The sequence below is a fragment of the Mycobacterium sp. TKK-01-0059 genome, from assembly GCF_000709305.1.
Classification (GTDB): domain Bacteria; phylum Actinomycetota; class Actinomycetes; order Mycobacteriales; family Mycobacteriaceae; genus Mycobacterium; species Mycobacterium intracellulare.
On record NZ_KL446993.1, the window covers coordinates 2806589 to 2863523 of the forward strand.

The 56935-nt window shown below is 67.5% G+C and carries 54 protein-coding genes, 1 tRNA gene and 2 pseudogenes (2 of these 57 cut by a window edge); 32 read left to right on the plus strand and 25 right to left on the minus strand.

The window, feature by feature from the left end; genetic code table 11:
- Positions 1 to 329: the beginning of a class I SAM-dependent methyltransferase gene (locus tag K883_RS13660; RefSeq protein ID WP_008253980.1), read on the minus strand. It extends 589 nt beyond the left edge of the window; 329 of the gene's 918 nt are visible here — the first part of the coding sequence; its start codon is at positions 327 to 329; its stop codon lies beyond the left edge, outside the window.
- 62 nt (positions 330 to 391) lie between these two features.
- On the opposite strand from K883_RS13660, the gene K883_RS13665 reads away from it, so the two are divergent.
- The gene (locus K883_RS13665) at positions 392 to 1198 is read left to right on the plus strand and encodes an enoyl-CoA hydratase/isomerase family protein (protein ID WP_036454704.1); all 807 of its coding nucleotides are present in this window, start codon (positions 392 to 394) and stop codon (positions 1196 to 1198) included.
- 3 nt (positions 1199 to 1201) lie between these two features.
- On the opposite strand, the gene K883_RS13670 is transcribed toward K883_RS13665, so the two are convergent.
- The 4 genes from K883_RS13670 to K883_RS13685 all read right to left on the minus strand — a co-directional run bounded on the left by K883_RS13670 (position 1202) and on the right by K883_RS13685 (position 5451).
- Positions 1202 to 2068 carry an LLM class flavin-dependent oxidoreductase gene (locus K883_RS13670; protein WP_036454706.1) on the minus strand — a complete coding sequence of 289 codons (867 nt, stop codon included), beginning with the start codon at positions 2066 to 2068 and terminating at the stop codon, positions 1202 to 1204.
- A 100-nt stretch (positions 2069 to 2168) separates the two neighbouring features.
- A complete protein-coding gene (locus K883_RS13675) occupies positions 2169 to 2933 on the minus strand; it encodes an STAS domain-containing protein (protein WP_036454709.1) in 765 nt (254 codons plus the stop codon).
- A 380-nt stretch (positions 2934 to 3313) separates the two neighbouring features.
- On the minus strand, positions 3314 to 4291 hold the full coding sequence (locus K883_RS13680; RefSeq protein WP_369798907.1) for a DUF4873 domain-containing protein: 978 nt from the start codon (positions 4289 to 4291) through the stop codon (positions 3314 to 3316).
- A 254-nt stretch (positions 4292 to 4545) separates the two neighbouring features.
- Positions 4546 to 5451 (minus strand): AurF N-oxygenase family protein, encoded by a 906-nt coding sequence (locus K883_RS13685; protein WP_036454711.1) that lies wholly within the window; start codon positions 5449 to 5451, stop codon positions 4546 to 4548.
- Between the two features lie 126 nt (positions 5452 to 5577).
- Here K883_RS13685 and cobF point away from each other — a divergent pair, with 126 nt between their 5' ends.
- The 4 genes and pseudogenes from cobF (at position 5578) to K883_RS13700 (ending at position 7980) form a co-directional block, all read left to right on the plus strand.
- Positions 5578 to 6321 carry a precorrin-6A synthase (deacetylating) gene (gene cobF, locus K883_RS13690; RefSeq protein WP_036455503.1) on the plus strand — a complete coding sequence of 248 codons (744 nt, stop codon included), beginning with the start codon at positions 5578 to 5580 and terminating at the stop codon, positions 6319 to 6321.
- Between the two features lie 4 nt (positions 6322 to 6325).
- A pseudogene (locus tag K883_RS28280) lies at positions 6326 to 6568 on the plus strand (DNA-formamidopyrimidine glycosylase family protein); the annotation flags it as partial.
- A 153-nt stretch (positions 6569 to 6721) separates the two neighbouring features.
- Positions 6722 to 7189: a zinc finger domain-containing protein gene (locus K883_RS28285; RefSeq protein ID WP_225324821.1), complete on the plus strand. Its 468-nt coding sequence runs from the start codon at positions 6722 to 6724 to the stop codon at positions 7187 to 7189.
- Between the two features lie 41 nt (positions 7190 to 7230).
- On the plus strand, positions 7231 to 7980 hold the full coding sequence (locus K883_RS13700) for an SDR family oxidoreductase (RefSeq protein WP_020821708.1): 750 nt from the start codon (positions 7231 to 7233) through the stop codon (positions 7978 to 7980).
- A gap of 7 nt (positions 7981 to 7987) precedes the next feature.
- Here K883_RS13700 and pgi read toward each other — a convergent pair whose 3' ends face one another.
- Both pgi and K883_RS13710 read right to left on the minus strand, forming a co-directional pair.
- The gene (pgi, locus tag K883_RS13705) at positions 7988 to 9652 is read right to left on the minus strand and encodes a glucose-6-phosphate isomerase (RefSeq protein ID WP_036454714.1); all 1665 of its coding nucleotides are present in this window, start codon (positions 9650 to 9652) and stop codon (positions 7988 to 7990) included.
- 167 nt (positions 9653 to 9819) lie between these two features.
- Positions 9820 to 10140 (minus strand): chorismate mutase, encoded by a 321-nt coding sequence (locus K883_RS13710; RefSeq protein ID WP_072501217.1) that lies wholly within the window; start codon positions 10138 to 10140, stop codon positions 9820 to 9822.
- A gap of 391 nt (positions 10141 to 10531) precedes the next feature.
- On the opposite strand from K883_RS13710, the gene pcrA reads away from it, so the two are divergent.
- Entirely contained in the window at positions 10532 to 12874 is a 2343-nt protein-coding gene (gene pcrA / locus K883_RS13715) for a DNA helicase PcrA (RefSeq protein WP_020821710.1), read from the plus strand.
- A gap of 84 nt (positions 12875 to 12958) precedes the next feature.
- Here the strand turns inward: pcrA and K883_RS27910 are convergent, their stop codons facing one another.
- Both K883_RS27910 and K883_RS13725 read right to left on the minus strand, forming a co-directional pair.
- Positions 12959 to 13549, minus strand: coding sequence for a hypothetical protein (locus K883_RS27910; protein ID WP_179945066.1), 591 nt, complete (start codon positions 13547 to 13549; stop codon positions 12959 to 12961).
- A 1-nt stretch (position 13550) separates the two neighbouring features.
- A complete protein-coding gene (locus K883_RS13725) occupies positions 13551 to 14603 on the minus strand; it encodes a M23 family metallopeptidase (RefSeq protein ID WP_014383910.1) in 1053 nt (350 codons plus the stop codon).
- 329 nt (positions 14604 to 14932) lie between these two features.
- On the opposite strand from K883_RS13725, the gene sucC reads away from it, so the two are divergent.
- The 3 genes from sucC (at position 14933) to K883_RS13740 (ending at position 18613) form a co-directional block, all read left to right on the plus strand.
- Complete coding sequence (gene sucC, locus K883_RS13730; protein WP_009957827.1) at positions 14933 to 16096, plus strand: ADP-forming succinate--CoA ligase subunit beta; 1164 nt, start codon at positions 14933 to 14935, stop codon at positions 16094 to 16096.
- Between the two features lie 12 nt (positions 16097 to 16108).
- Complete coding sequence (gene sucD, locus K883_RS13735; RefSeq protein ID WP_008254012.1) at positions 16109 to 17011, plus strand: succinate--CoA ligase subunit alpha; 903 nt, start codon at positions 16109 to 16111, stop codon at positions 17009 to 17011.
- A 75-nt stretch (positions 17012 to 17086) separates the two neighbouring features.
- Positions 17087 to 18613: an acetyl-CoA acetyltransferase gene (locus K883_RS13740; RefSeq protein ID WP_008254015.1), complete on the plus strand. Its 1527-nt coding sequence runs from the start codon at positions 17087 to 17089 to the stop codon at positions 18611 to 18613.
- Positions 18614 to 18619: 6 nt separating this feature from the next.
- On the opposite strand, the gene K883_RS13745 is transcribed toward K883_RS13740, so the two are convergent.
- Positions 18620 to 19468: an LLM class F420-dependent oxidoreductase gene (locus K883_RS13745; protein WP_008254017.1), complete on the minus strand. Its 849-nt coding sequence runs from the start codon at positions 19466 to 19468 to the stop codon at positions 18620 to 18622.
- A gap of 242 nt (positions 19469 to 19710) precedes the next feature.
- On the opposite strand from K883_RS13745, the gene K883_RS13750 reads away from it, so the two are divergent.
- The 4 genes from K883_RS13750 to purH all read left to right on the plus strand — a co-directional run bounded on the left by K883_RS13750 (position 19711) and on the right by purH (position 24477).
- Complete coding sequence (locus tag K883_RS13750) at positions 19711 to 20607, plus strand: DUF5336 domain-containing protein (protein ID WP_008254020.1); 897 nt, start codon at positions 19711 to 19713, stop codon at positions 20605 to 20607.
- 38 nt (positions 20608 to 20645) lie between these two features.
- Positions 20646 to 22070, plus strand: coding sequence for a cell division protein PerM (locus tag K883_RS13755; protein WP_231504835.1), 1425 nt, complete (start codon positions 20646 to 20648; stop codon positions 22068 to 22070).
- Between the two features lie 180 nt (positions 22071 to 22250).
- Positions 22251 to 22880: a phosphoribosylglycinamide formyltransferase gene (gene purN / locus K883_RS13760; RefSeq protein ID WP_020821712.1), complete on the plus strand. Its 630-nt coding sequence runs from the start codon at positions 22251 to 22253 to the stop codon at positions 22878 to 22880.
- A gap of 13 nt (positions 22881 to 22893) precedes the next feature.
- Entirely contained in the window at positions 22894 to 24477 is a 1584-nt protein-coding gene (gene purH, locus K883_RS13765; RefSeq protein WP_020821713.1) for a bifunctional phosphoribosylaminoimidazolecarboxamide formyltransferase/IMP cyclohydrolase, read from the plus strand.
- Here the strand turns inward: purH and K883_RS28290 are convergent.
- Positions 24471 to 24806 (minus strand): hypothetical protein, encoded by a 336-nt coding sequence (locus tag K883_RS28290; protein WP_131810853.1) that lies wholly within the window; start codon positions 24804 to 24806, stop codon positions 24471 to 24473. The genes purH and K883_RS28290 overlap by 7 nt on opposite strands.
- 25 nt (positions 24807 to 24831) lie before the next feature.
- Here K883_RS28290 and K883_RS28295 point away from each other — a divergent pair, with 25 nt between their 5' ends.
- The 4 genes from K883_RS28295 (at position 24832) to K883_RS13785 (ending at position 29572) form a co-directional block, all read left to right on the plus strand.
- Complete coding sequence (locus K883_RS28295; protein WP_008254029.1) at positions 24832 to 25146, plus strand: LGFP repeat-containing protein; 315 nt, start codon at positions 24832 to 24834, stop codon at positions 25144 to 25146.
- A 133-nt stretch (positions 25147 to 25279) separates the two neighbouring features.
- A complete protein-coding gene (locus tag K883_RS13775) occupies positions 25280 to 26674 on the plus strand; it encodes an ATP-binding protein (protein ID WP_009957820.1) in 1395 nt (464 codons plus the stop codon).
- The gene (locus K883_RS13780; RefSeq protein ID WP_051197699.1) at positions 26667 to 28703 is read left to right on the plus strand and encodes a vWA domain-containing protein; all 2037 of its coding nucleotides are present in this window, start codon (positions 26667 to 26669) and stop codon (positions 28701 to 28703) included. Before K883_RS13775 ends, K883_RS13780 begins: the two co-directional genes overlap by 8 nt.
- Positions 28704 to 28723: 20 nt before the next feature.
- A complete protein-coding gene (locus K883_RS13785) occupies positions 28724 to 29572 on the plus strand; it encodes an aldo/keto reductase (protein ID WP_020821715.1) in 849 nt (282 codons plus the stop codon).
- A gap of 21 nt (positions 29573 to 29593) precedes the next feature.
- Here the strand turns inward: K883_RS13785 and K883_RS13790 are convergent, their stop codons facing one another.
- The 7 genes from K883_RS13790 to K883_RS13820 form a co-directional block, all read right to left on the minus strand.
- Entirely contained in the window at positions 29594 to 30199 is a 606-nt protein-coding gene (locus tag K883_RS13790; RefSeq protein WP_008254042.1) for a DUF1707 SHOCT-like domain-containing protein, read from the minus strand.
- 132 nt (positions 30200 to 30331) lie between these two features.
- Positions 30332 to 31126: an enoyl-CoA hydratase family protein gene (locus K883_RS13795; protein ID WP_020821716.1), complete on the minus strand. Its 795-nt coding sequence runs from the start codon at positions 31124 to 31126 to the stop codon at positions 30332 to 30334.
- Positions 31126 to 32292 (minus strand): acyl-CoA dehydrogenase family protein, encoded by a 1167-nt coding sequence (locus tag K883_RS13800; RefSeq protein WP_020821717.1) that lies wholly within the window; start codon positions 32290 to 32292, stop codon positions 31126 to 31128. Before K883_RS13800 ends, K883_RS13795 begins: the two co-directional genes overlap by 1 nt.
- On the minus strand, positions 32289 to 34277 hold the full coding sequence (locus tag K883_RS13805; protein WP_036454717.1) for an acetyl/propionyl/methylcrotonyl-CoA carboxylase subunit alpha: 1989 nt from the start codon (positions 34275 to 34277) through the stop codon (positions 32289 to 32291). The genes K883_RS13800 and K883_RS13805 overlap by 4 nt, the downstream gene beginning before the upstream one ends.
- Before the next feature lie 5 nt (positions 34278 to 34282).
- Positions 34283 to 35878 (minus strand): acyl-CoA carboxylase subunit beta, encoded by a 1596-nt coding sequence (locus K883_RS13810; RefSeq protein WP_020821719.1) that lies wholly within the window; start codon positions 35876 to 35878, stop codon positions 34283 to 34285.
- Between the two features lie 28 nt (positions 35879 to 35906).
- Complete coding sequence (locus tag K883_RS13815; protein WP_020821720.1) at positions 35907 to 37055, minus strand: acyl-CoA dehydrogenase family protein; 1149 nt, start codon at positions 37053 to 37055, stop codon at positions 35907 to 35909.
- On the minus strand, positions 37052 to 38761 hold the full coding sequence (locus K883_RS13820; RefSeq protein ID WP_020821721.1) for an acyclic terpene utilization AtuA family protein: 1710 nt from the start codon (positions 38759 to 38761) through the stop codon (positions 37052 to 37054). Before K883_RS13820 ends, K883_RS13815 begins: the two co-directional genes overlap by 4 nt.
- 271 nt (positions 38762 to 39032) lie before the next feature.
- Between K883_RS13820 and rpmF the strand changes: the two genes are divergently transcribed.
- The 5 genes from rpmF (at position 39033) to K883_RS13845 (ending at position 43648) form a co-directional block, all read left to right on the plus strand.
- A complete protein-coding gene (rpmF, locus tag K883_RS13825; RefSeq protein ID WP_036454720.1) occupies positions 39033 to 39206 on the plus strand; it encodes a 50S ribosomal protein L32 in 174 nt (57 codons plus the stop codon).
- 92 nt (positions 39207 to 39298) lie between these two features.
- Entirely contained in the window at positions 39299 to 39985 is a 687-nt protein-coding gene (gene mprA / locus K883_RS13830; RefSeq protein ID WP_008254065.1) for a two-component system response regulator MprA, read from the plus strand.
- A gap of 16 nt (positions 39986 to 40001) precedes the next feature.
- Entirely contained in the window at positions 40002 to 41564 is a 1563-nt protein-coding gene (locus K883_RS13835) for a HAMP domain-containing sensor histidine kinase (RefSeq protein ID WP_036454722.1), read from the plus strand.
- Between the two features lie 72 nt (positions 41565 to 41636).
- Complete coding sequence (locus tag K883_RS13840; RefSeq protein WP_036454724.1) at positions 41637 to 43091, plus strand: S1C family serine protease; 1455 nt, start codon at positions 41637 to 41639, stop codon at positions 43089 to 43091.
- Positions 43092 to 43150: 59 nt separating this feature from the next.
- Positions 43151 to 43648, plus strand: coding sequence for a MogA/MoaB family molybdenum cofactor biosynthesis protein (locus tag K883_RS13845; protein WP_008254072.1), 498 nt, complete (start codon positions 43151 to 43153; stop codon positions 43646 to 43648).
- Positions 43649 to 43667: 19 nt separating this feature from the next.
- Here K883_RS13845 and mscL read toward each other — a convergent pair whose 3' ends face one another.
- The 4 genes from mscL to K883_RS13865 all read right to left on the minus strand — a co-directional run bounded on the left by mscL (position 43668) and on the right by K883_RS13865 (position 45965).
- On the minus strand, positions 43668 to 44126 hold the full coding sequence (gene mscL, locus K883_RS13850) for a large-conductance mechanosensitive channel protein MscL (RefSeq protein WP_020821724.1): 459 nt from the start codon (positions 44124 to 44126) through the stop codon (positions 43668 to 43670).
- A 67-nt stretch (positions 44127 to 44193) separates the two neighbouring features.
- Positions 44194 to 44874 (minus strand): SAF domain-containing protein, encoded by a 681-nt coding sequence (locus K883_RS13855; RefSeq protein WP_020821725.1) that lies wholly within the window; start codon positions 44872 to 44874, stop codon positions 44194 to 44196.
- A gap of 64 nt (positions 44875 to 44938) precedes the next feature.
- Positions 44939 to 45277, minus strand: coding sequence for an FmdB family zinc ribbon protein (locus tag K883_RS26805; protein WP_081656314.1), 339 nt, complete (start codon positions 45275 to 45277; stop codon positions 44939 to 44941).
- Between the two features lie 88 nt (positions 45278 to 45365).
- Positions 45366 to 45965, minus strand: coding sequence for a 5-formyltetrahydrofolate cyclo-ligase (locus K883_RS13865; protein WP_008254092.1), 600 nt, complete (start codon positions 45963 to 45965; stop codon positions 45366 to 45368).
- Between the two features lie 76 nt (positions 45966 to 46041).
- Here K883_RS13865 and K883_RS13870 point away from each other — a divergent pair, with 76 nt between their 5' ends.
- The 5 genes from K883_RS13870 to K883_RS13890 all read left to right on the plus strand — a co-directional run bounded on the left by K883_RS13870 (position 46042) and on the right by K883_RS13890 (position 50357).
- Positions 46042 to 46953, plus strand: coding sequence for a UTP--glucose-1-phosphate uridylyltransferase (locus tag K883_RS13870; protein ID WP_008254094.1), 912 nt, complete (start codon positions 46042 to 46044; stop codon positions 46951 to 46953).
- Positions 46954 to 47012: 59 nt separating this feature from the next.
- Complete coding sequence (gene glp, locus K883_RS13875) at positions 47013 to 48302, plus strand: molybdotransferase-like divisome protein Glp (protein WP_036454728.1); 1290 nt, start codon at positions 47013 to 47015, stop codon at positions 48300 to 48302.
- A 20-nt stretch (positions 48303 to 48322) separates the two neighbouring features.
- Positions 48323 to 48976 (plus strand): GNAT family N-acetyltransferase, encoded by a 654-nt coding sequence (locus K883_RS13880; protein ID WP_179300127.1) that lies wholly within the window; start codon positions 48323 to 48325, stop codon positions 48974 to 48976.
- 202 nt (positions 48977 to 49178) lie between these two features.
- On the plus strand, positions 49179 to 50234 hold the full coding sequence (gene glpR, locus K883_RS13885) for a divisome protein SepX/GlpR (RefSeq protein WP_051197795.1): 1056 nt from the start codon (positions 49179 to 49181) through the stop codon (positions 50232 to 50234).
- A gap of 50 nt (positions 50235 to 50284) precedes the next feature.
- Positions 50285 to 50357 (plus strand) — tRNA-Ala (locus tag K883_RS13890).
- Positions 50358 to 50479: 122 nt separating this feature from the next.
- On the opposite strand, the gene K883_RS13895 is transcribed toward K883_RS13890, so the two are convergent.
- On the minus strand, positions 50480 to 50959 hold the full coding sequence (locus K883_RS13895; RefSeq protein ID WP_020821730.1) for a MarR family winged helix-turn-helix transcriptional regulator: 480 nt from the start codon (positions 50957 to 50959) through the stop codon (positions 50480 to 50482).
- A gap of 101 nt (positions 50960 to 51060) precedes the next feature.
- Here K883_RS13895 and K883_RS13900 point away from each other — a divergent pair, with 101 nt between their 5' ends.
- Both K883_RS13900 and K883_RS13905 read left to right on the plus strand, forming a co-directional pair.
- Entirely contained in the window at positions 51061 to 51684 is a 624-nt protein-coding gene (locus K883_RS13900; RefSeq protein WP_020821731.1) for an NADPH-dependent F420 reductase, read from the plus strand.
- Positions 51685 to 51769: 85 nt separating this feature from the next.
- Positions 51770 to 52698: pseudogene (locus K883_RS13905) on the plus strand (TIGR03619 family F420-dependent LLM class oxidoreductase).
- Positions 52699 to 52895: 197 nt separating this feature from the next.
- Here the strand turns inward: K883_RS13905 and K883_RS13910 are convergent.
- Positions 52896 to 53594 (minus strand): sterol desaturase family protein, encoded by a 699-nt coding sequence (locus K883_RS13910; protein WP_020821734.1) that lies wholly within the window; start codon positions 53592 to 53594, stop codon positions 52896 to 52898.
- Positions 53591 to 54325, minus strand: a complete 735-nt coding sequence (locus K883_RS13915; protein WP_020821735.1) for a FadR/GntR family transcriptional regulator — start codon at positions 54323 to 54325, stop codon at positions 53591 to 53593. Before K883_RS13915 ends, K883_RS13910 begins: the two co-directional genes overlap by 4 nt.
- Before the next feature lie 186 nt (positions 54326 to 54511).
- Between K883_RS13915 and K883_RS13920 the strand changes: the two genes are divergently transcribed.
- From K883_RS13920 to K883_RS13930, 3 genes are all read left to right on the plus strand, one after another.
- Positions 54512 to 55810 carry a cytochrome P450 gene (locus K883_RS13920; protein ID WP_081914368.1) on the plus strand — a complete coding sequence of 433 codons (1299 nt, stop codon included), beginning with the start codon at positions 54512 to 54514 and terminating at the stop codon, positions 55808 to 55810.
- Positions 55811 to 55969: 159 nt separating this feature from the next.
- Positions 55970 to 56434, plus strand: coding sequence for a hypothetical protein (locus tag K883_RS13925; RefSeq protein ID WP_020821737.1), 465 nt, complete (start codon positions 55970 to 55972; stop codon positions 56432 to 56434).
- A gap of 474 nt (positions 56435 to 56908) precedes the next feature.
- Positions 56909 to 56935, plus strand: partial view of a CocE/NonD family hydrolase gene (locus K883_RS13930; RefSeq protein WP_020821740.1) — the 5' end (the start) only. It continues 1767 nt past the right edge of the window; only the first 27 of its 1794 coding nucleotides appear in the window; the start codon lies at positions 56909 to 56911; its stop codon lies off the right edge, out of view.

A 56935-nucleotide genomic window follows, 5' to 3' on the forward strand; every position in this document is an offset into this window, starting at 1 on the left:
TCCAGCCCCGACGCCACGATCACGACCTGGCGCAGGCCGGCCTGCCCGGCCGCGGCGAAATAGTCGTCGTAAAACAGCGCCCGGGCGGCGAAGGTGTCGACGAACCGCGAAAACCCGACCCCCTCTTCGATGTCGGAGGAATCGAGTTCGCCGGTCGCCAGCTTGGTGAACAGGTCCAGGCCGGCGGCGCGCACCAGCGGCTCGGCGAATTCATCGGTGATGACCGGTTGCGGCCGCCTGGTGGCGGCCGCCCGGGCCGCGGCCACCATGGTGGCGGTGGCGCCCACGCTGTTGGCCAGGTCCCAGGTGTCGCCCTCGCTTCGTGCCATGGCTGCTCCTTCGATGTGTGGCCCAACCACGGTATGCCCGATCGGTCGCCTACGGTCTCGGTATGCCTTCAGTGAACCTGGAAACCCTCGAGGACAACATCGCCTGCATCACCCTGAACCGGCCCGAACGCCTCAACGCGATCGATGGGTCGTTGATCGACGGCGTCGACGACGCGTTGGACGCGCTCAGCGCGGGCGAGTTCAGGGTGGCGATCCTGACGGGTGCCGGGCGGGGATTTTGCGCCGGTGCGGATTTGAGCGGCACCGGGCAGCCGTGGACGCAGAACAAGCCGACCACCCCGGCGTTCAAGGTCACCTACGACGCTCAGGTCCGGCTGGCCAACCTGTACACCCGGATCTACGAGCTGGACATCCCGGTGATCGCGGCGGTCAACGGTGTCGCCGTCGGGGGCGGCCTGGCGTTCACGTTGGTCAGCGACATCCGGGTCGCCTCGGATCAGGCCCGGTTCGGTTCGGTGTTCATCAAGGCCGGCTTCTCGTCGATGGACATGGGCACCAGCTACCTGCTGCCGAAGATCGTCGGCGCCGGCGTGGCACGCGAACTCATGCTCACCGGCCGCATCATCGACGCGGCCGAGGCCTATCGCATCAAGCTGGTGCATGAGGTGGTCGCGCCCGACGACCTGATGCCCGCCGCGCTGAGGCTAGCCCGCTCGATCGCCGAGAACAACGCTTATGGCGTGTGGCAGACCAAGGTTGGGCTCAATGCCGCGCTGGACGCGCCCAGCCTGCGCCATGCCATCGAGATCGAGAACCGCACCCAGGTCCTCAGCGGTTTCACCAACAACCCGGTTGAGGCCGCTAAGGCTCACCAGGAGAAGCGCGCGCCCAGGTGGGATCCGCTGTGAGAGTCAGATCTTCGCAATCACGTTCTCGGCGAACATCTCCAGGTTGCGGATCTTGTTCTCCAGCGGCTCGGTGTCCTTGCCCTTGATATAGGGGATGCGGAAACCGACGATGACGTCGGTGACGCCCTTGTCCTCGAGCCGCTTGATGCCGTCGGGGGTGTAGGCGTCGGCGGAGATGACGTGGATCTCGAAAGGCCCGGTCTTGCCGGCTTCTTCGCGGAAACGCTTGAGCTTGGCGAGCAGCTGGTCGAGTTCTTCGGGGTCACCGCCGCCGTGCATCCAGCCGTCCAGGCGGGCCGCGCGCCGCAGCGCCGCGTCGGCGTGACCGCCGATCAGGATCGGGACGGGCTTGGTGGGCGCGGGCGTCATCTTGGTCTTGGGAATGTCGTAGAACTCGCCGTGGAATTCGAAGTAATCACCGGAGGTGAGGCCCTGGATGATCTCGATGCATTCGTCCATCCGCTTGCCGCGCTTGGCGAACGGGACTCCCAGCAGTTCGTAGTCCTCGGGCCACGGGCTGGTGCCCACACCGAAACCCACCCGATTGTCGGTCATCGCGGCGAGCGACCCAATTTGCTTGGCCACCAACGCCGGTGGCCGGATGGGCAGCTTGAGGACGAAGAAATTGAACCGCAGCTTCGAGGTGACCGCCCCCAATGCCGATGTCAGCACGAAGGTTTCGATGAACTCCTTGCCGTCCAGGAACTCGCGGTTGCCGTCCGGGGTGTAGGGGTACTTCGAGTCGGATTCGAACGGGTAGGCGATGCTGTCGGCGATCGTCATGGCGTCGTAGCCGGCCGCCTCGGCCGCCTTGGCCAGCGGGACGTAGAACCGAAAGTCAGTCATCGCCTCTGCGTAGGTAAACCGCACGTCATCTGCCTTCCTGGAGGGGTCGTCCCCACGACATTAGAACGTGTTCTAGTTTCAGCACAACCGCCGGATGGGTGTGGCTAGAACTGGTTGGAACGAGTCAGAGCTGGTTCTCGGGGCCGATGACCGCCCACACCGTCTTGCCGGACCCCGTCGGCGTGCTGCCCCACGTGCGGGACAACGCGTCGACGATCGCCAGGCCGGAGACGTCGATGCCCTTCGCCGGCGACGGAAGCCGCACGGCGGGCGTGTTGCTGGCATCGGAGACCGCGATGGTCGCCGTCGTGCCCTGCGTCTCGAGCCTCATCACCGGGACGCTCGCGGTGTGTTCCAGCACGTTCTCCACGAACACGTTGACGACCACCAACGCGACGGGGATGAGCTTGGCCTGCGACCACGTGGTGAGCCACTCGCGGACCAGCCGCCGCGACTCGCGCAGGCTGGTCAGGTCGGCGGGCAGCTGGGCGTCGGCGCGCCGCACGGCGCGACGGCCGTTCTGCCCGAGCGCCTTCATCGCCGCCTTCTGGCTCGAATACACCGGCATGAAGTGCGCGATCCCGCTTCGCGTAATCGCCTCGCGGGTCGCCCGATTGCTGCAGACGAACACGATCGGAACCTGGGCCGCGCTGCCGATCTGCCAGTAGGCGCCCATAAAGGTCGGCCATGCCGGTTCGGCGTTCAGCTTGAGGCCGGAGACGTCGAGGATGACGGCGGAAGCCGCGTCGGATGTCGCCTTGATGAGGCGGTCGCGCAGTGCGGTGGAATTGGCGGCGTCAAGCACGCCGTCGACGGTCAGAACGGCGATCGAATCATCCGTCCGCGTCGCGACGGCCAGTGAGCTGGCCGACTCAGCCACCGGGCTCATCCCAGCTCGATCGGGACGTCCGGTTTCATTTCCCGCTCCTTGTGTGTTCTGCCGGGCCGACTGCTTGAGTATCCGCCCTCAGCGGCAAAAGTCTAGTTCGCGGCGAGCCCGCTTCGATGCACCGAAAAGCGGCAGGCCGCGATAGGCATCCCCCCGGACTCATGCCGCAGCCCCGCATCGAATGAATCATGCGTCCCCCTCCGTGCCCGTCGAGGCGTCGATCCGCACCGCCCCGCACGCACAATGGAGTTCATTGCCCAACACGCGCTGTTCCACGGGATTACCACATAGGGGGCGCGGCCAAACTTTCTGGTATGGCCTGAAAACAGGTCGTTTCCTGCGGAAATGCGTTGGCCTCCGTCAGCAGCCGCGGTGCCCGTTCACCCAATGCTCAGCGCGTAGGGGGGAGCGCCCACGCCCGCAACCGAGTGCGTGCCCCAGGGTGTCCGTTCGACGATGCGCGCCGGCGCACTGCGCTCACCCACCGTCAGCGTGGCCGTCCGCGCCTGCTTGAGGTCGTCGGACGGCGACCCGAACACGGTTCCCTGCCAGTGGTAGCGACCGTCGATCGGGTCCAGATGGCCGGTGAGCCGGACCCGTACCGGATGACGGCTTCCGGCGATCTCCAGCGTGGCGGTGCCGTCGTAGGCGTCGTCGCCGGCCGGCGCGCTGGCCGAAAGGTCGAAGGCGGACGCCGCCGGTGGCGGCTCGATCGGTCGCAGCTGGGCGCGTTCGTTGAAGACGTGCTGGCTGCTGGCGCGCACCTCGATGCGCCCGCTGCCGGTGCGCTGCATGAGCTTCAGGCACTCCACGATGTAGCGGGCTTGCGCGTCCGGGTCGGGACCGGTGATGAAGAAGTAGTTGGGGAACCCGCGCACCGCCACCCCGCAGAACGGCTCCATGCCGTCGTGCCAGGCCTCTCGGATCCGCAGCCCTCCCGCGCCGGTCAGTGCCTCGTCGGCGACGTGATCGGCGATCGAGAATCCGGTGCCGTAGACGATGGCGTCGACGCTGTGGTGGACACCATCGCCGGTGCGCACCCCCCACGGGGTCACCGTCTCGACCGCCGACGAAGCGATCACCACCGACGGCCGCGACTCGCTCGGGCGGGTGTGGCGGCGCAGCCAGCGCGCGACGCGGGTAGACCACAGCGGTACCTCGGTGACCACACGGCGGGGTGCGCGCGCAAAGACGGTGACGGATGCCGCGGCTTCGACCATCCGGCCGAGGTGGTAGCCGGCAGCGGCATCGGTGCCGATGACCGCGATGCGCTTGCCGGACGGGTCAAACGCCGGCTTCCACGCCGCCGCGTGAAACGACTCGCCGCGAAACTCGTCGCGCCCGGCAAGGTGCGGCACCCAGGGAACGTAGACGTCTCCACCCGCGGCAACGACGACATCGGCCCGCACGATCTCGCCACCGGTCGTGGTCAACAGCCAAGTGTCGGAGGCGTCGTCGAACCGCGACTGGAGGACGTCCTGGCCGGGCCGGTCGAGCAGGACCAGGTCGGTGAAGCCGGCGCCCGACAACGCGTCACAGGCGCTCTGACCGTCGACCCCCGCGCCGACAATGGCGATGTGGCAACGTGTTTCGCTGCCGGGGTGCGAAGCCGTCACAGAAACCTGCTGCGCTTCCAGCCGCGGCGCGCGAAGCGGCCCATCAGGCCTACCTCGGTGAGAAACGCCGCCAGTGGAGCGAAGCCGGCGACTTGAACGTCACGGCGATGCGGGCTGGTGCGCGCGGTCTTTCGGGCCCGCTGCGGGTCGAGACCCGTTCGCGCATAAGGGACGGGGTTGCTGAACAGATAGTTGAAGAAGTAGCCGCCCAGCCCGTTGATGTTGGCCATGAACCAGCGGTTGAACCGAGGCATTTCGGCGACGCGTTTACGCGCGCCGTCGCGCGCGAATTGGATGTGACGCGCCTCTTCGGTCACGTGGATGCGCATGAGCCGCTGAATGATTGGCTGCAGCTCGGGGTCGTCCATCATCTGCCGCTGCAGCGAGTCGAAGATCTCCTCGCCGATCAGGGCGGCCACCCACAGCATCGACCCGCGCTGAAACGCCAGCGGAAGCAAGTTGATGATCATCCGGTGAAACAGCCGGGGGCGCACCGGTTTTGCGCCGACGCGCTCGATGGCCTTGCCGAACATGACCATGTGACGGGTCTCGTCGCCCAGTTCGGTCAGCTTGTAATGCGTCGAGTTACTGGTCGGGTCTTCGTGCAGTATCGTGCGCAGCAACGACTGGTTGAGCATGTTCTCGAACCAGATCCCGGCCGAGAGGGTGTTGACCAATTCCTGGCGGGACAACTCGATCTGCTGTTCGCGGGTCATCTCGTCCCACATCGGGGTGCCGTACAGCGACACCAACCGCGGCGGCAGATAGAACTTGTCCGGGTCGAGCGGAGCGTCCCAGTCGATGTCGACGACGGGCTCATACGACTTTTTGACCGAGCCCTTCAGCAAGCGCTCGGAGAACTCTTCACGGCTCGGCCCACCTGGCTTCAGCGACGTGGTCATCCCTGGCGTCCCTCCATTGGGTGCGTAGACGGTACCCATGGTACTGGGTACTTCAGGTCCCGACTAGGTCTATTCGGTATCGATTCGGCAATGTGGTCGAGCAGCGACGCGAGTCAGGAGAGTTCATTGGGCCGGCACATCCACGTCATCGGCATCGGCGCCGGCGATCCCGACTATGTGACCGTGCAGGCGATCGAGGCGCTCAACGACACGCAGGTTTTTTTCGCGATGGACAAGGGCGACCAGAAAAGCGACCTGGTGGCGCTGCGCCGCGAGATCTGCGCCCGGTTCATCCGCGAACCGGGCTACCGGTTCGTCGAGCTGCCCGACCCCAAGCGCGCAGATCACGCCGAGTACCGCGACGCCGTCGCGGAGTGGCATGCCGCGCGCGCGCAGATCTGGGCCGACGCCATCTCGGTCGAGCTGGGTCCGCACGGCGTCGGCGCATTCTTGGCCTGGGGCGACCCATCGCTCTACGACAGCACCCTGCGCATCCTCGACGCTGTTGCCGCGCAGGTCGATTTCACGTTCGACGTGATCCCCGGCATCACCGCCATCCAGGCGCTGACCGCCCGGCATCGCATCCCGCTCAACGGGGTGGGCGAACCCGTCCTGATCACCACCGGCCGGCAGCTGCGCGCGCACGGATTGGCCGGCGATGCGGTCGTGATGCTCGACGCGGACTGCTCGTTCAAGACGTGCCCGCCTAACACCCGCATCTGGTGGGGCGCCTACCTGGGCACCGACGACGAACTGCTCATCGCCGGCACGGTCGGCGAAGTGGGACCCCGCATCGTTTCCCAGCGGGCCGAGGCGCGCGCCCGGCACGGCTGGATCATGGACACCTATTTGCTCCGACCGGCAGACTGAAACCGTGCCCGAACTGCCCGAGATCGAAGCGCTGGCCGATCATCTACGGCGCAACGCCGTGGGCCTGACGGTCGGCCGCGTCGACATCGCCGCCCTGTCCGTCCTGAAGACCTTCGACCCGCCGATCAGCGCGCTGCACGGCCAGACCGTGGTCGGCGCCGACCGCTGGGGCAAATACCTGGGGCTGCGGACGGACGACCTCTACCTGGTCGCCCACCTGTCCCGGGCGGGCTGGTTGCGGTGGTCCGACAAGCTGGCCGCGGCGCCGCTGCGCCCCGGCAAGGGCCCGATCGCGCTGCGGGTGCACCTGGGCACGCCCGGGGAGGCGCCCGGCTTCGACCTCACCGAGGCCGGCACCCAGAAGCGGCTGGCGGTGTGGCTGGTAAGCGACCCGCAGCAGATTCCGCAGATCGCCTCCCTCGGGCCGGACGCGCTGGACCTCGGCCCCGACGACCTGGCCCGCGTTCTGGCGGGCAACACCGGGCGGATCAAGACCGTCATCACCGACCAGAAGGTGATCGCCGGCATCGGCAACGCCTACAGCGACGAGATCTTGCACGTTGCGAAGATCTCGCCGTTCGCCACCGCCGGCAAGCTGTCCGAGAAGCAGCTCGCCGCGCTGCACGACGCCATGATCACCGTGCTCACCGACGCGGTGAGCCGCTCCGTCGGCCAGGGCGCGGCCACGCTCAAGGGTGAGAAGCGCTCCGGATTGCGCGTGCACGCCCGCACGGGACTGCCCTGCCCGGTGTGCGGGGACACCGTGCGCGAAGTGTCATTCGCGGACAAGTCTTTTCAGTATTGTCCGACGTGTCAGACCGGAGGCAAGGTCCTGGCCGACCGGCGGATGTCGCGTTTGCTGAAGTAGTCGCCCGTCCGGGACTTGACACCTGTCGATATGCTGCCCCGATGACTCGCCAGAAGATCCTCATCACCGGCGCCAGCTCCGGGCTGGGCGCCGGCATGGCGCGCGCCTTCGCCGCCAAGGGCCGCGACCTCGCCCTGTGCGCGCGTCGCACCGACCGGCTCGAGGAGCTCAAAGCCGAGCTGACGCAGAAGCATCCGGGCGTCACGATCGCCGTCGCCGCGCTGGACGTCAACGACCACGAGGCCGTCCCCAAAGTGTTTGCCGAACTCAGCGACGAGCTGGGCGGCATCGACCGCATCATCGTCAACGCCGGCATCGGCAAGGGAGCCAAACTCGGCTCCGGCAAGCTGTGGGCCAACAAGGCGACCCTCGAGACCAACCTGGTGGCCGCGCTGGTGCAGATCGAGACCGCGCTGGAGATGTTCAACAAGAACGGTTCGGGCCACCTGGTGCTGATTTCGTCGGTGCTCGGCAACAAGGGCGTGCCGGGCGTCAAGGCCGCCTACGCGGCCAGCAAGGCCGGCCTGAGCTCGCTGGGCGAATCGTTGCGCGCCGAATACGCCAAGGGGCCCGTCAAGGTGTCGGTCATCGAACCCGGCTACATCGAGTCGGAGATGACGGCCAAGTCGAACAGCACAATGTTGATGGTGGACAACGAAACTGGCGTCAACGCGCTCGTCGCCGCGATGGAGCGGGAGCCTGGGCGGGCGGCGGTGCCGTGGTGGCCGTGGGCGCCGCTGGTGCAGTTGATGCGGGTGCTGCCGCCTCAGCTGACCAAGATGTTCGCCTGAGGGCCGATCAGCTGGTCCGGCCTCGTTCGCTGCGGTAGCGGCGGACCAGGGCGTCGGTCGAGCTGTCCGATTGCGGCGCCGGGGAGGCGTCCGCGGTGAGCACCGGCAGCAGGGCTTTGGCCTGAGTTTTGCCCAGCTCCACGCCCCACTGGTCGAACGAGTCGATTCCCCAGATGACGCCCTCGGTGAAAACCTGATGCTCGTAGAGCGCGATCAGCTGGCCCAGCACCGACGGGGTGAGCCGGTCGGCCAGGATCGAGGTCGACGGCCGGTTCCCCGGCATCACCTTGTGCGGCACGATATCGGCGGGCGTGCCTTCGGCGGCAATCTCCTCGGCGGTCTTGCCGAAGGCCAGCACCTGGGTCTGCGCGAAGAAGTTGCTCATCAACAGGTCGTGCATGCTGCCGTCACCCTCGGCGGTGGGCAGGTCGTCGATGGGTTGACTGAAACCGATGAAGTCGGCCGGCACCAACCGGGTGCCCTGATGCAGCAACTGATAGAAAGCGTGCTGCCCGTTGGTTCCCGGTTCGCCCCAAAAGATTTCACCGGTGTCGGTGGTGACGGGGCTGCCGTCCGCGCGGGTCGACTTGCCGTTGGACTCCATGGTCAGCTGCTGCAGGTAGGCCGCGAAACGCGCCAAGTCGTTTGAGTACGGCAGCACCGCGCGCGACTGCGCGCCCATGAAGTTGGAATACCACAGGCCGATAAGGCCAAGCAGCACAGGAGCATTGGACTCCAGCGGGGCGGTCTTGAAATGCCGGTCGACGATGTGGAATCCGGACAGGAAGTCCGCGAACGCTTCCCGGCCGATGGCGGCCATCACCGACAGGCCGATCGCCGAATCCACCGAGTAGCGGCCGCCGACCCAATCCCAGAACCCGAACATGTTGTCGGTGTTGATCCCGAAGTCGTCGACGAGGCGCTTGTTGGTGGAGACGGCCACAAAGTGCTGGGCCACCGCGGCGTCGCCGAGGGCGTCGGTCACCCAGCGGCGCGCGGCGGTGGCGTTGGTCAGGGTTTCCAGAGTCGAGAACGTCTTCGACGCCACAATGAAAAGCGTTGTGGCGGGGTCCAAGTCGGCCAGGGTGGCGATCAGGTCGGCGGGGTCGACGTTGGAGACGAAGCGCGCCGAGATGCCGGCATCCGCGTAGTGGCGCAGGGCCTGGTAGACCATCACCGGGCCGAGGTCCGATCCGCCGATGCCGATGTTGACCACGGTGCTGATCCGTTTGCCGGTCGCTCCGGTCCATTCACCGCTGCGCAACCGGTCGGTGAAGTCGCCCATCCGGTCCAGCACGGCATGCACGTCCTCGACGACGTTTTGACCGTCGACGGTCAGTTCGGCGTCCCGGGGTAGCCGCAGCGCGGTGTGCAGCACCGCCCGATCCTCCGAGGTGTTGATGTGGACACCGGCGAACATCTGGTCGCGGCGCTGTTCGAGGTTGGCGGTGCGGGCCAGATCGATCAAGAGCCGCAGCGTTTCTCGCGTGATCCGATGCTTGCTGTAGTCGATGTAGAGGTCGCCGACCGAGACGGTCAGCTCGCGGCCGCGGTCGGGGTCCTCGTCGAAGAACTGGCGCAGATGGGTGGCGCCGATGTGTTCATGGTGCCTGCGCAGGGCGTCCCACGCCGGGGTGGCGGTGATGTCGGGGAGGGTGTGCAGGGAAGTCATTGGCGTCGCTCCTCTTCATCGCTTCGCTCTGCATCGTCGCCGACGCGGGTCAATGGCGTCGCTCCTCTTCATCGCTTCGCTCTGCATCGTCGCCGACGCGGGTCATTATGCTTCGACCCTATGGGCTCTGACGTGAAGGAGCCAGGTGTGGGGGGCGAGCGCCGGGCTCAGTGACCGAGCCGGCCCCTGCCCAGCCGCAGCAACAGTATCGCCAGGTCCTTGCCGTCGGGGCCGAGCTCGCTGTAGCGCTCGATGACCTTCATCTCGCGGCTGTGGACAAGTCGCGTCCCGCCGGATGCCATCCGGGCCTTGCCGATCGCTTGTGATACCTCGGTGCGCCGTTTGACCGCGGCGAGGATCTCGGCGTCCAGCCGATCGATCTCGAGACGTAGGTCGTCGATATCGGTGGCCCCTTGGGTCTCCACCGTCTCGATGTTCATCCCTGCTGCCTCCGCGCCTTCGTCGTGATGTGTGGGTTCTGGACTCATGCAGTATCGGGCCTCACTGAAGACGAGCCCCGGGCGCCGGAAGCGGGTCCGGGGCTCTGCGGAAGCAGTTAGACCACGGGCACCGCGGACCGGCACCCGTAGGGAAATCGGCGGCGCCACTCCGGGGTCGAGGAGCGTCGTCGACACTGCACATTGAGCACGAAATGAGTGTGCCATTAAAAACGGTGGGCGCGCAAAAAAACATGCTTAAGCTGCGCTTTTTGGACTTGGGTGCAATTACGGCACCGGCACGAGAACGGGGTCGAAGAATGCGTTCCGACACGCCCATTCTCCGGTGGCCCGCGGGGCGCGATCCAGGCTGGCCGAGCCACTAGCCTGGTTTGACGCCGGGGCGCTTTGTGTCACTGGGCGGCGGTAAGTTTGGACTGACATGAGTGTGCACGCAACAGATACCAAGCCGGCCTCGGAAGCCGATCAACTGCTCGAGGGGCTCAACCCGCAACAGCGCCAGGCGGTGGTGCACGAGGGCTCCCCGCTGCTGATCGTCGCCGGGGCGGGTTCGGGCAAGACCGCGGTGTTGACGCGTCGCATCGCCTACCTGATCGCGGCCCGGGGCGTGGGGGTCGGCCAGGTGCTGGCGATCACCTTCACCAACAAGGCCGCGGCCGAGATGCGGGAGCGGGTGGTGCGGCTGGTCGGTAACCGGGCCCGCGCCATGTGGGTGTCCACCTTTCACTCGACCTGCGTGCGCATCCTGCGCAACCAGGCGTCCCTGATCGAAGGCCTCAACTCCAACTTTTCGATCTACGACGCCGACGACTCGCGGCGGCTGTTGCAGATGATCGGGCGCGACATGGGCCTCGACATCAAGCGCTACTCGCCGCGGCTGTTGGCCAACGCCATCTCCAACCTGAAGAACGAGCTGATCGACCCCGCCGACGCGGTCTCCAAGCTGACCGACGATTCCGACGAGTTGTCGCGCACGGTGGCGAGCGTCTACGGCGAGTATCAGCGCCGGCTGCGGGCGGCGAACGCGCTGGACTTCGACGACCTGATCGGGGAAACCGTGGCGGTGTTACGGGCTTTCCCGCAGATCGCCCAGCATTACCGGCGGCGGTTCCGGCATGTGCTCGTCGACGAGTACCAGGACACCAACCACGCCCAGTACGTGCTGGTGCGGGAACTGGTGGGCCGTGGCGGCACAGAAGCACCGGCATCGTCCGACGACGTGCCGCCCGCCGAGTTGTGCGTGGTCGGCGACGCCGACCAGTCGATCTATGCGTTCCGCGGCGCCACCATCCGCAACATCGAGGACTTCGAACGCGACTACCCCGACGCGACAACCATTCTGCTGGAACAGAATTACCGGTCGACGCAGAACATTTTGTCGGCGGCCAACTCCGTGATCGCCCGCAATTCCGGGCGCCGGGACAAACGCCTGTGGACCGCCGAAGGCGCCGGCGAATTGATCGTCGGCTACGTCGCCGACAACGAGCACGACGAGGCCAGATTCGTCGCCGAGGAGATCGACGCGCTCGCCGACAAGGGCGAGATCACCTACAACGACGTCGCCGTCTTCTATCGCACCAACAACTCGTCGCGGTCGTTGGAAGAGGTCTTCATCCGCGCCGGGATTCCGTACAAAGTCGTTGGGGGAGTGCGGTTTTACGAGCGCAAGGAGATTCGCGACATTGTCGCCTATCTGCGGGTGCTGGACAACCCCGGGGACGCGGTCAGCATGCGGCGCATCCTCAATACCCCGCGACGGGGCATCGGAGATCGCGCCGAGGCCTGCGTGGCCGTGTACGCCGAGAACACCGGGGCCAGCTTCGCCGACGCGCTCGTCGCCGCGGCCGAAGGCAAAGTGCCGATGCTGAATTCCCGCGCGGAGAAGGCGATCGCGGGTTTCGTCGAGCTCCTCGACGAGCTGCGCGGCCGCCTGGATGACGATCTCGGGGATCTCGTCGAGTCGGTGCTCGAACGCACCGGGTACCGCAGGGAGCTGGAATCCTCCAGCGATCCCCAGGAACTGGCGCGGTTGGACAACCTCAACGAACTCGTCAGTGTCGCACACGAATTCAGCACCGACCGGGCGAACGCCGAAGCGCTGGACGAGTCACTGCACACGCCCGAAGACGAGGACGTGCCGGATACCGGTGTGCTGGCGGAGTTCTTGGAAAGGGTGTCGCTGGTTTCCGACAGCGACGAGATCCCCGAGGACGGCGCCGGCATGGTCACGCTGATGACCCTGCACACCGCGAAAGGCCTCGAGTTTCCGGTGGTGTTCGTCACCGGGTGGGAGGACGGGATGTTCCCCCACATGCGGTCATTGGACGACCCGACCGAACTCTCCGAGGAGCGGCGGCTGGCCTACGTGGGCATCACCCGGGCCCGGCGGCGGCTGTACCTGAGCAGGGCCATCGTCCGCTCCTCCTGGGGGCAGCCCATGCTCAACCCGGAATCCCGTTTCTTGCGGGAGATTCCGCAAGAACTGATCGATTGGCGCCGCACCGCGCCGGCGCCGTCGTTCAGCGCGCCGGTGAGCGGCGCCGGACGATTCGGCCCGCCGCGCGCGGCGCCCACTCGTTCCGGGATGAGCAAACGACCGCTGCTGGTGCTCGAACCCGGCGACCGGGTGACCCACGACAAGTACGGCCTGGGACGGGTCGAAGAAGTTTCCGGCGTCGGCGAATCGGCGATGTCGCTGATCGACTTCGGCAGCTCGGGACGGGTCAAGCTGATGCACAACCACGCCCCGATCAGCAAGCTCTAATCGGGCGAGAATACAGCGCGTCGAACGTGCACCCTGGGCGAGAAATCGGCGAAATCTTCGCCGCCAGAACACGTTCGGCGAAGGTCAGGCGTCCAGCCAGCGTTTGGTTTGCGGCAGCATCACCAGCACCGCCGTGGAGATCGGCAACAGCGGCAGCAGGTGCACGACCCACGCCACACGGGCGCCGGCGATGAACACGCCGATATAGGTGAGGAAAGCGACGAGCGCGCCGGCCAACAGGAGGTAGCGGCTGACCGGTCGGCGCTGCAGCAGCGCGATCACACCCGTCACCGTGGTGGCGCCGAACACCAGGGCGAGAAACGCCACCGCGATGCAGAACAGGCGATCGGTCCGCCACCAGCCGGCGATCAGATCGGTGGCCACCACCGACGTGGCCCATCCGCTGAGAATGCTGACCGCGCAGGCGGCGACAGCCGTGCGATCGCTGGGTTCCAGGGCCGGCACTCCGGCATAACCCGTCCGTCCCGCACGCGGGCCGCCCCGGGACGTCGGGGTCGGTGGAACGAATTGACTAGTAGGGGAGTCCGGCGTGGTGGGGATCGGTCCGGTCGGCGCGCGGCGGATGATCCGCGTCCGTGAATCGGAGGTAGATGAGGGCTCCGCAGTGGGCTCGGACGGAGGCGGACCGGAAGGTTGTTCGTTCGGCGCGGTCACCTCAACCAGCGTAGTTGCCGACCATAAGACCACGCTTAGCCAGCCACGGCACCGGATCGATCCGCTCGGTGCCGCCCTGCAGGACCTCGAAATGCAGGTGTGGGCCGGTCGAATTGCCCCGGTTGCCCATGGTGGCGATTTGATCGCCGGCCATCACGCGCTCGCCGACGCTGACGAGGGCGGTGTTGATGTGACCGTAGAGCGTGACCGTGCCGTCGGCGTGCCGCAGCTTGACCAGCATCCCGTAGCCGCCGGCCGGTCCGGCTTCGATGACGACGCCGTCGGACACGGCCAGGATCGGCGTGCCGATCGAGTTGGCCAGGTCGATGCCGGCGTGCAGCACGCCCCAGCGGTAACCGAAGTTGGAGGTGAAGATGCCCTTGGTCGGCATCACGTAGAGCGGTTGCTGCAAGCGCGCCTCGCGCTCGGCGCGGTCGTTGGCGAAGGCCACACCCCGGGCGAGTTCCTGGTTGTGCAGCGCCGCGGTGGCCGCGGGCTCCACCGCGATCACCTGGGGGCCTCGGACGGTGTTGCTGCCCGACCCGCCGGTGAGCGCGGACGCGTTGGCGGTCAGCACCGCCTCGGTCTTGGGGGTGTCGGCGTGGCTGGTGGCCGTGTGGGCGGCCGCGGCGGCGGCGCCGGCGGCCATCGCCGAGATCAGCAGGCGACCGCGGGCCGCGCTGGTGGGTTGCTTGCGGTGCTGTCCTCCGCGGCGGGCGGCGCCGACGACGTCGGTGGCGCGCGCGTGATCGAGGCGGCGCTCGGTGTGGGGCTCGACGGGGACCCGCGGCAACGCCTCGGGGGCGGGGGCGGCCAGCCACCGAGGCCTCAGGTCGTCGACCTCGTGGAGGTCGTCGAGCTCCGGCGCTAGCAGGACCTGCGCTTCGTTGTCGAACGTCGAGTCGTTGCTGAAGTCCAGGCCGGCGTGATCGCCGACGTCGTCATAGGAATCGCTGAAATCAAGGTCATCGAAGTCGAAGCCGTCGAGCGGAAGGATCTCCGTGACTTCGGTGCGATGGGGCTCCGCCGACCGGGCGCCTGCCGCGCGACTCACCCTCAAGATGCCTGTTGTTACGGCAGCGGGCGTGGCAAAACGGTGCTGGGGCAACCTGAAATGTCCTCGTATCGTGACCATAACGTTATCTGGACCCTAGGAAGGTATCCGCTGACGCGCGGGACTGGCAACCTCGTCGCACAATCCGGCCGGAATTGTGATTTGGATCACGCGGGCCGTCTATCCATATCCCGTGAGCTGTGCCACATCGGCGGACGCGGCGGTCAAAGCCATTTCGAGGGTGGATACAGTTCGTCCGTGCGAGTTGCCGGCTGCGGCACCGCCCACCAAGAGGCCTAAAAGTTGAGTCGAGCGAAGACAGAGAGTCCATGGACCTTTTCGAGTATCAAGCAAAAGAATTGTTCGCCAAGCACAACGTACCGACTACGCCGGGACGCGTGACCGACACCGCCGAGGGCGCCCGCGAGATCGCCACCGAGATCGGCCGTCCGGTGATGGTCAAGGCGCAGGTGAAGGTCGGCGGGCGCGGCAAGGCCGGCGGCGTCAAGTACGCGGCGACGCCCGACGACGCCTACGAGCACGCCAAGAACATCCTCGGTCTCGACATCAAGGGACACGTCGTCAAGAAGCTGCTGGTCGCCGAGGCCAGCGACATCGCCGAGGAGTACTACATCTCCTTCCTGCTGGACCGCGCCAACCGCACCTACCTGGCCATGTGCTCGGTCGAGGGCGGCATGGAAATCGAGGAGGTCGCCGCGACCAAGCCGGAGCGGCTGGCCAAGGTTCCGGTGGACGCCGTCAAGGGTGTCGACCTGGCGACCGCGCGTTCCATCGCCGAGCAGGGCCACCTGCCCGCCGAGGTGCTGGACGCCGCCGCCGTCACCATCAACAAGCTGTGGGAGGTCTTCGTCGCCGAGGACGCCACGCTGGTCGAGGTCAACCCGCTGGTGCGCGACCCCAAAGACCAAATCCTTGCGCTGGACGGCAAGGTCACCCTCGACGCCAACGCCGACTTCCGTCAGCCCGGCCACGCCGAGTTCGAGGACCGCGACGCCACCGACCCGCTGGAGCTCAAGGCCAAGGAGCACGACCTCAACTACGTCAAGCTGGACGGCTCGGTCGGCATCATCGGCAACGGCGCGGGCCTGGTGATGTCCACGCTGGACGTCGTCGCCTACGCGGGAGAGAAGCACGGCGGGGTCAAGCCGGCCAACTTCCTGGACATCGGTGGTGGCGCGTCGGCCGAGGTGATGGCCGCCGGCCTGGACGTCATCCTGAACGACAAGCAGGTCAAGAGCGTCTTCGTGAACGTGTTCGGTGGCATCACCTCCTGCGACGCCGTCGCCAACGGGATCGTGACCGCGCTGAACATGCTCGGCGACGAGGCGAACAAGCCGCTCGTGGTCCGGCTCGACGGCAACAACGTCGACGAAGGCCGGCGCATCCTGGCCCAAGCCAACCACCCGCTGGTGATCCAGGCCGAGACCATGGACGCCGGTGCCGACAAAGCCGCCGAGCTGGCGAACAAGTAAGGGACCCAAGCCATGTCGATCTTTTTGAACAAAGACTCCAAGGTCATCGTCCAGGGCATCACCGGTGGCGAGGGCACCAAGCACACCGCGCTGATGATGAAGGCCGGCACCCAGGTGGTGGGCGGCGTGAACGCCCGCAAGGCCGGCACCACCGTCTCGCACGTGGACCCGGTCGGCCGGGACGTCGAGCTGCCGGTGTTCGGCACCGTCGCCGAAGCGATGAAGGAAACCGGCGCCAACGTGTCGGTCGTCTTCGTCCCGCCGAAATTCGCCAAGGACGCGATCATCGAGGCCATCGACGCCGAGATCCCGCTGCTGGTCGTCATCACCGAGGGAATTCCGGTGCAGGACAGCGCCTATGCGTGGGCTTACAACGTCGACAAGGGGCAGAAGACCCGCATCATCGGGCCGAACTGCCCCGGCATCATCACCCCGGGCGAGGCGCTGGCCGGCATCACCCCCGCCAACATCAGCGGCCCCGGTCCGGTCGGCCTGGTGTCCAAGTCGGGCACCCTGACCTACCAGATGATGTACGAGCTGCGCGATTTCGGCTTTTCCACCTCGATCGGCATCGGTGGTGACCCGGTGATCGGCACCACCCACATCGACGCCATCGAGGCGTTCGAGAAGGACCCCGACACCAAGGTCATCGTGATGATCGGCGAGATCGGCGGCGATGCCGAGGAGCGCGCCGCCGACTACATCAAGGCGAACGTGTCCAAGCCGGTCGTCGGCTACGTCGCGGGATTCACTGCGCCGGAAGGCAAGACGATGGGCCACGCGGGCGCCATTGTGTCCGGCTCGTCGGGCACCGCGGCCGCCAAGAAGGAAGCGCTGGAAGCCGCCGGCGTCAAGGTCGGCAAGACCCCGTCGGAGACCGCGGCGCTCGCCCGGGAGATCCTGCAGAACCTGTAGGGGGCCGTGCCTGGCCGATGCCGCGAGGGGGCCCCGGATTTGGCCGGGGCCCGGCACACGGTAGATAGTGGGTCTATGAATCTCGACCCGAACACGCCCGTCATCGTCGGCGTGGGGCAGTTCACCGAGCGCATCGAGGACTCCGGCTACCGCGGAATGTCGTCGGTGGAGTTGGCGACGGCAGCGGCGCAGGCCGCACTACATGACACCGGGGCCGACGTCACCGCCGTCGCCGCGGCCATCGACACCGTCGCCGCCCTCCGGCAGTTCGAGATCTCCGGGCGCACCCCCGCGCCGATGGGCAAGTCCAACAACTACCCGCGGTCGGTGGCCCAGCGCATCGGCGCCGCGCCGGCACGCGCGATCCTCGAGCCCATCGGCGGCCAGGGCCCCCAGCATCTGGTCACCGAGTTCGCCGGTGTCATCGCCTCGGGGGAGGCGCAGGTCGTGATGATCTTCGGCTCCGAAAACACGTCCAGCATCCGGTATTTCGCCGACCGGGATAAGCCGGATCATTCCGACACGGTCGAGGGTTCCCTCGAGGACCGCGGGTTCGGATACGACGGCCTGTTCGACGACTACACCGTCGCGCATGGGCTGATCGGAGCGCCGGCCCAGTACGGACTGCTGGAGAACGCGCGCCGCGCCCGGCTGGGATTGAGCGTCGCCGACTACCGGCGCGAAATGGGCGAGCTGTTCGCCCCGTTCACCAAGGTGGCGGCAAAGAACCCGTTCGCGTCTTCCCCGGTGGAGCGCAGCGTCGACGAGCTCATCACCGTCACCGAGTCCAACCGGATGATCTGCGATCCGTACCCGCGGCTGCTGGTGGCCCGCGATCAGGTCAATCAGGGCGCCGCCGCGCTGCTGATGTCGGTGGCCGCCGCCCGCCGGCTCGGCGTGCCCGAGGAGCGCTGGGTGTTCCTGCACGGCCACGCCGACATGGTGGACCAGCCACTGCTCGACCGCCTCGATCTGACCTACAACTCGGCCTCGGTGCTGGCGGTCCAGGAAGCGCTCGCCGTGGCCGGTGTCGGCATCGACGACGTCTCGACCTTCGACCTCTACAGCTGCTTCCCGGTGCCGGTGTTCAACTTCTGCGACGGGACTCAGCTGGCCACCGACGATCCGCGGGGGCTCACACTCACCGGCGGCCTGCCGTACTTCGGCGGACCGGGCAACAACTACTCACTGCACGGCATCGCCGAAACGGTCAGCGAAATGCGGGATCTGCCAGGGCAATTCGGCCTGGTCGCCGCCAACGGCGGGATCATGAGCAAGTACTCCGTCGGGGTGTACTCGACCACGCCGGTGAATTGGAAGCCCGACAACAGCGCCGCACCGCGCGCCGAGGTCGCGGCCCGCCCCAAGATGGCGGTGACCATCAAGGCCGACGGTCGCGCGACCATCGAGACCTACACCGTGCGCTACGACTGGCCGGTGCGCACCGGCCTCATCATCGGCCGCCTCGACGACGACGGCAGCCGCTTCCTGGCCCTGAGCGAGGACCCCGATCTGGTCGGGTTACTCAGCGACGGCGAGCCGCTGGGGGCTTCGATCGTGGTGCGGTCGACGGACAAGGACAACCGGGCCACGCTGGCCTGACCGCAGCTACACGAGAGCCGCTAGTTTGCCGGCGAGCCGTTCGACGTAGGCGGCGACCTCGGCCTCGGGCTTGTCCGGCAGCCCGAACAGCACCTCGGTCACGCCCAGCTCGCTCCACTTGGCGAGCTTTTCGGGGACGGGCTTGAAGTCCAGTGCCACGATCTGCGGGGCGCCGTCGCGGCCCGCGGCCGCCCAGGTGTCCTGTAGCAGCTTGACCGGTTCGTCGATGTCGAAGTCGCGTGGGGTGGTGATCCAGCCGTCGGCGCTGCGCGCGATCCACTTGAAGTTCTTTTCGGTGCCCGCGGCGCCCACCAGCACGGGGATGTGCGACTGCACCGGCTTGGGCCAGGCCCAGCTGGGCCCGAACTTGACGAATTCGCCGTCGTAGGAGGCTTCCTCCTCGGTCCACAGCGCCCGCATCGCTTCGAGGTACTCGCGCAGCATGGTGCGCCGGCGCCCGGGCGGCACGTTGTGGTCGGCGAGTTCGTCGGTGTTCCAACCGAATCCGACGCCTAGGCTGACCCGTCCGCCGGAGAGATGGTCAAGGGTGGCAATGCTTTTCGCCAGCGTGATCGGGTCGTGTTCGACCGGCAGCGCCACCGCGGTCGACAGTCGCACCCGCGACGTGACGGCACAGGCGGCGCCCAGGCTCACCCATGGGTCCAGCGTGCGCATGTAGCGGTCGTCGGGCAGCGACGCGTCGCCGGTCGTCGGGTGCGCGGCCTCTCGCTTGATCGGGATATGAGTGTGTTCTGGCACGTAGAAGGTTTGAAAGCCGTGGTCATCGGCAAGCTTCGCGGCCGTCGCCGGAGAGATGCCGCGGTCGCTGGTAAAAAGCACAAGCCCGTAATCCATGCAGAGAATTAGAACGTGTTCTACCTGTGCTGAGCAAGCTCTGGTGATACGGACCGTCTCGCCGGAGGGCCGCCGGGGGGCTCGCCGTCCAAGACAGTGGCGGCGGCACCGGTTCCCGCACGTGCGCTAGCGTGGGTGATCGACCGCGTCGCAATGCGGTGACGCGCCTGCAAGCACAGCGTCGCATCGCCACCGCGGCGCCCGCTCGGCACTTAAAGGCACTGGTAGCAACAGGAGGAGCAATGACCTACTCTCCCGGTAGCCCCGGATACCCACCGCCGCAGTCCGGCGGCACGTATGCAGGCGCCACACCCTCGTTCGCCAAAGAAGACGACGGCAAGAGCAAGCTGCCGCTGTATCTGAACATTGCGGTGGTGGTGCTCGGCTTGGTGGCTTACCTCCTGAACTTCGGGCCCACGTTCACCATCAGCGCCGACCTCGGGCCGGGCATCGGTGGCCGCGCCGGCGATGCCGGTACCGCGGTCGTGGTTGCCCTGCTCGCCGCGCTGCTCGCCGGCCTGAGCCTGCTCCCGAAAGCCAAGAGCTACGTGGGCGTTGTCGCGGTCATCGCGGTGTTAGGAGCGCTGCTGGCCATCACCGAGACGATCAACCTGCCCGCCGGTTTCGCCATCGGCTGGGCGATGTGGCCCCTGGTGGCGGCCATCGTGCTGCAGGCGATCGCCGCGGTCGTCGTCGTGTTGCTGGACTCCGGCGTGATCACGGCGCCGACGCCGCGCCCCAAGTACGACCCCTATTCGCAGTACGGCCAGTACGGGCAATACGGGCAGTACGGCCAGCAGCCCTACTACGGTCAGCCGGGCGGCCAGCAGCACGGCGGCCAGCAGGGATACGGATCGCAATACGGCGGTTATGGGGCCAGCGGTGCGCCGACCCAGGGCGGCGCGCCGACCGGCGGTTTCGGCGCCCAGCCTTCGCCGCAATCGGGCTCGCAGCCGTCCGCGCAGCACCAGGGCTCGTCGACGCCCCCCACCGGCTTCCCCAGCTTCAGCCCGCCGCCGAACGTCGGCGGCGGATCGGACGCCGGTTCACCCACCAACTACTCCGAGCAATCCGGCGGTCAATCCTTCGGCCAGGAGCAGCAGTCGCCGTCCTCACCGTCTGGCCCAGCGCCCGCCTAACCGTGCGCTGTCGCGCCTAGTCGGGGACGTGCCCAAGAGTGACACGGCTAGAGGACAACCGGGCAGCGGGCGCTCGCCAGGCGCGTGACCTCGTCAGGGTCGCGTTCGCCCCGGCCGTGGTGGCGTTGGTCATCATCGCCGCGGTCACGCTCATCCAACTGCTGATCGCCAACAGCGACATGACCGGCGCCCTGGGCGCCATCGCCAGCATGTGGCTCGGCGTGCACCAGGTGCCGATCTCCATCGGCGGCCGCGAACTCGGTGTGATGCCGCTGCTGCCGGTGCTGCTCATGGTCTGGGCCACCGCGCGCAGCACGGCGCGGGCCACCTCGCCGCATTCGTCGTGGCTGGTCGTTCGCTGGGTGGTGGCGTCGGCGCTGGGCGGGCCCTTGCTGATGACGGCCATCGCCCTGGCCGTCATCCACGACGCGTCGTCGGTGATCACCGAGCTGCAAACCCCGAGCGCGCTGCGCGCGTTCCTCAGCGTGCTCGTGGTTCACGCAGCCGGCGCGGGAATCGGGGTGTGGTCCCGGGTCGGGCCACGCGCGCTGGCGGTGTCGTCGTTGCCCTATTGGCTGGGCGATTCGCTGCGCGCCGCGTCCGCCGGCCTGCTGGCGTTGCTCGGGCTCTCCGGGTTCGTGACGGCCGGGTCGCTCGTCGTGCACTGGGCGACCATGCAGGAGCTCTACGGCATCACCGATTCGATCTTCGGCGAGTTCAGCCTCACCCTGCTGTCAATGCTGTACGCGCCCAACGTGATTGTGGGCACCGCGGCGGTCGCCGTCGGCTCCAGCGCCCACATCGGTTTCGCGACGTTCAGCTCGTTCACCGTGTTCGGTGGCGATATTCCGGCCTTGCCGGTGTTGGCGGCGGTGCCCAGGCCGCCGCTGGGGCCGGTATGGGTTGCGCTGCTCATCATCGGTGCGTCGTCGGGCGTGGCGGTGGGACAGCAGTGCGCCCGGCGTGCGCTGCCGCCGGCCGCGGCGATGGTCAAGCTGTTGGTCGCCTCGGCCGCCGGGGCTTTGGTGATGTCGCTGCTCGCGTACGCCGGGAGCGGCCAGCTGGGTAACTTCGGCCATGTCGGCGTCGACCAGGGCGCGTTGCTGCTCGGTGTCTTCTTCTGGTTCACGGTGATCGGCGGGATCACCGTCGTGCTGAGTGGGGGGATCAGGCCCCGGCCCAGGCGGTTGCGGGCCAAACCCGCGTCCGCCGCACCGGCCGAAGAGCCGGCCGATTTCGCCGATGTTTTCGACGATCGGGTGGCGGAGGAGGACGTCTTCGAGGGTCCCGCGGGTGATCCGGGGGAGGGCGAGCTGGGGTCTCCGGCGGTGGAGGGCGATGCCGCGGAGGGTGAGCCGGGGTCGCCCGCGGCGGAGGGCGAGGCGGGGTCGCCCGCGGTGGAGGGCGATGCCGCGGAGGGTGAGCCGGGGTCTCCCGCGGCCGAACGCGATCCGGAGCAATAGGCAAATTGCCCACCTCCGAGCGACAAACCCGGTGGGAAATTGCGGGCGTCGGGCGGTTGTCGCTCGGAGGTGGGCAATTGCCCTATTGGCCAGCTTGATCGTCAAACGCACGCCGCCGATCGTTGGGCTCCTCAGCGCGCCCGTGAGGGCGCGCATCGTCGCCCGACTAGGCTCGCCGATGTGGTCGAAGCCCTCCATGTGCCCCCCAACGCGTCGGCGCGGGTAGTGGTACTGGCGTCGGGCACCGGATCGCTGCTGAACTCCCTGATCGCCGCCGCGGTCGCGGACTATCCTGCCCGGATCGTCGCCGTCGGCGCCGACCGCGACTGCCTGGCCACCGAGATCGCCGCGGCCGCGTCCCTGCCCACCTTCACCGTCCGTCTCGGCGACCACCCCGACCGCGTCGCCTGGGACGCCGCTATCACCGAGGCCACCGCGGCTCACTCGCCCGACCTGGTGGTGTCCGCGGGATTCATGAAAATCCTTGGACCACAATTCCTTTCACGGTTCTACGGGCGCGTCATCAACACGCATCCGGCGCTGCTGCCGGCGTTCCCGGGCGCGCATGGGGTGGCCGACGCGTTGGCCTACGGCGTGAAAATCACAGGCTGTACGGTGCACCTGGTGGACGCCGGGACGGACACCGGGCCGATCCTGGCGCAGCAATCCGTTCCCGTGCTCGACGGCGACAACGAAGAGACTTTGCATGAACGCATCAAGGTCACCGAACGCAAGCTGCTCGCGGACGTGGTGGCCGCGATCGCAACCGGCGGGCTGACCCTGGTCGGGAGAAAAGCGACGATCGGATGAAAGGCGACAACGGATGAGCACCGACGACTGGCGGGAGAACGCCAAAAGGCCGATCCGCCGCGCCTTGATCAGCGTGTACGACAAGACCGGGCTCATCGACCTGGCCCAGGGGCTGACCGCGGCGGGCGTCGAGATCGTCTCCACGGGATCCACCGCGAAGAACATTGCCGAAAAGGGCATTCCGGTGACCCGGGTCGAGGAACTGACCGGTTTCCCCGAAGTGCTCGACGGCCGCGTCAAGACCCTGCACCCGCGCGTGCACGCGGGCCTGCTGGCGGATCTGCGCAAACCCGAGCACGCCGAGGCGCTCGAACAGCTCGGCATCGCGGCCTTCGAACTCGTCGTCGTCAACCTGTACCCGTTCAGCGAGACGGTGGACTCCGGCGCGAGCATCGACGAATGCGTCGAACAGATCGACATCGGGGGACCGTCGATGGTGCGCGCCGCCGCGAAGAACCATCCCAGCGTGGCGGTGATCACCGACCCGCAGGGCTATGACGGCGTGCTGGCCGCGGTCCGGCAGGGCGGGTTTACGCTCGCCGAGCGCAAAAGACTGGCGGCGCTGGCGTTTCAGCACACCGCCGAATACGACATCGCGGTGGCGAGCTGGATGGAGTCGACGCTGGCCCCCGAACATCCAGCGACCGCCTTCCCGAAGTGGCTGGGCCGCAGCTGGCGCCGTTCGGCGATGCTGCGCTACGGCGAGAACCCGCACCAGCAGGCCGCGCTCTACAGCGACCCGAGCGCGTGGCCCGGGCTGGCGCAGGCCGAGCAGCTGCATGGAAAAGAGATGTCCTACAACAACTTCACCGACGCGGACGCGGCATGGCGGGCCGCCTTCGACCACGAAGAGACATGCGTGGCAATCATCAAGCACGCCAACCCATGTGGAATCGCGATTTCGTCGGCCTCGGTGGCGGACGCCCATCGCAAGGCCCACGAATGCGATCCGCTGAGCGCATTCGGAGGGGTCATCGCGGCCAACACCGAAGTCAGCGTCGAGATGGCCGAATACGTCAGCACCATTTTCACCGAAGTCATCATCGCGCCCGCCTACGATCCGGCCGCCCTGGACATCCTGACCCGCAAGAAGAACATCCGGGTGCTGGTCGCCTCCGAGCCGCTCACCGGCGGCACCGAACTGCGGCCCGTCAGTGGCGGGCTGTTGGTACAGCAGCGCGACGAGCTCGACGCCCACGGGGACAACCCGGCGAATTGGACCCTGGCGACGGGGGACCCCGCCGACCCGAAAACGCTGGCGGACCTCGCTTTTGCCTGGCGGGTATGCCGCGCCGTCAAATCGAATGCGATCGTGATCGCCGCCGGCGGCGCCACCATCGGCGTCGGCATGGGTCAGGTGAACCGCGTCGACGCCGCGCGGCTGGCCGTCGAACGCGGCGGGGATCGGGTGCGCGGCGCGGTCGTGGCCTCGGACGCGTTCTTCCCCTTCCCCGACGGACTGGAGACGCTGACCGCTGCCGGGGTGAGGGCCATCGTGCATCCGGGCGGATCGGTGCGCGATGACGAGGTGACCGCGGCCGCGGCCAATGCCGGCATCACGCTGTATCTCACTGGGGCGCGCCACTTCGCTCACTGAAGATCGGCAGTTGTCGATCTCAGTCCTTGCTCTCTGGTCGCGAATGGAAATAGCATCACTTTGGGTCGGCAATAGCGGGGCGAACACAATTCGAGAGGAATTGATATGCGCGCGAACGCAATACGAACGGCCACAATTTCCGTCGCGATTGCGAGTGTCGCACTCGTCGGCGCAGGATGCTCGGCAAATAAATCGGGTGAAGCCGGCAGTTCAACAACTACACCCGCTTCGTCGGCCGCAACCTCGAGCTCAGCCGCCGCGGGAACTTCAGCAGCAACGACTCCGAGCGCGCCAGGCAGCACGACGCAGATTCCGGGTGCAAACGGCACGCCATACACCGTTCAGGGACCAATCTTGGCGAAGTACCAGTCCCTCGACGACAAGGCGCGCAAGGACTTAGGGGCCCCGAAGGATAATCAGCAAACAAATCCCGACGGTGGCACCTACCAGCAATTCGATGGCGGCGTCATCGTCAACAAGACGCAGGCCTACGTGGTGTGGGGCTTGATCCGCGACAAGTGGAATGAGCTCGGCGGCTCGCAGGGCAAGCTCGGTTATCCGACGAGTGACGAGGTCGACACCCCCGATGGCATGAAGAAGTCAACTTTCGAGCACGGCACGATCACGTGGAAGCCGGGTGACGCGCAGGCCGTCGTCAGCTACAGCTGAGCGGTGTTCAGGTGCAGCATCGCGCTGCGCTCGGGATCTCCGACCGGGTGCCGGGCAGTCGATCAGCTTGCCCGGCACCCGCGTACTTGGGGGAGGGCATAGTGTCCCATCGGCGGCATCGTCGTAGCGTGGAGTGGTGACGTCACCGAGCAACCTGCCCCGCACCGTCGGCGAACTGCGCGCCGCCGGTCACCGTGAACGGGGAGTCAAGCAGGAAATCCGCGAAAATCTGCTGACCGCACTGGCCGACGGGCCGGACAGCGCAGCGATCTGGCCTGGCATTCTGGGATTCGACGACACCGTCTTGCCCCAGCTCGAGCGGGCTTTGATCGCGGGTCACGACTTCGTGCTGCTCGGCGAGCGCGGCCAGGGCAAAACCCGGCTGCTGCGTGCGCTGGTCGGGTTGCTCGATGAGTGGACGCCGGTGATCGCCGGGGCCGAACTGGGGGAGCATCCGTTCTCGCCGATCACGCCGGAGTCGATCCGCAAGGCCGCCACCCTGGGCGACGACCTGCCGGTGGAGTGGAAGCACCGCAGCGAGCGCTACACCGAAAAGCTCGCCACCCCCGACACCAGCGTCGCCGACCTGGTGGGCGACATCGACCCGATCAAGGTCGCCGAGGGCCGCAGCCTGGGGGACCCCGAGACCATCGCCTACGGGCTGATTCCGCGCGCGCACCGCGGCATCGTCGCGGTCAACGAACTTCCCGACCTCGCCGAGCGCATCCAGGTGTCGATGCTCAACGTGATGGAGGAGCGCGACATCCAGGTCCGCGGCTACACGCTGCGCCTGCCGCTGGACGTGTTGGTGGTCGCCAGCGCCAACCCCGAGGACTACACCAACCGCGGGCGCATCATCACCCCGCTCAAGGACCGCTTCGGCGCGGAGATCCGGACCCACTATCCGCTCGAGCTCGATGCGGAAGTCGGGGTGATCGCGCAGGAGGCGCACCTGTCGGCGCAGGTTCCCGACTACCTCATGCAGATCATCGCCCGGTTCGCCCGCTACCTGCGGGAGTCGAATTCCGTCGACCAACGCTCGGGCGTGTCGGCGCGGTTCGCCATCGCCGCCGCCGAGACCGTCGCGGCCGCCGCCCGCCATCGCGGCGCGATCCTGGGGGAGACGGACCCGGTGGCCCGGGTGGTCGATCTGGGCACCGTGATCGACGTCCTGCGCGGCAAGCTGGAATTCGAGTCCGGCGAGGAAGGCCGCGAGCAGGCGGTGCTCGAACACCTGCTCCGCCGGGCGACCGCGGACACGGCGTCGCGGGTGCTCGGCGGCATCGACGTCGGTTCGCTGGTGTCCGCGGTCGAGGGCGGTTCCGCGGTGACGACGGGCGAGCGGGTGTCGGCAAAGGACGTGCTGGCCGCCGTCCCGAGCCTGCCGGTGGTGGACAAGATCGCGGACAAGCTGGGCGCGCGGTCCGAGGGCGAACGCGCCGCCGCGCTCGAGCTGGCGCTCGAGGCTTTGTATCTGGCCAAGCGCATCGACAAGGTGTCCGAGGAGGGGCAAACCGTCTATGGCTGATTCCGATCGTGACGACCCGCGGCGCCCGGCTTCGCCGCGCTCGCGATCGTCACGAGGGCACTCTTCGCGGTACTCGGCGTACACCGGCGGGCCCGACCCGCTGGCGCCGCCGGTGGATCTGCGCGAGGCGCTCGAACAGATCGGCCAGGATGTCATGGCCGGTACCTCGCCGCGCCGCGCGCTCTCCGAGCTGCTGCGCCGCGGCACCAAGAACATGCCGGGCGCGGACCGGCTGGCGGCCGAGGCCAACCGACGGCGACGGGAGTTGTTGCGGCGCAACAACTTGGACGGCACGCTGCAGGAGATCAAGAAACTGCTGGACGAGGCGGTGCTGGCCGAACGCAAGGAGCTGGCCCGCGCGCTCGACGACGACGCCCGCTTCGGCGAACTCCAACTGGACGCGCTACCGGCGTCGCCGGCCAAGGCCGTCCAGGAGCTTTCCGAGTACAACTGGCGCAGCGGTGAGGCGCGCGAAAAGTACGACCAGATCAAGGATCTGCTCGGCCGCGAGATGCTCGACCAGCGCTTCGCGGGCATGAAGCAGGCGCTTCAGGGGGCCACCGACGAGGACCGCCAGCGCGTCAACTACATGCTCAACGACCTCAACGACCTGCTGGACAAGCACGCGCGCGGCGAGGACACCCAGGAAGACTTCGAAAACTTCATGGACTCGCACGGCGAGTTCTTCCCGGAGAACCCGCGCAACGTCGACGAGCTGCTGGACTCGCTGGCCAAGCGGGCCGCCGCCGCGCAGCGCTTCCGCAACAGCCTCAACGCCGAGCAGCGCGCCGAGCTGGATGCCTTGGCGCAGCAGGCATTCGGCTCACCGGCCTTGATGGAGTCGCTGAGTCGGCTCGATGCGCACCTGCAGGCGGCGCGGCCCGGAGAGGACTGGACCGGATCCGAACAGTTCTCCGGTGACAACCCGTTCGGGATGGGTGAGGGCACCCAGGCGCTGTCCGACATCGCCGAGCTCGAGCAACTGGCCGAGCAGCTCTCGCAAAGCTATCCGGGCGCCACCATGGATGACGTCGACCTCGACGCGCTGGCGCGCCAGCTCGGCGACGAGGCGGCCGTCGATGCCCGCACGCTCGCCGAATTGGAACGCGCGCTGGTGAATCAGGGCTTTTTGGACCGCGGTTCCGACGGCCAGTGGCGGCTGTCGCCGAAGGCGATGCGCAGGCTCGGCGAGACGGCGCTACGCGATGTGGCGCAACAACTTTCCGGTCGGCGCGGTGAGCGTGATCATCGGCGGGCGGGCGCGGCCGGCGAGCTCACCGGCGCCACCCGGCCCTGGCAGTTCGGTGACACCGAACCGTGGAACATTTCGCGCACGCTGACCAATGCCGTGCTGCGGCAGGCGGGAACGGCCACCCTCGATGGGCCGGACGCGCGGTTGAAGATCTCAGTCGACGACGTCGAGGTCTCCGAGACCGAGACCCGGACGCAGGCCGCGGTCGCGCTGCTGGTCGACACGTCGTTTTCCATGGTGATGGAGAACCGCTGGCTGCCGATGAAGCAGACAGCGCTGGCGCTCAACCATTTGGTGTGCACGCGTTTTCGCTCGGATGCCTTGCAGATCATCGCCTTTGGCCGCTACGCCCGGACGGTGACCGCCGCCGAACTCACCGGCCTTGAAGGTGTCTACGAGCAGGGGACCAACCTGCATCACGCGTTGGCGCTGGCGGGGCGTCATCTGCGCCGCCACCCCAATGCCCAGCCCGTCGTGCTGGTGGTGACCGACGGCGAGCCGACTGCCCACCTGGAGGACTTCGACGGTGATGGCACGACGGTCTTCTTCGACTACCCGCCGCACCCGCGGACCATCGCCCACACCGTGCGCGGTTTCGACGAAATGGCGCGCCTCGGTGCGCAAATCACGATCTTCCGGCTGGGCAGCGATCCCGGCCTGGCGCGGTTCATCGATCAGGTCGCCCGGCGCGTCGAGGGACGCGTCGTGGTGCCCGATCTCGACGGGCTGGGGGCGGCGGTCGTCGGCGACTACCTCCGATCCCGCCGCCGTCGATAGACCATAAAAGGAGAAAGCCCGTGAGCAAGGTTCCCACGATCGAACTCAACGACGGTGTCGAGATCCCGCAGCTCGGTTTCGGGGTGTTCCAGATCAAGCCCGACGAGACGGCCTCGGCGGTCAAGACGGCGCTCGACATCGGATACCGGCACATCGACACCGCCGAAATGTACGGAAATGAAAAGGAAGTCCGCCAAGGCATCCGCGACGCCGGCCTTGAGCGCGGCGAGGTCTTCATCACCAGCAAGCTCAACAACGGCTTTCACAAGCCCGATGACGCGCGCCGCGCCTTCGACCAAACGCTGAAGGCGCTCGATTCGGACTACGTCGACCTGTTTCTCATCCACTGGCCGCTGCCCACCCTCTACGACGGCGACTTCGTCTCGACGTGGAAGGTCTTCGAAGAGTTCGCGCGGGACGGACGCGCACGCAGCATCGGCGTGTCGAATTTCCAAGTCGCACACCTGAATCGGCTCGCCGACGAAACCGACACCGTCCCGTCGGTCAACCAGATCGAGGTTCATCCATACTTCGGCAACGACGAGGTGAGGGCGTACGGGCGCGAGCACGGCATCGCCACGGAGGCGTGGGCACCCATCGCCCAGGGCAAGGTGCTCGACGATCCGGTGATCAACCGCATCGCCGGGTCCCGCGACAAAACGCCCGCACAGGTGGTGTTGCGCTGGCACATTCAGCGCGGCGACATCGTCTTCCCCAAATCGGTGACACCGGCACGGGTCAAATCCAACTTCGAGCTGTTCGACTTCGAACTGGACGATTCCGACATGGACGCGATCTCAGCGCTGAACAAGGGTGAATCGGGACGCAACGGACCCAACCCCGACACCTTCGACTACGTGCCCCGCTGAGGCTCCGTCGCTGCGAAGCGGCTACCCGCCGCGGGGCCTGCGGGCCTTACGCGCGATCCCGACGGCTCCCCACAGCGAGAAGCCGCGAATGTGAACCGTCGGTGCCCCGGGAGTGCCCTGGCCGTGGACGCCGCGGTCGAAGTTTCCCATCACCCCGCGGCCGTGCACCTCCACGTTGACCTCGGGCGGCAGCAAAATGTTCTGCACGCCCATAATCGACATCGCGTGGATGTCGACCTCGGTCGAGGTGAAGTCGGCGTAGCGCAGATCGACCACCCCGCTGCCCCACAGGGTGAAGGTGGTCAGCTTCTTCGGCACGTTCCATCGGCCGCGCCGCTCGAAGCCACTCATCAACGCCAGCAGCAGCGTCGACGGCGCCGGATTGGGTTTGCCGCCGCGGCGCGGGCTGATCGGCGCCCCCGGCAGATCGGCCCTCAACCGGTCCAGCTCCTCATACGTCGTCGCCGCATAGGCCCTGGTCAAGCGGTCTTCGTAGTCGTTGAGCTGCAGGCGGCCCTGCTCGGCCGCGTACGCCAGCAACTGCGCAGTCTGTATGCGATCGGTATCGGCCGCGCGCGACGGCTGGTCGCGCGTGTCCTCCGCATCCCGTTGCGTTGAGTTGCTCATCACCCACGAGCCTACGACGTCCAGGTTTTGCTGCAAGAGGATTGGCTAAACTGCAACCTTGCATCGGCTCGGGCCGGACCGCCGGCCGATTTGGCCGGACCACTCTTAGACATCTGGCTAACTTGTCGTTGGCTAACTCGTCCAGCGGGGTGGCCGCTTCTCCAGGAACGCCAACATGCCTTCGCGGGCCTCGTCGGACACGAAGAGCCGCGCCGATTCCTCGGCGAGCCGTTCAGCGTCACGGTCGAACCCTTCCAGCACCGCGGCCGTCGTCAGCGCCTTGGAAGCCGCGAGCCCCTGCGGTGACCCACGGCCCACATCGGCGACCAGTTTCTCGGTCGCGGCGTCGACGTCCTCGGCGGCCATGGTGATCAGCCCGATTGCCGCCGCCGCGTCGGCGTCGAATGTTTCGCCGGTCAGGTAGTAGCGCGCCGCGGCGCGCGGCGACAGCTTCGGCAACAGCGTCAACGAGATGATCGCCGGGGCGACGCCGATGCGGGCCTCGGTCAGCGCGAAGGTGCTGCGCGGACCGGCGACCGCGATATCGCAGGCACCCACGAGGCCGAAGCCGCCGGCCCGGACGTGGCCGTTGATGGCGGCGATCACCGGCAGTGGCGAGGCGACGATGGCCCGCATCAAAGCGGTCATCTCCCGGGCTCGGGCGACGGCCATGTCGTAGGCCGATGACGGAGGCGACCCGGCTGCGCCGCCCTCGCTCAGGTCCGCGCCGGCGCAGAAGGTGCCCCCGGCGTGGCCCAGCACCACCGCGCGCACGGCCGGATCCGACGAGGCGTCGCGCAGCCCTTGGTGCAACTGGGCGACCAGCGTGGTCGACAGCGCGTTGCGGTTGTGCGGTGAGTTCAGCGTCAGCCGGGCGTACGGTCCGCCCGTGTCGGCGGGTCCGGCGTATTCGACGAGGGTGTCCATTAGTAGCTTCGCGGCAGGCCAAGTGACGTCTGCGCGACGAAGTTCAGCACCATCTCGCGGCTGACCGGGGCGATGCGGCCCAGCCGGGCCGAGGTCAGCATGGCGCCCACACCGTATTCCTTGGTGAGCCCGTTGCCGCCCATCGACTGCACGGCCTGGTCCACCGACCGGGTAGCCGCTTCGGCCGCAGCGTATTTGGCCATGTTCGCGGCCTCGGCCGCAGCCATGTCGTTGCCGGAGTCATACAGGGTCGCGGCCTTCTGCATCATCAGCTTGGCGAGTTCGACCTCGATGTGGCACTGCGCCAACGGATGTGACAGCCCTTGGTGCGAGCCGATCGGGGTTCCCCACACCTGGCGGGTCTTGACGTACTCGGCGGCCCGGTCCAGCGCGAACCGCCCCATCCCGACCGAGCTGGCCGCGCCCATGATGCGTTCCGGGTTCAGGCCGGCGAAAAGCTGTGCGATGGCGGCATCTTCGGCGCCGACGAGTGCGTCGCTGGGCAACCGGACGTCGTCGAGGAAGACCTGGAATTGGCGTTCGGGGCTGATCAATTCCATTTCGATGGGCGTGTAGGTGAAGCCGGGCGCATCGGTGGGCACCACGAACAGCGCGGGGCGCAGCTTGCCCGTTTTGGCCTCCTCGCTGCGGGCCACCACGAGCACGGCCTGCGCCTGGTCGATGCCGGAGATGAACACCTTCTGGCCCTTGAGGACCCAGTCGCTGCCGTCGCGGCGGGCCGTGGTGGTGATCTTGTGCGAGTTGGATCCGGCGTCGGGCTCGGTGATGGCGAACGCCATGGTCAGTGTCCCGTCGGCGATACCGGGGAGCCAGCGCTTCTTCTGCTCCTCGGTCCCGAACTTGCTGATGATGGTGCCGTTGATGGCGGGCGAGACCACCATGAGCAGCAGCGCGCTACCGGCGGCGGCCATCTCCTCCATCACCAGCGACAGCTCGTACATTCCGGCGCCGCCACCGCCGTACTCCTCGGGCAGGTTCACGCCCAGGAAGCCGAGTTTTCCTGCCTCCGACCACAATTCGTCGGTGTGCTCGTGGGCGCGCGCCTTCTTCAGGTAGTACTCGCTGCCGTAGTTGGACGCCCATTCGGCCACCGCCTTGCGCAGGGCCTGACGCTCCTCGTTCTCGATGAAGCTGCTGTCGGTCACTGGGGATCTCCTTCTGATTGCGGCGCTTCGACTCTTGCCAGTACGGCGCCCACTTCGACTTGCTGACCGGTCTTGACCTCGAGTTCGGCGAGAACGCCGTCGACCGGTGCGGTGATGGTGTGTTCCATCTTCATGGCTTCCAACCAGATCAGTGGTTGACCGGCGGTGACCGTGTCGCCGATCGCGGCGCCGAGTCGGATGACGTTGCCGGGCATGGGGGCGACCAGCGATCCCTTTTCGACGGTCGAACCGGGCTCGGGGAAGCGCGGCAGCGCGATCAGGTGCACCGGTCCGCGCGCGGAGTCGACGTAGACGTCGGAATCGCTGGTGTCGTACAGCCGCACCGAGAAGTGGTGGTCGACGCCGTCCGTCCTCAATACCACTGCTTTCCCCGTGGCCGACACCAATTGCACCGAAGGATCGTCGGGCAGGACCAACCGGGTTCTGTCGAACCGGTATTGGATGCGGTGTTCGTTGCCGTCATCGTCACCGTAGGTCTTGACCTGATAACCCGACCGCAGGTTTCGCCAACCGCTGGGGATGGCCCCCAACACCGGGGCGAGCGCACGGTTGCGTGCGGCATCGGCGAGGGCGGCGGCGATCGCCGACAGACGAACCGCTGCGGCGTCACCCAGCGGCGCCGATAGTTCGGCCAGGCCGTGCGTGTCGAAAAACGCTGTGTCGGTGGCGCCGTCGAGGAACGCTGGATGCCGCAACACGTTCACCAGCAGGTCGCGGTTGGTGCGCAGCCCGTGCACCCGGGCGCGGGTCAGCGCGTCGGCGAGAACCAGCGCCGCCTGGCGGCGTGTCGGGGCGTAGGAGATGACCTTGGCCAGCATCGGGTCGTAGTGGATCGACACGGTGAATCCGTCGGCGATCCCCGAATCCAGCCGGATGCCGGTCCGTTGTCCCAGCGAGCCGAACTCGGCTCGCACGGAGGGCACCTCGAACGCGCGCACCACACCGGCCTGGGGCTGCCACTCGCGTGCGGGATCCTCCGCGTAGAGCCTGGCCTCGATCGAATGACCCTGGGCGGCGGGAGGTTCGGCGTCGAGGCGGCCTCCGCCGGCCACCGCGAGCTGCAGCTCCACCAGGTCGAGCCCGGTCGTCTCTTCGGTGACCGGGTGCTCGACCTGCAGCCGCGTATTCATCTCCAGGAAGTAGAACTCGCCATCGTCGTCGGCCAGGAACTCCACCGTCCCGGCCCCGGTGTAGCCGATCGCGCCGGCGGCCAGTCGCGCCGCGTCGAACAGCTTGGCGCGCATGCCCGGGGTGCGCTCCACCAGCGGGGAGGGGGCCTCCTCGATGATCTTCTGGTGGCGGCGCTGAATCGAGCACTCGCGTTCCCCGACGGCCCACACCGTACCGTGGGTGTCGGCCATGACCTGAACCTCGATGTGGTGGCCGGTGGGCAGGTAGCGCTCGCAGAACACCGTCGGATCGCCGAACGCAGACTGCGCTTCGCGGCGCGCCGCCTCGACTTCGGCTGGCAGGGCGGACAATTCGCGTACCACCCGCATGCCCCGCCCGCCCCCGCCCGCGGAGGCCTTGACCAGCACCGGCAGCTGCGCCTGGGTGACCGTGTCGGGATCGAGCTCGTCCAGAACGGGCACGCCGGCGGAGGCCATCAGCTTCTTGGCCTCGATCTTGGAGCCCATTGCCCGTACCGCGTCCACCGGCGGGCCGATCCAGGTCAGTCCGGCGTCCTGGACGGCGGCCGCGAAATCGGCGTTCTCCGAGAGGAACCCGTAGCCGGGGTGGATCGCGTCGGCGCCGGCGGCGCGGGCCGCGGCGATGATGGCCTCGGCGTTGAGATAGTCGTTGGTCTTGGGCAGCCGCACCCGGGCGTCGGCCTCGGCGACGTGCGGCGCGCCGGCGTCCGGGTCGGTGTAGACGGCGACGGTGCCCAGGCCCAGCCGGCGGCACGTGGCGAACACCCGGCGCGCGATCTCGCCGCGGTTGGCAACCAGAACTCGAGTAACCATGGGGCTCACATCCGGAAGACGCCGAAGTTCGACGTCCCCTTGATCGGGCCATTGGCGATGGCGGACAAACAGATTCCCAGCACGGTCCGGGTGTCCCGTGGGTCGATCACCCCGTCGTCGTAGAGCATCCCGGACAACACCAGCGGCAGCGACTCCGCCTCGATCTGGCCCTCGACCGCGGCCCGCATCGCCGCGTCGGCCTCCTCGTCGACCTGCTGGCCGCGGGCTTCCGCGGCCGCGCGGGCTACGATCGACAGCACCCCCGAGAGCTGGGCGCCACCCATCACCGCGGACTTCGACGTCGGCCAGGCGAACAGGAACCGCGGATCGTACGCGCGGCCGCACATACCGTAGTGGCCCGCGCCGTAGGAGGCGCCGATCAGCAACGAGATGTGCGGGACGGTCGAATTGGACACGGCGTTGATCATCATCGAGCCGTGCTTGATCATCCCGCCCTCCTCGTAGTCCTTGCCCACCATGTAGCCGGTGGTGTTGTGCAGGAACAGCAGTGGCGTGTTGGAGCGGTTGGCCAGCTGGATGAACTGCGTGGCCTTTTGCGACTCCTCACTGAACAACACGCCGCGCGCGTTGGCCAGGATCCCGATCGGGTAGCCGTGCAACTGGGCCCAGCCCGTCACCAGTGAGGAGCCGTACAGCGGCTTGAATTCGTCGAATTCGGATCCGTCGACGATCCGGGCGATCACTTCGCGGGGATCGAATGGGATGCGCAGATCCGCGGGGACGATGCCGATGAGCTCCTCGGTGTCGAACAACGGCTCGGTGATCGGCTTGGGTTTCGGGCCCTGCTTGGTCCAATTCAGCCGGGCGACGATGCGGCGGCCGATGCGGATGGCGTCGAGTTCGTCGACGGCGAAGTAGTCGGCCAAACCCGAGATCCGGGCGTGCATTTCGGCGCCGCCCAGCGATTCGTCGTCGGACTCCTCGCCGGTGGCCATCTTCACCAGTGGGGGGCCGGCGAGGAACACCTTGGAGCGTTCCTTGATCATCACCACGTGATCGGACATCCCCGGGACGTAGGCGCCGCCCGCGGTGGAGTTACCGAATACCAAAGCGATGGTGGGGATCCCGGCCGCCGAAAGCCTGGTCAGGTCGCGGAACATCCGCCCGCCGGGGATGAAGATCTCCTTCTGGGTGGGCAGGTCCGCGCCGCCGGATTCCACCAGCGAAATCACCGGAAGCCGGTTCTCGAAGGCGATCTGGTTGGCCCGCAGGATCTTCTTCAGGGTCCATGGGTTGCTGGTGCCGCCCTTGACCGTCGGGTCGTTGGCGACGATCATGCATTCGACGCCCTCGACCACGCCGATGCCCGTGACGGTGCTGGCGCCGACCTTGAAGGCGCTGCCCCAGGCGGCCAGTGGGCTGAGCTCCAGGAACGGCGAATCCGCGTCGACGAGCAACTCGATGCGCTCACGCGCAGTCAGTTTGCCTCGTTCGTGGTGCCGCTCAACGTATTTGGGTCCGCCGCCCGCCAGCGCATTGGCCAGCTCGGCGTCGATCTCGTCGAGTTTCGCGATCGCCGCCGACGCGGCCTCGGTGAACACGGCGTCGTCGTGGTTGAGTGTGGATTGCAGGGTGGTCATCTGGCGCCACTCCTCCTCATCGCTGCGATCATGACTGGAACCCCAGGAGTTTGGCGGACAGTGCGGTCAGGATTTCGGTGGTGCCGCCGCCGATGCCCAGGATCCTCATGTCCCGGTATTGGCGCTCGACCTCGGATTCGGCCATATAGCCCATGCCGCCGAACAGCTGGACGGCCTGGTTTGCCACCCATTCGCCGGCCTCGACGGCGGTGTTTTTGGCGAAACACACCTGCGGGATCAGATTCGTCTCGCCGGCGAGCTGGCGTTCCACCACGTGGCGCGAGTAGACGCGGGCCACGTCGATGCGGCGGGCCATCTCGGCCAAGGTGTTCTGCACCGACTGCCGCGAGATCAGCGGGCGGCCGAACGTCTCGCGGTCGCGGCACCATTGCACGGTCAGGTCCAGGCACCGCTGGGCGCTCGAATATGCTTGTGCGGCAAGGCCGATTCGCTCGGCGACGAAGGCCTGCGCGATCTGGGCGAACCCGCTGTTCTCGGCGCCGACCAGGTTGGCCTCCGGCACCCGGACGTCGGTGTAGGACAACTCGGCGGTGTCCGAGGATCGCCAGCCCATCTTGTCCAACTTGCGGCTCACCTCGAAGCCGGGAGTGCCCTTTTCGACCACCAGCAACGAAACCCCCGCCGCGCCAGGGCCTCCGGTGCGCACCGCGGTGACGACGTAGTCGGCGCGCACGCCGGAGGTGATGTAGGTCTTGGCGCCGTTGACGATGTAGTGATCACCGTCGCGCTCGGCGGAGGTCCGCAGGTGGCCGACGTCGGAACCGCCGCCCGGTTCGGTGATGGCCAGCGAACCGATCTTCTCGCCCGCCAGCGTCGGCCGGACGAACTCCTCGATCAGCCGCTCGTCGCCAGAGGCGATCATGTGCGGCACCGCGATGCCACAGGTGAACAGCGACGCGAACACGCCCCCCGGGGCTCCGGCCTGGTGCATCTCTTCGCAGATGATCACCGCGTCGGCGCCGTCGCCACCCCCGCCGCCGACCGATTCGGGGAAGCCCGCGCCCAGCAGACCGCCGGCTCCGGCGCTGCGGTGCAATTCGCGCGGCAGCTCGCCGCTGCGTTCCCACTCGTCGACGTGGGGCAGGATCTCGCGTTCCGCGAAGGAGCGCACCGTCTTTCGCAGCTGCTCACGCTCGGGTGTGGTCCAAAGATTCATGACAACAGGCTCTCCGGGATGTCGAGGTGGCGGCCGCGCAGCCATTCGCCCAACCCCTTGGCTTGAGGATCGAATCGGGCTTGGTAGGCGACGCCCTGGCCGAGGATGCCGTCGATGACGAAGTTGACCGCCCGCAGATTCGGCAACACGTGGCGGGTGACATCGAAGTCGGCCGCCTCGGGGAGCAGTTCCTTGAGCCGTTCGACGGTCAACGTGTGGGCCAGCCACCGCCATTGCTCGTCGGTGCGGACCCACACCCCGACGTTGGCGGAGCCGCCCTTGTCGCCGCTGCGGGCACCGGCGATGCGGCCGAGTGGCGCCCTGCGCAGCGGGCCCTCCGGAAGCGGCTCGGGCAGCGGCGGGGGCTCGGTCGGAGCCAACACCAAAGTCTCGGTGGCGCAGGGGATGTCGATGCGCGTCCCGTCGGCGTGCACCGCGACGTGCGGCACCTGGTTGGCGTCGACGTAGCCGGGGGTGAACACGCCGTAGACCTGGCCGTCGCCCGGCGGTGCGGTCACGTGGAAGCCCGGATAGCTGGCCAGCGCCAACTCCACTGCGGCCGAGGAGAATTGGCGTCCGACATTAGCGGGATCGGGGTCGCGCACGACACAGTGCAGCAGCGCGCTGGCGGCTTCCTCGGTGTCGGCGTCGGCGTGGTCGGTGCGGGCAAGGGTCCACTGCAGTTCAGCGGGCTTGACGGTGAGCGCGGCGTCGAGCTGCCGGCGCACCAGCTCCGCCTTGGCCTCGATGTCCAGGCCGGTGAGCACGAACGTCATCGAGTTGCGGAACCCGCCGATGCTGTTCAACGACACCTTGTAGGTGGGCGGCGGGGCTTCGCCGCGCACGCCGCTGATGCGCACCCGGTCCGGACCGTCGGGCGCGAGCTCAACGGTGTCCATCCGGGCGGTGACGTCGGGGTTGGCGTAGCGCGCCCCGGTGATCTCGTAGAGCAGCTGCGCGGTGACGGTGTCGACGCTGACCAAACCGCCGCTGCCCGGGTGCTTGGTGATCACCGAGGATCCGTCGGAATAGACCTCGGCCAGGGGAAAACCGGCATGGGTGAGGTCGGCGATTTCGGTGAAGAACGCGTAGTTGCCGCCGGTGGCCTGGACCCCGCATTCGATGACGTGGCCGGCGACCACAGCGCCGGCGAGCTGGTCGTAGTCGGTGCGATGCCAGCCGAAATGCGCGGCGGCCGCCCCGACGATCACCGACGCGTCGGTGACCCGGCCGGTGACGACGACGTCGGCGCCGCCGGCCAGGCAGTCGACGATGCCCCAGGCGCCCAGGTAGGCGTTCGCGGTCAGCGGGCTGCCCAGGCCCAGTTCGGCGGTGCGGGGCAACAGGTCGTCGCCTTCCACGTGCGCGATCCGGGCGTCGATACCCAGGCGCTCGGCCAGCTCGCGGATCGCGTCGGCAAGCCCGGCCGGGTTGAGGCCGCCGGCGTTGGCCACGATGCGGACCCCGCGGTCGCGGGCCTCGCCCAGGCACTCCTCGAGTTGCGTCAGGAAGGTCTTGGCGTAGCCGCGCTCGGGGTGCTTCATCCGGTCCCGGCCCAGGATGAGCATGGTGAGTTCGGCCAGGTAGTCGCCGGTGAGGTAGTCGACCTCGCCACCGGTGAGCATTTCGCGCATGGCCGACAGCCGGTCGCCGTAGAACCCGGAGCAGTTCGCGATCCGGACGCAAGCGCCCGAAGCAGAGGCCATGCCCGTCCTCCATTCAGGGATTCACCGGTGAGACCCAACCAACCAACCGGTAGGTTATCGGGTACCGCGGGTGTCACGTCAAGGATCCCACTTCGGGGCGGGTGCGCCAGGGCCGTGCTAGCGCAGGGTGCGATCCGGGGCGGCGTGCGTCGGTTTTGGCGACGAGCGGACCAGCGACTATCCTGATACCCGATCGTCGCCCGTTCGGCCTCCCGGCCCACGCCGCGCGACATGCCGAACCGCAAGCCACATTGAGGAGTCAGGCCCGACCATGGCCGTACCCAAGCGCAGAATGTCGCGCGCGAACACCCGTAGCCGGCGCGCGCAGTGGAAGGCCGAGAAGGCCGAACTCGTCGGTGTCACGGTCGCAGGTCAGCGGCACAAAGTGCCGCGCAGGCTGCTTAAGGCCGCCCGCCTCGGCCTGATCGACCTCGACCGCCGCTGACCTGATGGCGGCGGCCCCTTGCGACCGCCGCTAAGCCCCTCACCGGCGCGCCTCTCAGGTCAGTCTCAGGCGGTGGGACGAAACTAGGGGCCGTGCGAATACTGGTCGTCGACGACGATCGCGCCGTGCGCGAGTCGCTGCGTAGGTCGTTGTCCTTCAACGGCTACTCGGTCGAGTTGGCCCATGACGGGGTCGAAGCTCTCGAACTGATCGCCAGCGATCGGCCCGATGCGCTCGTCCTGGATGTGATGATGCCGAGGCTGGATGGCCTCGAGGTGTGCCGACAGCTCCGCAGCACCGGGGATGACCTGCCGATCCTGGTGCTCACGGCGCGCGATTCGGTCTCCGAGCGGGTCGCCGGCCTGGACGCCGGCGCCGACGACTACCTGCCCAAGCCGTTCGCCCTGGAAGAACTGTTGGCCCGGATGCGCGCGCTGCTGCGCCGGACCAAGCCGGAGGACGAGGCCGAATCGGTGGCGATGAAGTTCTCCGATCTCACCCTGGACCCGGTGACCCGCGAGGTCACCCGCGGGGAGCGCCGGATCAGCCTGACGCGCACCGAATTCGCGTTGCTCGAAATGCTGATCGCCAATCCGCGCCGCGTGCTCACCCGCAGCCGCATCCTCGAGGAGGTATGGGGGTTCGACTTCCCCACCTCGGGCAATGCGCTGGAGGTCTACGTGGGCTACCTGCGCCGCAAAACCGAAGCCGACGGTGAGTCCCGGCTGATCCACACCGTGCGCGGGGTGGGTTACGTCCTGCGGGAGACACCGCCGTGACGATGCAATCCCCACGATGATCAAGTTCCCACGGCCTCCGCGCCCACCCATGCGCCCACCGCTGCGCGCGACCCCGTCACTGTCGTTGCGGTGGCGGGTCATGCTGCTGGCGATGTCGATGGTCGCCATGGTCGTGGTGCTGATGGCGTTCGCCGTCTACGCCGTGATTTCGGCCGCGCTCTACAGCGACATCGACAACCAACTGCAAAGCCGGGCCCAGCTGCTGATCGCCAGCGGTTCCCTGGCCGCGGACCCCGGCAAGGCGATCGAAGGCACCGCCTATTCGGACGTCAACGCGATTTTGGTGAATCCGGGCCACGCCATCTACACCGCCCAGCAGCCCGGTCAGACCCTGCCGGTCGGTCCGCCGGAGAAGGCGGTCATCCACGGCGAACTGTTCATGTCGCGGCGTACGGCCGGCGATCAGCGGATCCTCGCCGTCCACCTGCAGAACGGCACCTCGCTGCTGATCTCCAAGAGCCTCAAGCCGACCGAGGCGGTGATGAACAAACTGCGCTGGGTGCTGTTGATCGTCGGCGGGGTCGGCGTGGCCGTCGCCGCGGTCGCGGGTGGCATGGTCACCCGGGCCGGCCTGCGCCCGGTGGGCCGCCTGACCGAAGCGGCCGAACGCGTCGCGCGCACCGACGACCTGCGACCCATCCCGGTGTTCGGCAGCGACGAATTGGCCCGCCTCACCGAGTCGTTCAACCTGATGCTGCGGGCGTTGGCCGAATCGCGGGAGCGGCAGGCGCGGCTGGTCACCGACGCCGGGCATGAACTGCGCACCCCGCTGACGTCGCTGCGGACCAACGTCGAGCTGCTGATGGCGTCGATGGAACCGGGAGCGCCGCGGCTACCCGAACAGGAGATGGTCGACCTGCGCGCCGACGTGCTCGCCCAGATCGAGGAATTGTCAACGCTGGTAGGCGATTTGGTGGACCTCACCCGCGACGACGCCGGCCAGGTGGTGCACGAGCCGGTCGATATGTCCGACGTGGTCGACCGCAGCCTGGAGCGAGTTAGGCGGCGCCGCAACGACATTCACTTCGACGTCGACATGACGCCGTGGCAGATGTACGGCGACGCCGCCGGCCTGTCGCGTGCGGTCCTGAACCTGTTGGACAACGCGGCCAAGTGGAGCCCGCCCGGCGGTCATGTCGGCGTCACCATGCGGCAACTCGACCCGTCGCACGCCGAGCTGGTGGTCGCCGACCACGGCCCCGGCATTCCACCGCAAGAGCGCCGGCTGGTGTTCGAACGGTTCTATCGTTCGACGACGGCACGGGCCATGCCGGGCTCCGGCCTCGGGCTGGCGATCGTCAAGAAGGTCGTGCTCAACCACGGCGGCTTGCTGCGCGTCGAGGACACCGTCCCGGGCGGCCAGCCCCCGGGTACCTCCTTCTATGTGCTGCTGCCCGGAAGGCCACTGCCGCCGGCGACATACTCGGCGGACGAGCCGGAGAGCGGCCAGGTAGACGCCGCGGCCGACCCCGGGGTGCCGGCGGCCGGCGACCAGGCGAACTCTGGGGAATCGGCGAACGTTATCTCAGTGGACTCTCAGTCCGCGCGGGCAAGGTAGGTCTGCGGCTACTGTTGAACCCAGCCGTCGACTTGCCGAAACACTGAGATAGAGGAAGAGCGACTTAGCGACATGACGAATGACCCGAGGTATTCGCCACCGCCGCAGCAGCCGGGATACCCTCCCGCGCCGAATCAGACTGCGTCCGTCCCGAGCCACGCGGGGTCCTCGGGCTATGCCCAGGGCCAGCAGCAGCCGTACAACCAGCAGTTCGACTGGCGCTATCGGTCGCAGCCGTCGCAGACGAGCCAGTTCCGTCCGCCCTACGAACCGTTCGGCAACACCGGCCCTGGCCGGATCCCCGGCACGGGTCCGATGCCCGGCATGCTGCCCGGTATGCCGGCCGCACCGGAACCGCGAAAGCGTTCTCGCGCAGGGCTTTTGACCGCCGGGGCGTTGGCCATCGCGGTGGTGTCGGCCGGTATCGGCGGTGCGGCGGCGACGGCGATCGAGCTCGGCGACCACGCCTCGGGCAATGGCGGCGGGCGCGTCGTGGGGGCGGCGCCCAGCGTCCCGGCCGCGAACATGCCACCGGGCAGCGTCGAACAGGTGGCCTCCAAGGTCGTGCCCAGCGTCGTGATGCTCGAGACCGATATCGGAAGGCAGTCCGAAGAAGGCTCCGGGATCGTCCTGTCGACCGACGGGCTGATCCTCACCAACAACCACGTCGTCGCGGCCGCGGCGGGATCGCCCAAGCCTCCTGCGGGTCTCCCCGGGGCTCCGGTGCCTCCCGGCCCGCCGGGCGGACCCGGAGGACCCACACCGAAAACCACGGTGACCTTCTCCGACGGTCGTACCGCCCCGTTCACCGTGGTCGGCACCGACCCCACCAGCGACATCGCCGTGATTCGCGTGCAGGGCATGTCCGGACTCACGCCCATCTCCCTGGGCTCCTCGTCGGATCTGCACGTCGGTCAGCCGGTGGTGGCGATCGGGTCGCCGTTGGGTCTGTCGGGCACGGTGACCACCGGGATCGTCAGCGCGCTGAACCGGCCGGTGTCCACGACGGGTGAGTCGGGCAACCAAAACACCGTGCTGGACGCCATTCAGACCGATGCCGCGATCAACCCCGGTAACTCCGGCGGCGCGTTGGTCAACATGAGCGGCCAGCTGGTGGGCGTCAACTCGGCCATCGCCACCCTCGGCGGCGAATCGCCGGACGCCCAGAGCGGCTCGATCGGGCTGGGCTTCGCCATCCCGGTCGACCAGGCCAAACGCATCGCCGACGAGTTGATCGCCACGGGCAAGGCATCGCACGCCTCGCTCGGCGTCCAGGTGACCAGCGACAAGGGCACCCCGGGCGCCAAGGTCGTCGACGTCGTCGCGGGCGGCGCGGCCGCCGCCGCGGGCGTGCCGAAGAACGTGGTCGTCACCAAAGTCGACGACCGCCCGATCAACAGCGCAGACGCGTTGGTGGCCGCGGTGCGCTCCAAGGCGCCCGGCGACAAGATTTCGCTGACGTTCTCCGACCCCGCCGGCGGCGGGAGCCGGACTTTGCCGGTGACTCTCGGGAAGGCGGACCAGTAGTGAGAGTGGACGAACCCTCGGCGACGGGGTTGTCGGAGCTCGGATATACGGTTGCACCCATGGAAACGGGGGCGGAATTGGTAGTTGGCCGGGCTCTGGTCGTGGTGGTCGACGATCGCACCGCGCACGGAGATGAGGACCATAGCGGCCCATTGGTCACCGAGCTGTTGACCGAGGCGGGATTCGTCGTCGACGGTGTGGTGGCGGTCGCCGCCGACGAGGTCGAGATCCGCAACGCGCTGAACACCGCCGTGATCGGCGGGGTGGATCTGGTCGTCTCGGTCGGCGGCACGGGTGTCACCCCACGCGACGTCACCCCGGAGGCCACCCGCGAGATCCTCGATCGCGAGATCCTCGGTATCGCGGAGGCGATCCGCGGCTCGGGGCTGTCGGCGGGCATCATCGACGCCGGTTTGTCCCGCGGTCTGGCCGGGGTCTCCGGTAGTACGTTGGTGGTCAACCTGGCCGGCTCCCGCTATGCGGTGCGCGACGGAATGGCGACCCTTAATCCGTTGGCGGCCCAGATCATTGGGCAGCTGTCGAGCCTCGAGATCTAAACCCGGGACCCGAAACGGGTCACTTCGATTCGGCCTCCGCGCGGGGCCCGTGCTCCGGCGGGGGCGTGGTCGTCACACCGCCGTGCCTGCCCGACGAGTCGCCGTTGGTTTGCGCGAGCAGGTCGCGGATTTCGGTGAGCAGGACGACCTGCGCGTCGTCGGCCGGCTCGACCTCACCCCGCTTGCGCAGTGTCGTGTACGGCAACACGACCAGGAAGTACACCACCGCGGCGATGATCACGAAGTTGATCGCGGCCGACAGGACGTTGTTCAGGTCGATGGTCTGACCGCCGCCGATGCTGATGCGCAGGATGCCGAGATCAGACTTCTGGTTGACGCCGATCCGGTTGATCAGCGGTTTGATGATGCTGTCGGTGAATGTGGTGACCAGGGCGGTGAAAGCAGTACCGATGACGACCGCGGTAGACAGGTCGATGATGTTGCCCCGCGAGAGAAACTCCTTGAACCCTTTGAGCATTGGGGATGGCCTTTCTGGGACTGGACAGAGTTTGCCGTCGGCCAGCAGACGAACAACGGCCAGGCACTCAGTGCAGGGTGAGCGTCACGGTCTGCCCCAGCGCCGACCCCGCCACCGCGTTCGCCACACGAGCCGGCAGCGCAACCAACACTACGCGGTCACCCTCGGCGGCCTGGAGCTTTTCCTTGGCCGACACGAGGACCACGACGGCGTCGGTGGCCACCACCCTGGGGGCGACATGGGCGGTTTCCGGCGCGCCCGTCGCCGGTGCGGCCAACACGTCGACCACATCGCCGGCCCGGACGAGGTCGATCAAGGCGCCGTCCGCCAGATGCAGCGGCACGATGCGGGCCCCCGATCCCGCCTTCGACCCGATCGCCGCCTCAGCCAGCCGGCTGCCCAGTAACCGGACGTCGGTGAGCACCTCGCCACGCCTGGCCGGGCCGGCCAGCGTCGAACCCACCACCGCGCCCACGTCGGCCCGAGCCCCGTCGGGAACCGTTGAGGCCAAACGCTTTTCGATTCGGACGTCGGCGGCGGTCAACGCGTTGCCGGGCCGCAGATCGTGGTCGGCGACCACCACCTGCGTGTAGTCACCGGAGGGATTGGAGCGCAGCGTCGCGATGCCGGCCAGCACGACCAGCCCGCCCGCCGCGACGCGGCGCGCCAGCACGGTGCGGGTCCAGTCCGGTCGCAACCACAGCGACAGCCGGCTCAATACGCTTGGGTTCAGCGATGATTCGCCCACGGCGCAACGGTAGGCGCTACGCGGTGCCCGGGTCGCCGATCAACGACGCGCGTGTGGATAACCCTCAGTTGGTGGCCGCGGCGGCGGGGGAGGGTGTGGAGCTGCTGCTCGACTTCTCGCTCGAGCCGGATTTGTCACTGGAACCGGACTTTTCGCTGGAACCCGAGCTCGAACTCGAGTCGCTCGACGAGGAGCCGTTGGTGGAGGCGCTCGACTTCTTACCGGACTCGCGGCTGTCGGTGCGGTAGAAGCCGCTGCCCTTGAACACCACTCCGACGGAGTTGAAGCGCTTGCGAAGCCGACCGGAGCAGCGTTTGCACGTGGTCAGCGCATCGTCGGTGAAGGCCTGCACGATGTCGAAGCGATCGTCGCACTCGGTGCACTGATAGCTGTAAGTCGGCACGAAAACCTCCGGATGATTGCAAACCTGGTTAGCACTCTAGCGTCTCAAGTGCTAGAACCGCCACGTGACATGTCTCATTCCCGACATGTCAGTGCGAATCGAGGGCGATCAGCCCTCGCTGCGGAGTGAGCGCGTGGGTCATCGGGACGTCGTGCGGACCGGCCGGGATCTCGTCCAGCAATTCCGCGTCGCGGACGAGCGCCACCAGCGGCGCGTGGGGGTCGCGGCCGCCCAGCGAGCGGTCGTAGAACCCCCGGCCGCGGCCCAGCCGCACGCCGGCGCGGTCGACGGCCAGCGCCGGCACCAGCACCAGGGCGGCCTCCGCCAGGGCAGCCGCCGGCAGCCACGGCTGCGGGGGCTCGAGCAATCCCCACCGGCCGGTGGTCAAGGTGCCGGGCCGGTATTCGCCCCAGGACAGCGGCAGCGGCGTGTTGTCGGCGGTGGTACGCGCAACCGGCAGCAGCACCCGGCCGGCGCGCCGCAGCAACATGTCCAGCAGCTCGATCGACCCCGGCTCGGTGCCCACCGGCACATAGGCGCAGACCGTGCTGTCGCTGGCCACAATGCTTTCCGGGGCTTCCAACTTTTCCCGCAGCAGGTCCGCCTCGGCGGCCCGAACGTCGTCGGCAACGCGGCGCCGGGCCGCGAGTAGCTGTTCGCGCAACGCGGCCTTGCCCGTGGTTGCCATGCGTCAACCATGACAGCCAGGACTTTGCCCGCGCCACATCGACTCGGCAAAGCGGATGCGGGTTATCGTGTGAACGATGTCATGCCCAAACGTGGTGGTGCCACGCACGGCTGTTGTGCCCGCCGCCGGTCTCGGTACCCGCTTCTTGCCGGCAACCAAAACGGTGCCCAAGGAACTGCTGCCGGTGGTCGATACCCCGGGCATAGAGCTGGTGGCCGCCGAGGCGGCCGAAGCCGGTGCCGAACGTCTGGTGATCATCACCTCCGAGGGCAAGGACGGCGTCGTCGCGCATTTCGTCGAAGACCTCGTACTGGAAAGCACGCTGGAGGAGCGCGGCAAAACCGCGATGCTCGACAAGGTCCGCCGCGCGCCGCGACTGATCAAGGTCGAGTCCGTGGTGCAGAGCGAACCGCTGGGACTCGGCCACGCGATCGGGTGCGTGGAATCGCGGCTGTCCGACGACGAGGACGCGATCGCTGTGCTGCTGCCGGACGACCTGGTGTTGCCGACCGGCGTGCTGGGCACGATGTCGAAGGTGCGTGCCCACCACGGCGGCACCGTGTTGTGCGCGATCGAGGTCACCCCCGAAGAGATCAGCGCCTACGGCGTTTTCGACGTCGAGCCGGTGCCCGACGATGAGAACCCCGACGTGCTCCGGGTCAAGAGCATGGTCGAGAAGCCCAAGGCCGAGGACGCGCCGTCGCTGTTCGCCGCGGCGGGCCGATATGTGCTCGACCGCGCCATCTTTGACGCGTTGCGCCGCACCGAGCGCGGGGCCGGTGGTGAAGTGCAACTCACCGACGGGATCGCCCTGCTGATCGCGGAGGGCCACCCGGTGCATGTGGTCGTGCACCGCGGATCTCGACACGACTTGGGAAATCCTGGCGGCTACCTCAAGGCTGCGGTTGACTTTGCATTGGATCGTGACGACTACGGCCCGGATTTGCGGCAATGGTTGGTGGCGCGATTGGGCCTGGCCGAGCAGTAGCCCGGCGGTAACCCGGCCGGCGGGCCGCCCGTCAGGCAGCGAGGGCAGAGAGGCGCGCTGTGCGTTCGGTGGAAGAGCAGCAGGCTCGGATCACGGCTGCCGCGGTGGCCCCGCGGCCGATACGTGTGGCGATCGCCGAGGCGCAGGGATTGATGTGCGCCGAGGAGGTGGTGACCGAACGCCCGATGCCCGGTTTCGATCAGGCCGCGATCGACGGCTACGCGGTGCGCAGCGTCGACGTCCTCGGCGTCGGCGAGGTGGGCCACGACAGCCTGCCCGAGCCGATCGATGACTCACCCGAGAGCGACGGGCGCGACGGGCTGGTGCTGCCGGTGATGGGCACCGTCGAGGCGGGTTCGCGCACGCCCAGCCGCTTGCAGCCACGCCAGGCCGTCCGCGTGCAGACCGGGGCCCCGCTGCCCACCCTGGCCGACGCGGTCCTGCCGATGCGGTGGACCGATGGCGGGACGTCGCGCGTGCGGATCTACCGCGGGGCGCCGTCGGGCGCCTACGTGCGCCGCGCCGGCGACGACGTCCAGCCCGGTGATGTCGCGGTGCGCGCCGGAACGGTCATCGGCGCGGCCCAGGTCGGGCTGCTGGCCGCGGTCGGCCGCGAACGGGTGCTGGTCCATCCCCGGCCGCGGGTCACGATCATGGCGCTGGGTGGGGAACTGATCGACATTTCCCGCACCCCGGGGAACGGCCAGGTCTACGACGTCAACTCCTACGCGCTTGCGGCCGCGGCCCGCGACGCCGGTGCCGAGGTCAACCGCGTCGGGATCGTCGGCGGCGGCGCCAAGGAGCTTCGCGACATCGTCGAGGGTCAGATCAATCGCGCCGAGGTCATCGTCATCGCCGGGGGCGTTGGCGGTGCGGCGGCCGAAGTGGTGCGTTCGGTGCTCTCCGAGCTCGGCGAGCTCGAGGTCGTCCGGGTCGCGATGCATCCCGGCTCCGTCCAGGGCTTTGGTCAGCTGGGCCGCGAGGGCGTCCCGACGTTCCTGTTGCCGGCCAATCCAGTGAGCGCGCTGGTGGTCTTCGAGGTGATGGTGCGCCCGCTGATCCGGCTGTCGCTGGGCAAGCGCCAGCCGATGCGCCGCATCGTGCAGGCCCGCACGCTGTCGCCCATCACGTCGGTGGCCGGGCGCAAGGGTTACCTGCGCGGCCAGCTGATGCGCGACCAGGAGAGTGGGGAGTATCTGGTGCAGGCGCTCGGCGGCGCCCCGGGCGCGTCGTCGCACCTGCTGGCCACCCTCGCCGAGGCCAACTGTCTGGTGGTGGTGCCCAGCGGCGCCGAGCAGATTCGGACCGGCGAGATCGTCGACGTCGCCTTCTTGGCTCAGCGCGGCTGAGCGGAACGACTGCGTCCACGGTGAACCTCTTGCGCTCCAATTCCCGTCATCCGGGTTGGCCCATGAGCGTTGGGCCGCTTCGGGTTCCGGCGGGCGTGGTTCGGCTGCGGGCGGTGCGGCTGCGCGATGGCGCGCAGTGGAGCCGGATCCGGCTGAGCGATCGCGCGCATCTGGAGCCGTGGGAGCCCAGCGCCGAGGGCGATTGGACGGCCCGGCATGCCGTGGCCGCGTGGCCGGCGCTGTGCTCCGGCCTGCGGGCGGAGGCGCGCCAGGGACGGATGCTGCCCTACGTCATCGAACTCGATGGGCAGTTCTGCGGCCAGCTGACCATCGGCAACGTCACCCACGGCGCGTTGCGGTCGGCGTGGATCGGCTACTGGGTGCCGCGGTCGGCCACCGGCGGCGGGGTGGCGACCGCGGCGTTGGCCCTGGGGCTCGATCACTGCTTCGGGCCGGTGATGCTGCACCGGGTGGAGGCCACCGTCCGCCCGGAAAACGCCGCGAGCCGGGCCGTGTTGGCAAAGGTGGGGTTTCGCCAGGAGGGCGTGCTGCAGCGCTACCTGGAAGTCGACAAGGCGTGGCGCGATCACCTGTTGATGGCCATCACCGTCGAAGAGGTCACCGGATCGGTGGCATCGGCGCTGGTCCGTGCCGGTAACGCCAGTTGGGTATGACCGCCACCTATTAATTGGGTCAGCCGGCGACGCTCCGACCGTGACCGGATTTTCGCCGATTTGGGACTGGCGCGACACGAGTGACTCGTGGTGCTTGTGGGAGGCAAATTACAGGTGTGTAATTGTCCTGGTCGTCATGACCCGGCCGCGTTGGCCACCGATGGGCTTCGCGGGGGATGAGAACCACAGAGAGCAGGTCATCATGCCAAGCATCCCGCAGTCATTGTTGTGGATATCGCTCGTGGTGCTGTGGCTTTTTGTCTTGGTGCCGATGCTCGTCAGCAAACGCGATGCGGTGCGCCGCACCAGCGACGTGGCGTTGGCGACGCGAGTCCTCAACGGGGGGGCCAACTCCCGGCTAATCAAGCGCAGCGGTCCGGCCGCCGGTCACCGCAGCGATCCCGACTGGCAACCGCCGGAAGACTCGGCTGACACTTACCTCGACGAGGAGCACGACCTTGCCGAGGACGACGACCACGACCGCGAGGCGGATGACGACACCGACACCGACGAGCTGAGCCGCCGGCGCCCGGTGGTCATGAAGATGGCCCTGGCCGAGCCCGCCGAGTCCGACGAGCCCGACTACCTCGACGTCGATGTCGTCGAGGATTCGGCCGCACTTCCGGTGGGGGCCAGCGATTCTGCGGCCGAGGACCTCGACGAGGAACCCGCCGAGGACGACGTCGACACCGAGGCCGTCGCCAAGCACGACGACGAGGACCGCTACGAGTACGTCGAGGACTCCTCCGGATTGGAGCCCGCGGCCGAAGACGCCGACGACGACGACGAGGTTCCAGCCCCGATGCCGCGCAGCGCTGCCCGCCGGCGCCGGCTCGACGCCAAGACGGCCGCCGCGGTCAGCGCCCGCAAGTACGCGTTCCGCAAGAAGGTCTTGATGGTGCTGGCCCTCATCCTGATCGGCTCGGCCACCGCGGCGTTCAAGATCTCGCCGAGTGCCTGGTGGGTATGCGGCAGCGCGATCGGCATCACCCTGCTGTACCTGGGTTATCTGCGCCGCCAGACGCGCATCGAGGAGAAGGTGCGCCGCCGCCGGGCGCAGCGGATGGCGCGGGCGCGCCTCGGCGTCGAGAACGCCTACGACCGGGAGTACGACGTGGTCCCGTCGCGGCTGCGGCGCCCGGGTGCGGTGGTCCTGGAAATCGACGACGAGGACCCGGTCTTCGAGCACCTGGACTACGCGATGGCGATGCGAACCTACGGGTGGCCCCGGGACTTGCCGCGCGCCGTCGGCGAGTAGTGCTCGCGTTTCGGCGGTTGGTGCCGCGGCTGGTAGCCTGCTAGCGGTCAGGGGCTATGGCGCAGTTGGTAGCGCGACTCGTTCGCATCGAGTAGGTCAGGGGTTCGATTCCCCTTAGCTCCACAAAGTTTGAGCACGTAACAGCGCATTTCCCGGTTATTTGCGTTCACCGAACGGTGTCCGGCGCACAGTGGGTACGCAGCGGATTCGATCGCGGCACCAAGTATGCGACGCCGCCGTCTCACCTACGAGGGCTCGTCGTCAGCTGGAGAGTCGTCTTTGGTCAGGTGGCGCAGGACTCGTTCGTTGAGGGCGGCGAGCATGTCGAGCTCAGCAGGGGTAAGCAGTTCGATGAAGTTCCGGCGGACGTCCTCCACGTGCCGGGGCGCCGCCTTCTCGATCGCGGTGCGGCCAGCCGGCAGCAGGCAGACCATGGTGCTCCGGGCGTCGTCGGGGTTGGGCTCACGACAGATCAGCCCGCCCTTCTCCATGCGTCGCACCTGGTGGGAGACACGGCTCTTTTCCCAGCCCAGTGTGTTGCACAGGTCGCGGGCGGGCATGCGGTCCCGGTCGTGCTCCGAGAGCACCGCCAAGATCTGGTAGTCGGCCCCCGACAGGCCCATTTCCTGCAGGCCCCGGTTCAGGTGCACGTCGAGTTGATGATGCGCGTGCTGGAACGCCCGCCAGGCGCGGTCTTCACGGGGGTTCAGCCAGTTCGCATCCATTAGCCGCTCATGCTACCCCGATTTGGTTGACGCGTCATCAAACCTGCTTAAGGTAGACACATCAACCTTTTCGCTCATCTATTCAAGACAGGACACACCGCATGAGCAGCATCAGCATCATCGGCACCGGGAACATGGCCCGCGCCATCGGCGAGCTGGCGGTAGCCGGTGGCAACACCGTCGAGGTCATCGGCCGCGATCAGTCCAAGGCAGCTGACCTGGCCAAGGCGCTCGGCCGCAACGCTACGACCGGCGAGTTCGGCGCCGTTCCGGCCGGGGACATCGTCATCGTGGCCCTCTTGTACGCCCATGTCGTTCCGGTCGTCGCCCAATACGGAGACGCCCTCGCTGGCAAGGTCATCGTCGACATCAGCAACCCCTTCAATGCCGCGGCCGACGGGCTGGCCATCCCCGATGGCACCTCGGTCGCGCAGCAAGTTGCCAAGGCTGCGCAGGCCAGCGCCGGCGTGGTGAAGGCGTTCAACACCATCTTCGGCGTTGTCCTGGGCCAGGGCCGGCCGCTCGACGTCTTCCTCGCCGGCGACGACGTGCGCGCCAAGGCGGACGTGGCGGCGTTCATTGAGAGCCTCGACCTGCGCCCGCTGGACGTCGGCGCGTTGCACATGGCGCACTGGCTGGAAGGAATGGGCCTGGTCGTGATGGGCCTCGCCCGCCACGGCGTGGGGAATTTCGACTTTGCCCTCGGCGCCACCGTTCCCGCCTGAGGCGCACCGCCCGGTCCAAGCCGTGAACGGACCGGGGCGCCGTGCGCCCCAAATAATGGTTGATGGATCACCGAAAGGAATCCCAATGAAGCTTGGTTTCGCACTACCCATCGTCGGCCCCGCCGTCAGCAGCGCCGTTGGCTTGAGTGCGTTCTGCCGCGGACTAGAGGACCTTGGCTACGACACGCTGTGGGTCGGCGATCGCCTGGTCACGCCGGTTGATATGCACAGCACCTACCCGGGCAAAGAGCAGCCGTACCCGCCGCAGATGACCCGGTACCTCGATCCGGTGCTGCTGTGGACCGTTGCCGCGACGGCGACCAGCCGGGTGCGGCTGAACTCCAGCACGCTCAGCACGTTCTACTACGAGCCGGTCACCTGGCCCGACTGCTGACCACGCTCGACGTGCTCAGCGACGGCCGCCTTGACGTCGGCGTGGGGGTCGGGTGGATGAAGGACGAACACGACATAGCCCGTGGCGCGGACTGGCACCGGCGCGGGCGGATGCTCGATGATCTGCTGGCGTTTCTGCACCAATGGTGGACGACCACCCCGGTGTCCTGGGAAAGCGAGTTCTTCTCGCTTCCGCCGGTCCATGCCGAACTGCGCCCGGTCCAGGCCGGCGGTCCACCCATCTGGATCGGCGGTGCCAGCGAGGCCGCGATGCGCCGGGTCGGCCGCAGCGGCACCGGCTGGCTCGGGGTCGAGGGGCTGCAGGACGAGGTCACCGACCACCTGTGGTCGATCGCGCGCCGCGCGGCCCAGGACGCCGGCCGCGATCCTGACGCGCTGAAAACGGCCATGCGGATCAACCTCGAACCGGGCACGTCCGTTGACTTCGTTGCCGACAAGCTCGAGCGCCTCGCCGAGTCAGGTGCCGACGAGGCGATCGTGGATGCCTTCGCAATGTTCCCCACCCTTGAGGAGTTGCTTGACTTCGCCGGTCAGGTAATCGCACGCAGCACGCGAAAACTTGACGACAAGGTAGCGGTATCACGCGTGATCAACCGGTAGCGCCCTTGCTCAGGTGAAGCCCACGAAAGACTGTGCAGCACATTGAAATTCAGACTACGTCCGACTGGGGCAAAATGGGCCCAGGTTCAATGCTGCCAGTCCGATGAAGACAGAAGTAGGTCAGACGGGCGCGTGCCGTCGTTTTGACGACCGTCCGGTACACAGTGGTTAATCAGTAGATTCAGCAATCGTTTTCGTTATCGAGGTACAAACCGTCCGGATGCCGCTGCGGTGGTCGAGCTCGCCCTCACACCGTGCAGATTCTTGGCTGTCGGGGAGGTCGGTACCGTCGACTGGTCCGGGTACGTGCCGAGCAGCCGGTCGGCGGTTCCGGTGGTGGTGACGGTGAACCAGTAGTGTTCGTTTTTGAAGTGATGCCGTCGATGGTTACGCCAAACCGACCGATACACACTGCTTTTGGGCTTGTAGTCGGTGTGGATAAGGTAATGCGTCCACTCGTAGGCCAGCCCGAGGGCGGTCAAGACGACCAGGTACGTCAGCCCGAGGCCGAGCCGAGGAAAGGCCACGAACGCTACGGCGACGGCCGTCGAGATCACCCAGGGCAACGTCTGCCACGGGATGAAGATGAGCTCGACTTTCCGCGGCTCGCAGTGATGTTCGCGATGTTTGCGCGCCAGCAACGGGTCCACGACGAAGCGACCGACACTGCGCGGCCGCCAGTGCAGGATGACGACGTGGATGATCCACTCGAAAACCGGGAAGGCCGCGATCATGAGCGCCGGCAGCACGACGTCGGTGAGCCGCCAGTCACCGACGACGATCCGGGCCGTCAGCGCCCCGGCGAACGTCAGTGCGAGGCCCCAGGGAGAAGGGTGGCGCCAAAACTCCCGGCCCGCCGCGGACAGGGTGAGGTTGCTGCGTACGGGTGTCCTCATTGCTCGTCATCCAAGCCGGATAGGGCGGTGATTAGGCCGCGGGTGGCCGGCTCGAGGAGTTCGGTCGCGGCACGTTTGGCCCCGACCGGATCGCCGGCGGTGATCGCCTGTGCCACTTGGCGGTACAGCTCCGGGCGATTGACCTCGGCGGCCATCACGGTGTCGAGCGCCGAGAGTGCGGGTTCGTAGGTGGCCCGCAGGGCATTGAACATCAGCCGGAACACGATGGAGTCCGCGGCGTCGACGACGTGGTCCCAGAACGTCAGCGCCGCGCGTTGACGTTCCGTCGGATCCTCTTCGGCGGCGAGCGCGTCCACGGCGGCCTCGAGCACGCCGGCCGCCTGCGGGCCGCCCCGTGCGGCGGCCAGTTCGGCGACTTTGGGACCGTTGTGCAGCCGGGTCTCCAGAATGCTGCGCACGACCGCCACGTCCAGCTCGTCGCCACGATCCCCACCGCGAAGCAGCAACCGGGGCAACAGGTCCAGGCCCGCGTGACGCTTGTAGTCCCGCACGGTGGTGGCGTCACCCTGCCGAACCTCGACCAGGCCGGCAGCGGTGAGGCGCTTGAGCGCCTCGCGAACCACCGGCCGGGACACCCCCAGTACCTCCGCGAGTCTTCGCTCACTGGGCAGCAGCTCCCCGGGCGCGAGTTCGCCACTGAGCACGTCGGACATGATCTGCTCGAAGACGTGGTCGGGTATCGACTGTCGGGTCACGGGGCGCAGGCCCATGCCCCCACCATGCCGGGTCATTGGCCAGACGTCAAGTGGTCAGACCAGTGCGGTATGCGTATTACGCGTTTCGAGGCGCTGCTCGCGCCGCGGAGGCATGCCGTCGGCGAGTCTCTGGTGGCCGGCAGCCTCAGCACATAAAGTTGCCCAAGCTACCTAGCACGCCGTCCCCATCGGGGGTGATCGATGGTTGCCGACACGCTGCCACCCGGTCCTCGAGCACCGGTGGCAGTACAAACCGCTGAATGGATCGCTCGTCCATGGGAGTTCATGGACCGCGCCGCCGCCCGATACGGCGACACGTTCACCATGAAGCTGGTCGGCCAGGGACCGATCGTGATGGTCTCGCATCCCGATGCGGTGCGGCAGATCTTCACCTCGCCTCCCGAATTGGTGCTCGCCGGGGAAGCAAACCGCATCCTGCAGCCCGTGGTGGGCCAGAACTCGGTGCTACTGCTCGACCGCGACGCACACAGAGAACAGCGTCGACTCCTCATGCCCGCGTTTCGCGGCAATCAGTTGCAGAGCTACATGAGCACGATGACCGCCATTGCCGAGGCCGAGATTGCCCGCTGGCCCCGCGGTGTGCCGGTGCGGCTGCATCCCCGGATGCAAGCGTTGACGCTCGAAGTCATCCTGCACCTGGTGTTCGGACTCGAGCGCGGGCAGAGCATGGACCGGTTGCGCCAGGCGCTACAGCGGACGCTCGTTCTCACAACCAACGGCGCGGCGCAATTTTTCCTCTTGCTCGTAGGGCCCCAGAAGATGAGGACTGCGCTCACTCACAAGTTGCTGGCCGACGTAGATCGCCTGCTTTACGAAGAGATCGCCACGCGCCGTCGGCAAGCCGACCTCGATACCCGCACCGACGTCCTCTCGATGCTGTTGAAGGCCAGGCACGAAGACGGTAATCCGATGAGCGATCAAGAGATTCGCGACGAACTCATCACGTTGCTATTGGCAGGCCACGAAACAACGGCATCGGGACTGGCGTGGGCGGTCGAGCGGATCATCCGTCACCCGGACGCGCATTCGCGCCTTATCGAAGAGGCGCACGCCGACGACGGCCAGAGGTACGTCGATGCCGTGGTGAAGGAGACACTCCGGATGCGGCCCGTGCTCGCCCTGGTGAGCAGACGGCTCACCGAACCCATGGAGGTCGACGGGTTTTCACTGCCCGCCGGCGTCAAGGTCGCGCCCTCGATCTATCTCATGCACCGCCGTCCCGACATCTACCCCGACCCGAAACAGTTTCGTCCCGAGCGGTTTCTCGACAACCGCGCGGGAACGTACACGTGGATTCCATTCGGAGGAGGCGTGCGCCGTTGTCTTGGAGCGACTTTCGCCGAATGCGAGATGCGGATTGTGCTCGGCGCGATGTTCACCACCATGCGGGTGCGCCCCGTCGACGCTAAATCCGAGCCGATACACCGCCGGTCGATCACCCAGGTGCCAGGTCGCGGAACCACCGTAGTGCTCGAATAAATCAGTCAAACGCATGTCCACGAAACCGCCACTCGGCACGCTTCGGCGTGTCGCGGTTTCGCCGCCAGCCGGGTCTGAGACCGTTGGACGTACTCGCGGTGGAAGCAAGGGGGCGGGGTGAGTCCGGCTCAGATTTTTTTCGTGTCAGCTCTCGTCGTCATGCTGGTAGTCGGGATCGTGACGATCAAGTTCTCCGGGAAGCTGTTCCGCCCTGAAGCGACCCTGGCGGTTGTGTTGACGGTGGTTACCGTGGCGGGCTGGATCTGGCGGATGCCACGGGGGTGGTTCACGATTTCGCAAATCGCTTGGCGCTACCGGCTGAAGACTTGTCAGGTCCGGGAGGTCGCGGACAAGCTTGGTATGAGGCCCTTCAACCGCGGTGCGCTGGTCCCTCCCGCACAGCGGAAGAAGATGCATCCCGAGCTGATGCGTTTGAAGAAGCGCAAGGCGGTGCGCGAGCCGAGCATAGCGAAAGGCACGGGATTGGTCTACGAATCCTCGCCCGCACAGTCTGGTTTCCTGGATGAGGCCGAGCGCATGCAGTTCTCCGGTGAGGAGCTGTTGCGACATCTGCATCCGAGCATCAACCATTTCGTGGCCGACGCCAAGGACGAGGCGGTCTGACGAAATCAGCTGAGCCCCCTCGGTTTTCAGCGACGCCGCTTCGGACGAAGCCAGAGGCCGCGGGACTGTTTATGGCAATGACAAGCTGGGCTCACGGGTGGAATCGACGATCTGTCAGCGCGAATCGTCGGTCGCCGCCTGCGAGCGCCTTGCGAAATCAGTGGCCGACCCGCATCGCGAGGCCGCCGAAACCGTTAGGCGTCGAACGCAATAGGCGGGGTCACTGGCCCCCTGCGTCCGAAGACCGGCGGGAGCGGCCGCGCCATCGTGACACCCCCTCAGTTCCGCTGAGGACGGTGCTCTAAATTCGCTGATGATTCGCGGCGATGGCGCCGCGGGGCCTCAGGGGGAGCTCTACCGATGGTGAGATCAAGGACGACTCTGCGATCCAGGCGCAAACCTGCGCGACGCGTCCGCAAGACCAGCCCATCGCCGTTCGCGCCGGAGTGGACACCGCCCCCGGCGACCTACGGCGTGGGCGTGCGACACAACGTCGCCGTG

What these genes read in the sequence shown, in the direction of transcription:
- K883_RS13665 (WP_036454704.1), top strand. Translation starts at nt 392, where the DNA reads ATGCCTTCAGTGAACCTGGAAACCCTCGAGGACAACATCGCCTGCATC.
- K883_RS13675 (WP_036454709.1), bottom strand. Translation starts at nt 2,933, where the DNA reads ATGAGCCCGGTGGCTGAGTCGGCCAGCTCACTGGCCGTCGCGACGCGG.
- K883_RS13685 (WP_036454711.1), bottom strand. Translation starts at nt 5,451, where the DNA reads ATGACCACGTCGCTGAAGCCAGGTGGGCCGAGCCGTGAAGAGTTCTCC.
- K883_RS13700 (WP_020821708.1), top strand. Translation starts at nt 7,231, where the DNA reads ATGACTCGCCAGAAGATCCTCATCACCGGCGCCAGCTCCGGGCTGGGC.
- pgi (WP_036454714.1), bottom strand. Translation starts at nt 9,652, where the DNA reads ATGACTTCCCTGCACACCCTCCCCGACATCACCGCCACCCCGGCGTGG.
- K883_RS13710 (WP_072501217.1), bottom strand. Translation starts at nt 10,140, where the DNA reads ATGAGTCCAGAACCCACACATCACGACGAAGGCGCGGAGGCAGCAGGG.
- pcrA (WP_020821710.1), top strand. Translation starts at nt 10,532, where the DNA reads ATGAGTGTGCACGCAACAGATACCAAGCCGGCCTCGGAAGCCGATCAA.
- sucC (WP_009957827.1), top strand. Translation starts at nt 14,933, where the DNA reads ATGGACCTTTTCGAGTATCAAGCAAAAGAATTGTTCGCCAAGCACAAC.
- sucD (WP_008254012.1), top strand. Translation starts at nt 16,109, where the DNA reads ATGTCGATCTTTTTGAACAAAGACTCCAAGGTCATCGTCCAGGGCATC.
- K883_RS13740 (WP_008254015.1), top strand. Translation starts at nt 17,087, where the DNA reads ATGAATCTCGACCCGAACACGCCCGTCATCGTCGGCGTGGGGCAGTTC.
- K883_RS13745 (WP_008254017.1), bottom strand. Translation starts at nt 19,468, where the DNA reads ATGGATTACGGGCTTGTGCTTTTTACCAGCGACCGCGGCATCTCTCCG.
- K883_RS13750 (WP_008254020.1), top strand. Translation starts at nt 19,711, where the DNA reads ATGACCTACTCTCCCGGTAGCCCCGGATACCCACCGCCGCAGTCCGGC.
- purH (WP_020821713.1), top strand. Translation starts at nt 22,894, where the DNA reads ATGAGCACCGACGACTGGCGGGAGAACGCCAAAAGGCCGATCCGCCGC.
- K883_RS13780 (WP_051197699.1), top strand. Translation starts at nt 26,667, where the DNA reads ATGGCTGATTCCGATCGTGACGACCCGCGGCGCCCGGCTTCGCCGCGC.
- K883_RS13790 (WP_008254042.1), bottom strand. Translation starts at nt 30,199, where the DNA reads ATGAGCAACTCAACGCAACGGGATGCGGAGGACACGCGCGACCAGCCG.
- K883_RS13795 (WP_020821716.1), bottom strand. Translation starts at nt 31,126, where the DNA reads ATGGACACCCTCGTCGAATACGCCGGACCCGCCGACACGGGCGGACCG.
- K883_RS13805 (WP_036454717.1), bottom strand. Translation starts at nt 34,277, where the DNA reads ATGGTTACTCGAGTTCTGGTTGCCAACCGCGGCGAGATCGCGCGCCGG.
- K883_RS13810 (WP_020821719.1), bottom strand. Translation starts at nt 35,878, where the DNA reads ATGACCACCCTGCAATCCACACTCAACCACGACGACGCCGTGTTCACC.
- K883_RS13815 (WP_020821720.1), bottom strand. Translation starts at nt 37,055, where the DNA reads ATGAATCTTTGGACCACACCCGAGCGTGAGCAGCTGCGAAAGACGGTG.
- K883_RS13820 (WP_020821721.1), bottom strand. Translation starts at nt 38,761, where the DNA reads ATGGCCTCTGCTTCGGGCGCTTGCGTCCGGATCGCGAACTGCTCCGGG.
- rpmF (WP_036454720.1), top strand. Translation starts at nt 39,033, where the DNA reads ATGGCCGTACCCAAGCGCAGAATGTCGCGCGCGAACACCCGTAGCCGG.
- K883_RS13835 (WP_036454722.1), top strand. Translation starts at nt 40,002, where the DNA reads ATGATCAAGTTCCCACGGCCTCCGCGCCCACCCATGCGCCCACCGCTG.
- K883_RS13840 (WP_036454724.1), top strand. Translation starts at nt 41,637, where the DNA reads ATGACGAATGACCCGAGGTATTCGCCACCGCCGCAGCAGCCGGGATAC.
- K883_RS13845 (WP_008254072.1), top strand. Translation starts at nt 43,151, where the DNA reads ATGGAAACGGGGGCGGAATTGGTAGTTGGCCGGGCTCTGGTCGTGGTG.
- mscL (WP_020821724.1), bottom strand. Translation starts at nt 44,126, where the DNA reads ATGCTCAAAGGGTTCAAGGAGTTTCTCTCGCGGGGCAACATCATCGAC.
- K883_RS13865 (WP_008254092.1), bottom strand. Translation starts at nt 45,965, where the DNA reads ATGGCAACCACGGGCAAGGCCGCGTTGCGCGAACAGCTACTCGCGGCC.
- K883_RS13870 (WP_008254094.1), top strand. Translation starts at nt 46,042, where the DNA reads ATGTCATGCCCAAACGTGGTGGTGCCACGCACGGCTGTTGTGCCCGCC.
- glpR (WP_051197795.1), top strand. Translation starts at nt 49,179, where the DNA reads ATGCCAAGCATCCCGCAGTCATTGTTGTGGATATCGCTCGTGGTGCTG.
- K883_RS13895 (WP_020821730.1), bottom strand. Translation starts at nt 50,959, where the DNA reads ATGGATGCGAACTGGCTGAACCCCCGTGAAGACCGCGCCTGGCGGGCG.
- K883_RS13900 (WP_020821731.1), top strand. Translation starts at nt 51,061, where the DNA reads ATGAGCAGCATCAGCATCATCGGCACCGGGAACATGGCCCGCGCCATC.
- K883_RS13910 (WP_020821734.1), bottom strand. Translation starts at nt 53,594, where the DNA reads ATGAGGACACCCGTACGCAGCAACCTCACCCTGTCCGCGGCGGGCCGG.
- K883_RS13915 (WP_020821735.1), bottom strand. Translation starts at nt 54,325, where the DNA reads ATGGGCCTGCGCCCCGTGACCCGACAGTCGATACCCGACCACGTCTTC.
- K883_RS13920 (WP_081914368.1), top strand. Translation starts at nt 54,512, where the DNA reads ATGGTTGCCGACACGCTGCCACCCGGTCCTCGAGCACCGGTGGCAGTA.
- K883_RS13925 (WP_020821737.1), top strand. Translation starts at nt 55,970, where the DNA reads ATGCTGGTAGTCGGGATCGTGACGATCAAGTTCTCCGGGAAGCTGTTC.